Consider the following 40,936-nt stretch of genomic DNA (forward strand, 5'->3'; position numbering starts at 1 on the left):
CAACCGCTCCGCCTCACCCAACCCCGCCCGCGCCGTCAACTCATCCAAATGCCGCGACGTGTAAGCACGAAACCGCCGCCCCGACGGCGAACCCGAAGACGCAGCAGCGTCATACGTCAAAGTCATAAGCACCTCTCGAGCTTCGGACGGGCACTACCCACTGGCGACGTTGGCAGGGGCACCACAAGAACTTCGACCATACGACGCCCACGACCCGGTCTCGCAAGATCCGGGTACACCCTGGCATCTCGGCATCGAGCGCGGCATTGAGCACACGTCGACCGGATGCCGCAGGGCAGGCATAACCAATGGGCGGTCGTGGCTCCATGGTAGACGTCTTGGTCCCCAGCAGTCAGGCACCGGGCCGGCCAAACGTGAACAATTCAACAAAATCCGGGTGTGTATCGTGCTGGCGAGCTCAGATCCAACCGTGCCGACGGGCGACATGAACCGCTTCGTGGCGGTTGGCCGCGCCAAGCTTGGCCGTAGCCGACGATAGATAGTTGCGCACGGTGCCTGGTGTCAGTGCCGCCCGCTCGGCTATCTCTTCGACGGGAGCTCCCTCGGCCGCCAGCTCCAGAACGTCGGACTCACGGGCGGTCAAGGGACTGTCTCCCGCGCCGATCGCCTCGGCCGCCAGCTCCGGGTCGACGTACCGTCCACCGGCGTGCAGCGTGCGGACCACATCGGCCAGCACCCCGGCCGATACGGTCTTGGGCAAGAACCCGCGCACTCCCACCGACAACGCCCGCTTGAGATACCCGGGCCGGCCGTGGCTGGTGACGATCACGGTCCGGCAGCTGGGAAGTTCCTGGTGCAGTGCCTCGGCCACGGCGATGCCATCCATGTCCGGCATCTGAAGGTCGAGCACGGCGACGTCGGGCCGATGGGTTCGGGCCATCGCCAGCGCCTCGGCACCGGACGCGGCCTCCGCCACGACGTCCAAGTCATCTTCTAGCTGCATCAACGCGCGCAACGCGCTGCGCACCAAGTTCTCGTCGTCGGCCAGCAACACCCGGATGGGCTCAGCGCCACCCTCAGCACTGCCACCCGCGGTCCCAGTCTCGGGCCCAGTCTCGGTCCCGGGTTGAGTCATCGTGTCGCCCCGTTCGTTGTCGCCCCCGCGGGGTCTTGGCTGCCAGAGTCGACCGGGACCGACGCCGTCAGCCGGAAACGTCCACCGTCGACCGGTCCGGCCGTCAGGGACCCTCCGAGCCGCTCCAGCCGTTCGGCCAGACCGGTCAGGCCGGAGCCGGGCCGCGCCGGAGTTCCCGGCGGCCGATCGTGGATGTGGTCGTTCTCCATGGTCACCGTCGCCCATCCGTCGGCGCTCACATCGACGGTGATGACACACTCCGTGGCGTCGCTGTGGCGTAACACGTTCGTGGTCCCTTCTCGGACCACCCAGGCCAGCGCTTCCTGCACCGGCCCGGACACCTCGACGTCGGCGCCGATGATCCGGCTCCGCGCGCCGGCGGAGCGTAGCACCGACCGGGCACCGGCCAGCTCCGCCGTCAGATCTGCCTGCCGCGCGCCTCGCACTACCTCTCGGACCTCCCGGAGCGAGTCCTGCGCGATGGTATGGACCTCCAGCATCTCCGCCGCCGCCGGCTCGGCGCGGCCACGCCTGGCCAGCTGCGCGCCCAGCTCGCTCTTGAGGGCGATCACCGACAGGTTGCGGCCGAGCACGTCATGCAGATCGCGGGCGAAGCGCAACCTCTCCTCCGCAACCGCCAGCCGCGTCTCCGTGTCCCGGCCGCGTTCCAGCTCCCACATCACGACGAGCATCCAGATCGACATCCGGTAGGTGAATGTCCCCGCCCCCGCGGCAATCAGCGAGCTGATCGCCAAGGCAAGCGCGGACCGCGCCGGCCAGCCTGAGACGAAGGCGAACCCGCCGAGGATCGCCGCGGTCGCCGCACAGACCGGCATCAGCCGTCGGAGCGTCAGCCACGGGGTCAACGCGACCACGGCGTACACACCGAACACGGCAACACCGAACGCCGCACCCTCCCGGTTCGCGGCGAGGTCACCTTCGGCTGGGAACATGAGCAGCGCCGTCACCACACCGCAGCCCGCTATCGCGAGGTGGAGTGCGAGCAGCCCGGCCGGCCGGGACCCGCCGGCCAGCGCCGTGTCGATGCCCTGGTGGATGACGGCGATGCCGGTGCCGACATGCCCGACGGCTAGCGCGATGAAGAGCACTACCCAGTGCGGTGCCGGTTGGTCGGCGTTCACCGCGATCATCACCGCGAAGAACGCCTCGGCTCCGCACAGTGCGTAGAGCGACCCCCGGCTATAGAGGTCGAAGCGTTGCGCGCCGCTGCCGTTTCGCAGCCGCTCAACCCAGATCGACACGCGTCAAGCCTCTCAGACCGCACCCATTCAGCGACGAGGTTCCCAGCGGAAGCCGCGCCGGGTCAGCCAGGCACCGATGACAATCCACGCCACGAGGATCACCGTCGGCGCGGCCGCCTCCCCGAACGTCGCCGCGAAATCGACCGGTGCGTCCGGGCCGATCGTCCCGGACCAGCCGAGGTTGCACAGCTCCACCACCGGAGTCAACGGCAGGTAACTCGCGACGTCACCGAGCGTGTCGGGCAACGAGTCGAGCGGGATGAAGAGCCCGGAGAAGATCACACACACGGCGAACAGCGGCAAGGTGCTCATCTGAGCCATCTCGACGTTGCGGGTCATGGCCGTCGACGCCGCCGCAAGCAGCACGAACACCGCGATCCCGCCGATGACGGCTACCACGATGAGCAACGGATTCACCGGCACCGACAGGTCCAGGAGCACGAACGCCCCCAGGGTCACCAGGATGATCTGTGCCACGGCCAGGGCCACGGCCGGAACCGCCACCCCAAGCAGGATCTCCGGATCCGACAACTCACCTGCTCGCAGCCGCTTGAGGACGAGTTCCTCACGGCGCGCCACGTAAGTGCTGACCAGGTTGTAGTAAACGACGTACAGCAACGCCAGCCCGATCATCGACACCACGGTGAGCTGCGCGGCATCGAAACCGCTGTCCTCGTGTGCGTCGACGCCACGTAAGAACACCACCGTCAGAAGCGGCAACGCCGCGCCGACGAACAGGGCGGTCCGGTTGCGGAGCAGGAGCCGCAGTTCGGCCCGGCTCAGCGAGGTGACCCGGCGGACCGACCCGAAGATCCGGGCCGGCGTCGGTGTCCGTCCGGGTGCGCCCGAACCTGCGCGGGCCCTGGCTTCACTATCGACGCGGCTCATCTGTTCGTTCCCTTCGTGGTAGCGCCGGTCAAGATCCGCCGGGCCATGCTCGGTCCAGGCGTCAGGTCCATCGACGTGTCGTCGGCGTCGCCTACGTCGCTCGTGTCGTCGGCCACCGCCAGGAAGACCTGCTCGAGTGATGCCGGGCGGGCGGCCAGCCCGTGCAAGGTGACGTCGTTGTCGTCGGCCCACCTGAGTAGCTGGGTCAGCGTGCGCTGGAGGGCTTCGGTCTGTACGGTGATGCGCTGGCCGTCGTCGACGAGAACGGTGCCGGCCAGCTCCGGCAGTTGGTCGCGCCGCCAGCCGTCGCCGATGCCGAAGTCGATAGTCGCCGGCTGGCTGGCCACCACCTCCTCGACGGTGCCCGTGCGGGCGATCCGCCCACGATGCATGATCGCCAGCCGATCGGCCAGCGCCTCCGCCTCATCGAGGTAGTGCGTCGTCAGGAGCACCGTCGTGCCGGCGTCGAGCAGGCCGCGGATCATCTCCCACGTCTGCCGCCGGCTTTCGGGATCGAGCCCGGTGGTCGGTTCGTCGAGGAACAACACCTCCGGTCGGCCGAGCACCGCCAGGGCGATGTCGAGCCGGCGACGTTCACCCCCGGAGAGCTGCTTAACAGCGACGTCGGCCCGCTCGGAGAGGCCCACCATCTCCAGCGCGTCGCCCACCGGGCGAGCCGAGGTCAGCGTGCCCGCCCACATAGCCGCCGTCTCGGCCGCGGTGAGATCACCGGGCAAGCCACCTTCCTGAAGCATGATGCCAACTCTGGGGCGCACGGAGGCGCGGTCCCGGTACGGATCACGTCCCAGAACGCGCACCTGGCCTCCACTGGCCGGGGCCAGACCTTCGATCACCTCGAGCGTCGACGTCTTGCCCGCTCCGTTGGTGCCGAGCAAAGCGAACAGTTCCCCCGTGCGCACGCCGAAGGTGATCTCGCGGACGGCCTCGAATCCGCCGGCATAACGGCGGCGAAGTCGGTCCACTTCGATGACGTCGGCCATATGTTCCCCCTAGTACATGGATCGGTTACATGGATCGGTTACCTGGATCGGCTTCTGGTTGGATCGGCTGGATCCATCGTCTCCGCCGTCCGGCGTCGGCGGCGGTGAGCTGCCCCATCAGTTCTCGTGTGAACCTCCCGGACCGGACATGACAAACGTCATGGTCTTCCGCGGCGGCCGATTGTGCATACGATGGCCGGTATGGCCACAACGCCCGACCGCACCCGTATCCGCTTCCCCGACATCAGCTCCCGCGCCTACGAGCATCCTGCCGATCGCGGTGCGCTCGTGGCTCTCCGGTCTCTGCGCGGCTTCGATACCGTGCTGCGCAAGATGGCCGGCCTGTTCAGCGAGCGCGCCCTCCGTCTGCATTTCCTCTCCGGCGCCGTGCGCGTGGGCGAGACGCAGTTCGCCGCCGTGCATCAGGACGTCGTCGACGCCGCGCACATCCTCGACTTGCGCGCCGTGCCCGACCTCTACATCGTGTTGGACCCCGTGCCGAAGGCTATGGCCATCGGCAAGGACAAACCGTTCATCGTGGTGAGTACCGGTCTGTTCGACCTGCTCGACGCCGAGGAGCGCCGGTTCGTCGTCGGCCACGAGGTGGGTCATATCCTCTCCGGTCATGCCCTCTACCGCACCCTGCTGCTCGCGCTGACCAATCTGGCGCTGCGGGTGGCGTGGCTGCCCGTTGGTTACTTCGGTCTGCGCGCTATCGTGCTGGCGCTGGAAGAGTGGCACCGCAAGTCCGAGCTGTCGGCCGACCGCGCCGGGCTGTTGACCCTCCAGGACCCCGACGCGGCCAAGCGCGCGTTGATGAAGCTCGCTGGTGGCTCCCGCCTCGCCGAGATGGACATCGAGGCGTTCCTGCAGCAGGCCAGAGAGTACGACGCCGCCGAAGACGCCCGCGACGGCCTGATCAAGCTGCTCAGCCTCATGGGCCGGACCCATCCCCACGCCGTCGTCCGGCTCGCCGAGCTTGATCATTGGGCGGGATCGGGTGAATACAGCCGGATTCTGGCCGGTGACTATCCGCTCCGCACCGACGACGCCGACGCCTCGATCAGTCAAGAGGCCCGGAACGCGGCCAAGTCTTACCAAGAGGCGTGGGCTCGCTCGGCGGATCCGCTCATCAAGATCCTGCGCGACGTCGCTGGTGGCGCCCAGGACGCCGGTGGAAAGATCTTCGACAACATCTTCAACCGCAACCGCGGTGACGACACCAACCGCGACTGAGCACACCCTACCTGGCCGGTGGAATTCCACCCTCGACGGCCGATCAGCCGCCGAGGGTGGGTTTCACCGCCACCAGCCGGGCCAACAACCCGTTCACGAACCCCGGCGACTCGTCGGTGGACAACTCCCGCACCAGCGACACCGCCTCGCTGATGGCCACCGGGTCGGGCACGTCGTCGCGGTAGAGAATCTCGTACGCACCGAGCCGCAGGACGTTGCGGTCCACCGCGGGCATCCGCACCAGCGTCCATCCCTCGGCGTAGGCGGTGAGCAACTCGTCGATCCGTTCGCGGTGCACCATCACCCCCTCCACCAGCGCCACGGTGTACTCGTTGACTGGTGGATGACCAGCGGCGATCCACCGCGACAGGGTAGATCCGAGGGCGAGTCCCTGCTGCTCGGACTCGAAGAGGATGTCCAATGCCCGCTTGCGGGCGCGGGTGCGGGCAGGCATGGGGAGGTTTCAGTCCAGTCCGGCGATCAGGACGCGCGGCCGAGGTAGGAGCCGTCGCGGGTGTCGACCTTGACCTTCTCGCCGGTGGTGATGAACAGCGGCACCGCGATCTCGTGGCCGGTCTCCAACCGGGCCGGCTTGTTGCCTCCGGTCGATCGGTCGCCCTGTACCCCCGGCTCGGTGTATTCGATGGTCAGTACCACCGACGCGGGGAGTTCCACGAACAACGGGTTGCCGTCGTGGAGCCCGACGACCGCGTCCTGGTTCTCCAGCAGGTAGTTCTGGGCGTCTCCGACGGTTTCCGCGGGGACGTGAGACTGCTCGTACGACTGAGTGTCCATGAACACGAAGGCGTCGCCGTCGCGGTAAAGGTAGGTCATCTCCCGCTTGTCGACGTTGGCGGTCTCGACCTTGACGCCGGCGTTGAATGTCTTGTCGACAACCTTGCCGGACAGCACGTGTTTGAGTTTGGTGCGCACGAACGCACCACCTTTGCCGGGCTTGACGTGCTGAAACTCCTGCACCGTCCACAGCTGGCCGTCCAGGTTCAGCACCAGGCCGTTCTTGAGGTCGTTGGTGGTCGCCACGTCAGTAGTGCCTCTTCGTCGTCGTTCGGTGTCGACGCTCAGGCGTCGAGCACCAGTAGGTCCTTGGTCAACGGCGTGAGCAGCTCCGGGCCACCGTTCCACACCGCCAGTGTGTCCTCGATCCGGACGCCGCCGCGGCCCGGCAGATAGATACCGGGTTCGACGGTCACCGTCATGCGCTCGGACAGTGTACCCACCGCGCTGTACCCGAGTGTCGGCGCCTCATGGACCTCGAGGCCCACGCCGTGTCCGGTGCCGTGCCCGAACTGCTCGTGGTAGCCGGCCTCCGTAATCACCTGACGAGCGGCGTCGTCGACCCCGATGCACTCCCCGCCCGGTGTCACGGCGGCCCGGCCGGCCCGTTGAGCCGTCGCGACGATGTCATAGATCTCACGCTGCCAGTCCGCCGGCTGGGCTCCCACCACGCAGGTGCGGGTGCAGTCGGCGTGGTAACCCGCGTATTGCGCCCCAAAGTCGATCTTGAGCAGGTCGCCGCGCTCGACCACGGCCCCGGTGGGCCGATGGTGGGGTATCGCGCTGTTGGCGCCCGTGGCCACGATGGTCTCGAAGGCGATCCCCGCGGCGCCGAGTTGATACATGCGCCATTCGAGGTCGCGGGCGATGTCCTGCTCGGAACGGCCACGTAACCCACCGGCCTCGAACAACTCCTCCAAGGCCCGGCAGGAGATCTCACATGCCCGCCGCAGCGCCTCCAGCTCGGCGTCGTCTTTGACCGCCCGCAACTCTTCGACCGCGCGCCCGAGGTGGGTCAACTCGATCGAACCGGCCGCCTCGACCGCTCCGGCGAGTTCCAGCGTCATGTCATGTGCCTCGACCGCTACCCGCCCCGCTCCGGCCGCCGAGGCCCGTTGGGCCAGTTCGACCGCGACCGGCCGTACCACCACGAGCTCGACGTCGGGTGCGGCAGCTCTGGCCGCCGTGGCGTACCGCCCGTCGGTGGCGAGGGTGGCAGCACCGTCCGCGGTGACCAGGACAGCGGCGTTGCTGCTGCTCAGCCCGGTCAGGTAACGCACATTGACCAATCTGGTGATCAGCGCCGCGGGGAGGTCACGGGCAACGAGGTGCGCCGCCAGGCGGGCGCGGCGGTCGGCATGCTGTTCGGGCATGTACCGACCTTATGAGGTCCACCGTCATGGATGCCCGGCGGGCTCTACGTCCCCGCGCCGCGGGCCCACCACTCCGGGCGGCCGGACCACTCCTTTGTCCGACCGCCGCCCGCGGCGCGGGGCAGCCTGACCGCTCTCCAGGCCCAACGGCGACCGCTCGTATCGATATACGGATTTCACCCCCTGGGACGGCCAGTTGTCGGTTACCATTTTGATCATGGTCGAGGTGGGTCTGATCGTCGCCCTCGCTCTCGCCATCGCGGCGAGCATCATGATCCTGCGACGCAACACCGAACGCGGTGGTTCCCCTGGTGAGTACACCAACCTTCCCGACGTCGAACTCGACCTGAAACTACAAGAAGAGGTGCGCAATCTGGCGCACCACGGACACACCGAAGAAGCGATCAAACACCTCCGCAAACAGGCCCGGCTGACGCCGCACGAGGCCACCGTCGTCGTGCAGACCCTGATGGTCGGCAAGACGTTCCCCGACCCCTCCACCCCCCAACAGTCCACGGAGTCCGGGCCCAACGCCGTCGTCGACGACGATCTCCTCAATCGGCTGCACCTGTTGGTCGCTCAGGACCCGCACAAGCGCAACGCCGCCATCCAGCTGCTGCGTGATCGAACCGGGATGAACGCCAAGGACGCCCGTCGCTTCGTGAACGCCTTGTGACGCCTAGTCGATTTTGATAGCACCGCAGCGCTAGCATTTTCTCTCCACCCGAACTACGCTGGTCAACATGCGTCAGCTCTTGGTACGGATACCCGACGATCTCCACGCACGCCTGACCGCGAAAGCGAAACGAGAAGGTATCTCGGTCAACGCCTTGGCCAACCAGGTGCTGGATGCCGCAGCGCCGGCCGAGACGACATCCAACGGCATCGTCACCCGGCGTTATCGGCTCCGCGAGAAAGCCCGCAAGATGGGGGTTCTCGTGGAGACTCCGGCCCCTCCGGTACCGCCCGACCGCTTCGCCGCCGCGTTGAAGGCCAGTGAGGGCATCGCCCCGGTCACCGAAGGATCCGACAACGAGCCGGGCTAAGAACCCGCGACCCGGGGACGGCCAGGTTCATGACGAGAGGGGAATGAGGGTGGTGGATGCGGTACTGACGTATGTCGACTCATCGGTCCTGACCCGTTCATACCTGGCCGCCGAGCCAGACCATGCCGTTGCACGTTCCTTCGTCGAAAACGGCAAACTGCTGGTCACGGCCTCGTTCACCGTCATCGAGGTCACGTCGACGCTCGTGCGCGCCAGCCGTTACAAGAAGCTGCCGGACGCGGACGTCTTGATCGAAAAAGTACACCAAGAGGTGTCCGCCGACGGGCCCATCGAACTCGTCCGGGCCGATCCGGCGCTGGCCGAGAGCGCGGCGCTGACCATCGTGCGGCACTACGCCCTGCATCCGTTGGAGGCGATGCACCTCGCGGTCGCGGATGTGGTGGTCCGCTCGCTGGCCGAACCCGGGGAACAGATCGGCTTCGCCACCTACCGAGGCGCTCAACGGCGGGCCGCCCAAGCCCTCGGGTATGTGATCAGCCCGCTTGTCCCGCCGCCACCACCACCGAAGGAGTAATACCTCAGCCTTCGGTCAGTCCGAGCGCCACCGCGCGTAAGGCCAACAGGTACGATCCGAGCCCGAACCCGGCGATGGTGCCGGTGGCCACCGCGGCCACCACACTCGTGTGCCGGAAGGTCTCCCGGGCTGCCGGATTGGAGATGTGCACCTCCACCAAAGGGGCCGTCAGCTGGGCGCAGGCATCACGCAGCGCGTAGGAGTAATGGGTGAACGCCGCGGGGTTCAGCACCACCGGGAGGCCGCCGTCAGCCGCCTCGTGCAGCCATCCCACCAGTTCGGACTCGTCGTCGGTCTGCCGGACCTCTACCTCGAGCCCCAGTTCGGCACCTGTGCGTTGACACTGCTCCACCAGGCCGGTGTACGACGTGTCGCCGTACACGTCCGGCTCCCGGGAGCCCAGCCGGCCCAGGTTCGGCCCGTTCAGCACCAGCACCCGCGTCGTCATCCATTCAGCCTTTCGACTACTCACATCGGTGGAGGGTTGCCCCGGCGCCACGTTATCCAGATACCTCCGCATAGGCGGCCACCAGCAGCTGTGGATCCGGGCCGTCGAGAATACCCGGCTTCGCCAGCCCATCGAGGACGACGAAACGCAGCCGGTCGCCACGGCTCTTCTTGTCCACCCGCATGGCGTCCAGCAGCCGCGGCCACGCCTGCGCCGGGTAACTCGTCGGCAGGCCCATTCGCTCGAGAAGCGACCGGTGGCGGTCCGCCGTGGCATCGTCGAGCCGGCCCGCCACCCGTCCCAACTCGGCGGCGAACACCATACCCACCGAGATCGCCGCGCCGTGCCGCCAGCGATACCGCTCGACCTTCTCCACCGCGTGGCCCAAGGTGTGCCCGTAGTTGAGAATCTCCCGCAGCCCCGACTCCCGTAGATCAGCACCAACAACGTCGGCCTTGACCCGCACCGATCGCTCGACGAGAGCCCGCACGTGGGGACCGTCGGGGCGCGCGGCCGCCTCGGGGTCGCTCTCGATGATGTCGAGGATCACCGGATCGGCGATGAACCCCGCCTTGATTACCTCGGCGAGCCCGGCCACGTATTCGTTCTTCGGGAGGGTCGTCAACGCGTTCAGGTCACACAGCACCCCCGCGGGCGGGTGGAACGCGCCGACCAGGTTCTTGCCCTCAGCTGTGTTGATGCCGGTCTTACCACCAACCGCGGCGTCGACCATACCGAGCACCGTCGTCGGGATCGGCACCCACCGCACCCCCCGCAGCCACGTCGCGGCCACAAAACCGGCAAGGTCGGTGCTGGCGCCGCCGCCGACACCAACGATGGCGTCGGACCGGGTCATGCCGATACGGCCGAGTACAGCCCAGCAGTAGGCGGCGACGTCGGCGGTTTTGGCGTCCTCGGCGTCGGGAATCTCGATCGCGTGTGCCTCGAACCCCTGCCCGACGAGGTCGTCCCGGACGGCGTCGGCGGTAGCCCGCAACCCGGCCGGGTGGATCACCCCCACCCGCTGTACCCCGGGCCCGAGAAGCTCCGGCAACTCGCCGAGCAGCCCGGAACCCACCACGACGTCGTACGGGGCCTCACCACCCACCCGGATGCGGGTGGGTGCGCTGTCGACCCCCGCGGGTTCCTCAGACACGGGCGATCACATCCTTGGCGACCTCGGTCACGCCGCGGCCGGAGCTGACCACGGTGATGGACGCGACCTCCTCGTACAACGGCCGGCGCTGGTCGAGTAGCCGCTTGAGCTGTGCACGCGGGCTGTCCAGCAGCAGCGGACGATCCTGGTTGAGCCCGACGCGGGACACCGCGTCAGCAAGCCCGACGTCGAGGAAAACGACCGTGTGCCCGCGTAGCTCGGCCCGAGTATCAGGATCGCCGACCGCTCCCCCGCCCAGTGCCAGCACACCGTCGTGTTCGGCCAGCGCCCGGTGGACGGCCGCCCGTTCGAGCCGCCGGAACTCCGGTTCGCCGTCCTCGACGAAGATGTCGGTGATCGGCTTGCCGGCCGTGGCGACGATGTCGTCGTCGGTATCGCGCATGACAAGACCAAGCGCCGCGGCGACCTGGCGCCCGACACTCGACTTGCCCGCCCCGGGCGGGCCCACCAGCACCAGGCGGGGGCTCATCGGACCGACAACCTCTCCGGGATGGCGTCCAGGTAAGCGCGGAGGTTGCGGGCCGTCTCCGCCACGGAGTCCCCGCCGAGCTTCTCCAGCGCCGCCTGCGCCAGGACCAGCGCCACCATCGCCTCGGCCACCACACCCGCCGCCGGTACCGCACACACGTCGGAGCGCTGGTTGTGTGCTTTGGCTTCCGCACCGGTGCTCGTGTCGATGGTGCGCAGCGCTCGCGGAACCGTCGAGATCGGCTTCATCGCCGCGCGGACCCGCATGACCTCGCCGGTGGACATGCCACCCTCGATGCCGCCGGACCGCCCGGAGGTGCGACGTACCCCGCCGCCGTCAACCGGCTCGATCTCGTCCTGCGCCCGCGAGCCCCGGGTGCGGGCCAGCTCGAAGCCGTCGCCCACCTCGACACCTTTGATCGCCTGGATACCCATGAGCGCACCAGCCAACCGGGCGTCGAGGCGGCGGTCTCCGTGTACGTAGCTGCCGATGCCGGGAGGCATGCCGTGCACCACCACTTCGACGACACCGCCGAGGGTGTCACCGGCTTTGCGGGCCGCGTCGACCTCGGCCACCATGGCGGCGCTGGTGTCGGCGTGGAAACACCTCAGGGGGTCGGCGTCGAGCTTCTCGACATCGTCGGCACCGGGCACCGGACCGCCCGCCGGCACCGCGACCGTGCCGAGCTCCACCGTGTGGCTGACCAGACGGACCCCACCGGCCTGCGCGAGGAACGCGGCGGCCACAGCCCCTAAGGCGACCCGTGCTGCCGTCTCGCGGGCGCTGGCCCGCTCCAACACCGGGCGGGCCTCGTCGAACCCGTACTTCTGCATACCGGCGAGGTCAGCATGCCCGGGACGCGGGCGGGTCAGCGGCGCATTACGGGCGAGTCCGTCGAGCTCCTCCTGATCGACCGGGTCCGCGGCCATCACCCGTTCCCACTTGGGCCACTCGGTGTTACCCACCCGCACCGCGATGGGGCTGCCAAGGGTGCGGCCGTGGCGGACGCCACCGAGGAATTCGACCTCGTCGGCCTCGAACGACATCCGCGCGCCACGCCCGTAGCCGAGCCGGCGCCGGGCAAGCGCGGCGGCGACGTCGCCACTCGTGACGTGAACGTCGGCCGGCAGACCCTCGAGGATCGCGACGAGTGCGGGGCCATGCGACTCTCCCGCGGTGAGCCATCGGAGCATGGCGCCATCTTCCCACGCGGCTCCGGACGCCCTCCCTCCGCATTCCCTGGCCCGCGGCCACCCAGCTCCCCCACCCACCGGTGATCGTCAGCAGATTTCTGCCCTCCACCGCCGTGATCGTTGTCGACTTGGCGCCGCTATAGCGACCGGATCATGCCGTCGATCACCTCGGGTGAGGGCAGAAATCTGCTGACGATCACCGGTGGCTGGGGGGGGGGTGGTGACGTGGCCGAGCGGAGCGAACACTTGACCGACAGGTGAGATACGCTCGCGTGCGTGGCCCACGATCTCGACCCGGCCTTCATGGCCCTTCCCATGCGCCAGCTCGCCGACGCCGCCTTGCACCACGCTCGCGGGTTAGGCGCCGAACACGCCGACTTCCGCCTCGAACGCATCCGCTCACAAGGCCTCACGCTGCGCGACGGCAACCTCGACACCAGTCGCGACGGCGAGGACGTCGGGTTCAGCGTCCGGGTCCTGCACGAGGGTACGTGGGGTTTCGCCGCCTCCGTCGATCTCACCGCCGACGAGGCCGTCAACGTGGCCCAGCGCGCGGTCGAGATGGCCAAGGTCGCCCGTGATCTCAGCCCGGACCGGGTAGAGATCGCCGCCGAGCCGGTCCATGCGGACGTGACGTGGATCTCCGCCTACGCGGTGGATCCTTTCACCATCCCAGACGCCGACAAGATCCAACTACTGGCCGAGCGGTCTCGACGGGTGCTGGCTATGGCCGGCGTCGACCACGTCACCGCCCAGCTCGACCAAGTGCTGGAGAACAAGTTCTACGCCGACACCGCCGGTACCGTCACCACCCAGCAACGGGTGCGGGTCCAGCAGTTCTTCGAGGCCCTGGCGGTCGACGCCACCAGTGGCCGGTTCGACACCATGAGCACCCTCGGCGCTCCGGCCGGGCGCGGCTGGGAGTACGTCACCGGGGCCGACGGCGTCGTCGATTGGGATACCGACCTCGACGAGCTGGGTCCCCTGCTCGCCGAGAAGCTGGCCGCCCCGTCCGTCGAACCGGGCCGCTACGACCTCGTCATCCATCCATCCAACCTGTGGCTCACCATCCACGAGTCCATCGGGCACGCCACCGAACTGGACCGCGCGCTGGGCTACGAAGCCAACTACGCCGGCACCTCCTTCGCGACGCTCGACAAGCTGGGCACCCTGCGCTACGGCTCGCCGGCCATGCAGGTGACCGGCGACCGCACCACACCGCACGGGCTGGCCACCATCGGCTACGACGACGAAGGAGTGCAGGCGCAACGCTGGGACATCGTCCGCGACGGCGTACTCGTGGGTTACCAGCTCGACCGCGCCATGGCCCGCGCCAACTCCGCCGAACTCGGCACCAGCCGGTCCAACGGATGTGCCTTCGCCGACTCTCCCGGACACGTCCCGGTGCAACGGATGGCCAACGTCTCGCTGCAACCGGCCGAGGCGGGGCCCTCCATCGACGAGTTGATCTCCCGGGTGGACGACGGCATCTACGTCGTTGGCAACAAGTCATGGTCCATCGACATGCAGCGGTACAACTTCCAGTTCACCGGCCAGCGGTTCTACCGCATCAAAGACGGCGAACTCGACGGTCAGCTGCGCGACGTCGCCTACCAGGCCACCACCACCGACTTCTGGGGTTCACTCGAGGCCGTCGGCGGCCCGCAGACATACGTCGTTGGTGGAGCTTTCAACTGCGGCAAGGCGCAGCCGGGTCAGATCGCGCCGGTCTCCCACGGGTGTCCGGCCGCGCTGTTCCGCGACATCAACATTCTGAACACGGGGCAGGAGGGTGGCCAGTGACCCGGCCGATGACACCGCAGGAGATCGTCGAACGCTGCCTAGAGCTGTCGCGGTCCGACGGCATGATCGTTTTGGTTGACGAGACGTCGTCGGCCAATCTGCGATGGGCGAACAACACCCTAACCACCAACGGCGTCATGCAAGCCCGCAAGGTCACGGTCATCGCCATAGCCGGGGCGGGCACCGGAGCCTCCTCCGGAATCGTGGGCCGCAGCGCCGTCGCCGCCGACGACCTCGAACCGCTGGTCCGCCTCGCTGAACGGGCCGCCCGCGACAACGGCCCCGCCGAGGACGCCCAGCCGCTGCTCGACGGCGATGCCGCCACCAACTGGTCCGACGAACCCGGCCAGACGTCGGCCGGCACGTTCAAGGGGATCGCGCCGGCCCTCGGTGAAACGTTCACCCGGGGCCGCGTCGACGGTCGCGTGCTGTACGGATACCTGGAACACCAGGTCGAGACCACCTACGCCGGGAGTTCCACCGGGTGGCGATTCCGGCACGAACAGCCGGCCGGTTCCATCGGCATCACCGCCAAATCGGCCGACCGCACCCGGTCGGCGTGGGTAGGTCAGGCCGCACCCGACGTGGCGGAGTTCGACGTGTCGGCGCTCGACGCTGAACTGGTGCGCAGGCTCGCCTGGGCCGAACGGACCGTCGACCTTCCGGCCGGCCGTTACGACACCGTCCTCCCACCGTCGGCGGTGGCCGACCTCATGATCTACGCGTATTGGACCATGGGCGCCCGCGACGCCAACGACGGACGCACCGTCTACGCCAAAGCGGGCGACGGCACCAGAGTGGGCGAGAAGCTGTCGTCGCGGCCAGTGACCCTCTGGTCCGACCCGGCCGCACCCGGCCTGGAATGTGCACCAGTCGCGCTGGCCCACGCCTCGTCCGGAGAACAAAGCGTGTTCGACAACGGCTACCCGTTGCAGCGCACCGACTGGATCAAGGACGGCACCCTCGCCGCGCTGATCCAGACCCGGCACACCGCCCGCCGCACCGGACTCACACCCACCCTCGGGGTCATGAACCTGGGGATGGACATCGCCGATAGCCGCGGCGGGCTCGACGATGTCGTCGCCGGTGTGGAGCGCGGGCTACTGCTCACCTGCCTGTGGTACATCCGCGAGGTCGACCCGCAGACGCTGCTGCTGACCGGGTTGACCCGCGACGGCGTCTACCTCGTGGAGAATGGCGAGGTCACCGGGGCGGTGAACAACTTCCGGTTCAACGAGAGCCCGGTGTCGCTGCTGGACCGGATCTCCCAGGCGAGTGTGTCGGCACCAACGCTGGGCCGGGAGTTCGGCGACTACTTCCCGCGCACCTCGATGCCCGCGGTGCGGATACCGGACTTCAACATGTCCTCCGTCAGCCAAGCCTCCTAATCCCCTGCTTCCGCACCTGATCTCCGTTTTGACACCTGATCGTTTCTACCGGGGTGATCAGATGCATGCCCGACGTGTTGATCGCGGTGAACGGCGCACGTTGGGCATCCGGTTGCGTCTCACGAGGTGGACGGAGAACGATCAGATGCATCAACCGGCGAATACCGTCCACCAGCGCATCTGATCGTGCCCGACAATGCCGGCTGGGCCTGGGCCAGCCCCATGGCGCACGGGCGGCACGGTGTGACGGGGGACGGCACGCCGGCGGCACGGTGTGACGGGGCATGGTGCGCTCAGCGCTCGTTCCTATGGGTGACATGTCTGAAATGTGGAGGCCGTCAACGTGTCACCCCGGCGATGCCCCGGAAACACATCGGCGCATCCCGGCCCCAGCCTCGAACCGCCCCGGAACATCTTGGAGGAACTCGCCGCACGGACGTGCCGTGATACCAACGCCGCATCCGATAAGCACGGTGCTGCGTCGAAAAGATCAGATGCGCTGGCGGACGGTATTCGACGGTTGATGCATCTGATCGTTCTCCGTCCACCTCGTGAGACGCAACCGGATGCCCAACGGGCGCCGTTCACCGCGATCAACACGTCGGGCATGCATCTGATCACCCCGGTAGAAACGATCAGGTGACAAAACGGAGATCAGGTGTCAACACTGGGGCGGGGAGATCCGCTGACCTCTAACTCCGCGTCGCCGTCGCCGTCGGTGTCGCCGCCATCCGCGTCGCCTGCCGCGCTGCCGGGGGCGTTCCTATCCGCGGGCGACTGATTGGCACCTGCCCCGCCGTTCCGGCGCCGGCGACGGTTGATCAAGAACCGGCTGACTTCGACGAGAATGGTGATGCCGATGGCGATGGAGAAGCCGACAGCCAACCCCTTGAGGGGCTCCTCGCCGAAGGTGATACCACCGAAGTAGCCGATCAGCCCCGCATACACACCCCACGACGACGCGGCGAAGATCTCGAAGAAGGAGAACTTCCGCAGCGGGTAGTGGACGGTGCCGGCGGTCAGCGTGACGGCGGTCCGTCCGCCGGGGATCTGCCGGCAGACGACGAGGATCAGACCGCCGCGTTCCTGGAGTTGTTGTTCAGCCCAACCGAAGCCGTTGCGTAGCTTGGAGCCGGGTTTGGCCCGGTTGTAGAGACGTCGCCCCGCGAAGTGACCGATGGTGTACGCCATGTGGTCGCCGATGTAGGCACCGATCGACGCGACCAGAATGACCAGACCCAGCGACGGGGGTCCGCTGGCGGCGAACACTCCCGCGGTGATGACCAACGTCTCGGCCGGCACCGCCGGGATGACGGAGTCGATAGCCGCGAACAACAGGATGACGACGTAGATCCATGGTGAGGACATCGCTTCCTGGGCGACCTCTAGGATCGCATCGGCGAATTCGCCCAAGGCCTCCAGCATCGTCCTCTTCCCGCCGTGCCAACGTGAAACGGGGTACCGCCCGCCCCGCGCTGTGGCGGGCCGGATGGTTCCATCCTTTCACGACGGTACGACGTCCTGTGGCCAGGGACGTCCGCCCCTGGGTGGAACCTCTGCTCATCCACCCGGAGGGGAAGCCCTGATACTTCCCGGCGCGGGGCCGGGGACGTCAGCCCTCGAATGCTTCCGGCGCCGGGCAGGAGCACACCAGGTTGCGGTCGCCGTAGGCACCGTCGATGCGTCGGACCGGGGGCCAGTACTTGGCGTCGCGGGCCACTCCAGGCGGGTAGACGGCATCTTCCCGCGAGTATGGGTGCGGCCACTCCCCCACCAGCGCTGCCGCGGTGTGTGGTGCGTTGCGCAGCGGGTTGTCGTCCGCCGGCCACTCACCGGACTGGACACGATCGGCTTCGGCACGGATAGCGATCATCGCGTCGCAGAAGCGGTCCAGTTCACCCAGGTCCTCGGATTCCGTCGGCTCGATCATCAGGGTCCCGGGCACCGGGAATGACATGGTCGGTGCGTGGAATCCGTAGTCGATCAGCCGTTTGGCGACGTCGTCGACGGTGACGCCGGTGGCTTTCGTCATCGGCCGGACGTCGACGATGCACTCATGGGCGACGAGGCCACCTCGCCCCGTGTACAGCACCGGGTAGTGTTCGCGCAGCCGCACGGCGACGTAGTTGGCGGCCAGCACAGCGGTTTGGGTGGCCAGTTTGAGCCCGTCGGGGCCCATCATGCGGATGTACGCCCACGAGATGGGCAGGATCGACGCGGACCCGAAAGGTGCGGCGGACACCGGGCCCACACCGGTGGCGGGACCGGCCTCGGGCAGCAGCGGATGGTTGGGCAGGAACGGTGCCAGATGTTCCCGAACGCCGATAGGCCCGACGCCCGGCCCACCGCCACCGTGCGGGATGCAGAAGGTCTTGTGCAGGTTGAGGTGGCTGACGTCGGCGCCGAACTCACCCGGCTTGGCCAGCCCGACCAGCGCGTTGAGGTTGGCGCCGTCGACGTACACCTGGCCGCCGGCGTCGTGCACGAGCCTGGCGATGTCGCCGATGCCTTCTTCGTACACCCCGTGGGTGGACGGATACGTCACCATGATCGCGGCCAGGCGGGCACCGTGCTCGCCGATCTTGGCCTGGAGGTCGTCGAGGTCGACGGTGCCGTCGTCACCCGCCCCCACCACCACGACCCGCATGCCGGCCATCACCGCCGACGCCGCGTTGGTGCCATGGGCGCTGGACGGGATGAGGCACACGTCGCGCTCATCGTCCCCCCGCGACCGGTGGTAGGCCCGGATGGCCAGCAGCCCGGCGAGTTCCCCTTGGGAGCCGGCGTTCGGCTGCACCGACACGGCCGCGTAGCCGGTGATGGTCGCCAGCCACCGCTCCAGCTGCCGGATCAGCTCGACGTACCCCTCAGCCTGTTCAACCGGGACGAAGGGGTGGATACCAGCGAAGCCGGGCCAGGTGATCGGCTCCATCTCGGTGGCGGCGTTGAGCTTCATGGTGCAGGAGCCGAGGGGAATCATGCCGCGGTCGAGTGCGTAGTCTTTGTCCGCCAGCCGACGCAGGTAGCGCAGCATCGCCGTTTCGGAACGGTGGGCGTTGAACACCGGATGGGTGAGGAACGGCGTGGTCCGGCGCAGCTCGTCCGGGATGGCCCGCCCGTGGCCGTGGCTCGGTTCGAGTCCCGTGCCGAACGCCTTGAGCACGACGGCCACGTCCGCGTCGGTGGTGACCTCGTCGCAGGCGATGCGGACCCGGTCCCGCCCGTCGAGGCCGAGGTTGATGCCGAGCTCGGCGGCTTCGGCCACGACGGCCTCGGCGCGCCCTGGCACCCGCGCCAGGACGGTGTCGAAGAAGGTGTCGTGAACCACCTCGACCCCACCGGCGCGCAGCTGCACGGCCAACGTGGACGCGTGGGCGTGTACCCGCTCGGCGATCTCGCGGAGTCCGTCAGGGCCATGCCAGACGGCATACATCGAGGCCACGACGGCCAGCAATACCTGAGCGGTGCAGATGTTGGAGGTAGCCCGTTCCCGGCGGATGTGTTGTTCGCGGGTCTGTAGCGCCAGCCGGTACGCCGGTGCACCGTCGGCGTCGACCGACACCCCGACGAGCCGGCCGGGAAGACCGCGCTCCAGGCCGGGGCGGACCGCCATGTATCCGGCGTGCGGCCCGCCATAGCCCAGCGGCACCCCGAAACGTTGAGAGCTACCAACGACGACGTCGGCGCCCAGCTCTCCCGGCGCCGCGAGGAGTGTCAACGCGAGCAGATCGGCGGCGACGGTGACCTGGGCGCCCCGCTCGTGGGCCGCGGCGATCAGCGGGCGGAGATCGCGTACCCGCCCGGAGGCACCCGGATATTGCAGCACCACGCCGAAGAGTTCGCCGTCGGGTAGCCCGGCGTCGAGGTCGGCCACCTCTACCGTGATTCCCAGCGGCTCGGCCCTGGTCTGCACGACGGCGATGGTCTGCGGCAGGCAGTCGGCGTCGACGACGAGTCGATCGGTTCCGCCGCGCACCGACCGGCGCATCAGGGTCATCGCCTCGGCCACCGCGGTGGCTTCGTCGAGGAGGCTGGAGTTGGCGGTGGGCAGGCCGGTCAGGTCGGCCACCATGGTCTGGAAGTTGAGCAACGCCTCCAACCGGCCCTGCGAGATCTCCGGCTGGTAGGGGGTGTAGGCGGTGTACCAGCCGGGGTTCTCCAGCACCCGGCGGACCACCACCGGCGGGGTCACGGTGTCGTGATACCCCTGGCCGATCATCTGGGTCTGTCGCCGGTTGCGCCGGGCTAGCTGGCGCAGCTCTTCCAGGGCCTCCAGCTCGGTGGCGGGTGCCGGCAGGTCGAGTGCGCCGACGGTGCGGATGGTCTCCGGCACCGCCGCGTCGGTGAGTGCGTCGAGTGAGTCGTAGCCGACCGCGGCCAGCATCGTGGAGATCTCGTCGTCGCGTGGGCCGACGTGCCGGGCGACGAACGGTGCCGCACTGGTGACAGCGGACAGCGGCTGTGCATGGGACGAAGTCGACATGTTCGGAGCTCCTCGGTCTACGTGTACATCGAGCGCTCCCCCTCTGTCGCGCCGGCCATGACCAACGCTTCAGAGCTGCCTGTCCCGGCCGGTCCCTGATGCCTGAGAGGTTGACGGGGATGTTGCCCCTTCGGCGCCCCGCCGCGGCACACGCGCTCGCCACGGGGACTCTCCCGGCCGGAGTTGACGGCTATGCGGCCCAGCATAGCGCGACCGGCCGACCAGCCACGGCCAGCCACGGCCAGGCATCGTGAGCGGAAGGGGTGGTCGCGGTGTAGCGTCAGGTGAGTGCCAAGTGTCGCTTGGGAGTTCTGGGGCGCAGTCTGCTCCGACGGTTGGGCAATGCCGTGCGCCGCGGGTTAGGCCGTATCGCGCGGTGGCGCCCGCACTTCACCCACCCCGCACAGTTGGTCGTCGCTGGTTTCGCCACGGCGATCGCGGTCGGAACGGTTCTTCTCTCTCTCCCGGTGGCTCGCGAGGGCCCTGGCTCGGCGTCCTTCCTCGAGGCGCTGTTCACGGCCACTTCGGGTGTGTGCGTCACCGGGCTGATCGTCGTCGATACACCCGTCTACTGGTCGACCTTCGGTGAGGTCGTCATCCTCGGGTTGATCCAGGTCGGTGGCTTCGGCCTGATGACCATGGCGTCGCTGCTGGTCATCCTGGTCTCCCGCCGCCTCGGCCTACGCTCGCGGCTGAGCACGGCCGCGGAGACGAAGAGCCTCGGACTGGGCGACGTGCGACGAGTGGTGTTCGGCGTGGCGAAGGTCAGTATCGTCTTCGAGGCAGCCACGGCCATACTGCTGACCGCCCGGCTGATGATCGGCTACGACGAACCGTTCGGCCGCGCGACCTACCTCGGCGTGTTCCACGCGATCTCCGCGTTCAACAACGCCGGATTCTCGCTGTATGTCGACTCACTCGTCGGCTTCGTCGACGACCCTTGGATCCTGCTGCCCATCGCGATCGCGGTGATCTGTGGTGGCATCGGCTTCCCCGTCATGCTGGAGCTGCGCCGTGAGCTGCGCCGGCCGGGCCGTTGGAGCCTCCACACCAAGATGACGGTCTGGGCGACGGCCCTGCTGCTGGTGGGTGGCACCGGCTTCATGCTGCTCAGCGAGTGGGGCAACGAGCGCACCCTCGGATCCCTCTCCCTGCCGTCCAAGGTGACGAATGGCTTCTTTCATGCGGTGATGCCCCGTACGGCCGGCTTCAACAGCCTCCATGTGGACGAGATGACCGAGGGCACGTGGCTCGGGACCGACGTGCTGATGTTCATCGGCGGCGGCAGTGCCGGTACCGCGGGCGGCATCAAGGTCACGACGTTCTTCCTGCTGTTCTTCGTCCTCCTCGCGGAGGTCCGCGGCCGGCGGGCGGTCAACGTCTTCGACCGCCAAGTGGACTCCCGGGCTCAACGCCAGGCGTTGACCGTCGCGCTGCTCAGCGTGGCGGCCGTCGTCATTCCGACGATCATCATCGTGGAGACCACCGACGTCCCCACCGACCAGGTACTGTTCGAGGTCGTCTCAGCGTTCTCGACGGTGGGATTGTCCACCGGGATCACCGCCGACCTGCCGTCCGGCGCCCAAGCGCTGATCGTCATGCTCATGTTCATCGGCCGCCTCGGACCCATCACGTTCGCCAGTGCCCTTGCCCTCCGGCAGCAGGAGCCTCTCTACCAACTTCCGGAGGCGAGGCCGATCATCGGCTGACCCTTACCTCAACCGCTGACGACACGGCGCCCTGATCGGTTGCGGTTGCGTGAACGCGGTGTAATGTCGCGCGAGTGCACGGGGACAAGGGGGCACGCGACGCCGGCTGGCTGGCATGGTTGATGAGGCACCGGCCGCGATTTACGCATCCCACACAGTTCGTCGTCGCGGGTTTCGCCTTCATGGTCACCGTCGGCACGGCGATCCTGATGCTGCCCATCGCGACCGAGGGCCCTGGGTCGGCGAGCTTCATCGAAGCGCTGTTCACGGCGACGTCGGCGGTCTGCATCGTCGGGCTGATCGTCGTGAGTACGCCGGACTATTGGTCGACGTTCGGCGAAGTCGTCATCATGGGCCTGTTCCAGGTCGGTGGCTTCGGCATCATGACGATGAGCTCGCTCCTCGTCGTGTTGGTCTCTCGGAGGATGAACCTGCGTTCCCGGTTGACGACGGCCGCCGAGACCAAGAGCCTCGGACTCGGCGATGTCCGGCGGGTGGTGACCGGGGTCGCCAAGCTCAGCATCACGTTCGAGGCCACCGTGATGATCATCTTGACCACGCGGCTCATGATCAGCCACGACGAGCCCTTCGGGCGTGCCCTCTATCTGGGTACCTTCCACGCCGTCTCCGCGTTCAACAACGCCGGCTTCTCGCTCTACAACGACAGCCTCGAAGGATTCGTCACCGACCCATTCGTGCTCCTGCCGATCGCCATCGCTGCCATCGGCGGCGGCATCGGCTTTCCCGTCCTGCTCGAACTACGCCGCCAGTTCCTGAAACCACGTGGCTGGAGCCTCCATACGAAGCTGACGGTCTCGATGACCGTGCTGCTACTCATCCTCGGGTCCGCGTTCATCATGGCCAGTGAGTGGCGCAACGACGAGACTCTCGGTCCGCTGAGTCTGGCCGGCAAGTTCCTGAACGGGTTCTTCCACGGCGCTATGCCACGGTCTACCGGCTTCAACAGCCTGGACATGGAGCAGATGAACGAGGCAACCTGGCTGGGCACGGACGTGTTGATGTTCATCGGCGCCGGCAGCGCTGGCACCGGCGGCGGGATCAAGGTCACCACGTTCGCGCTGCTGTTCTTCGTGATCTACTCCGAGCTTCGCGGTGAACCACATGTCAACATCTTCGACCGCCAGATCAGCTCCCGGGTTCAGCGCCAAGCACTGACCATCGCCCTTCTCACAGTGGCCCTGGTGGTCATCCCGACGGTGTTCACCCTCTTCGTCACCGACCTGTTCAGTCTCGACCGCGTGTTGTTCGAGGTCATATCTGCTGCCTGTACAGTGGGATTGTCGACCGGAATCACCGCCGACCTCCCTGCCGGTATTCAAGGACTTCTTGTCGTGTTGATGTTCGTCGGCCGACTCGGCCCCATCACCCTCGGCACTGCCCTAGCCTTGCGGCAGCGCACACGCCTGTACGAATATCCCGAAGGGAGGCCGATCATTGGCTAAGAAGCAGCGCGACAGCAACGTCGTGGTCGTCTGCGGCCTCGGCCGGTTCGGCAAATCACTGGCGTTGGAGCTGATGAAGGAGGAGACCGAGGTTCTCGGCATCGACGCCGACGCCGACAAGGTCCAGAACGTCTCCGGTCGGCTCACCCACGCCGTCGTCGCCGACACCACCAAGGTGGAGGTGCTGCGGCAACTGTCGGTGCACGAGTTCACCCGTGCCGTGGTCGGCATCGGCTCGGACATCGAGTCGAGCATTCTGACGGCGTCGTCGCTGGTGGAGATCGGCATCCCCAACATCTGGGCGAAGGCGATCAGCAACTCCCACGCGCGTATCCTGACCCAGATCGGTGTCCATCACGTCACCCGACCCGAACACGACATGGGTATCCGGGTAGCACACCTGGTGCGCGGCCGGATGATGGACTACATCGAGTTCGAGGACGGCTTCGCCATGGTGAAGACCACTCCCCCGGCACACATCGTGGGTAAGCGGCTCAGTGACTCCAAGGTTCGCCAGGAGTACGGCGTGACGATCGTCGCGATCAAACGGCCTGGTGAAGGATTCACCTACGCCACGGCGGACACCATCATCCGCCCGGGAGACACCGTGATCGCCTCGGGGCTCACCCGCGACTCAGAGCGGTTCAGCGAAGCGTCCTGACCCCCAGGAGCCCAGCCCAGGTGCCAGGGCGAAGGCCCTCAGGCCGGTTTGGCCTCTCGGGCCCGGCGCCGGGCGGCGAGCTGATCACCCGGGTGTTCCTGGCCGTCCTCGCCCGGCCGCTCGGCTGGCAGCTCCACGAGGGTGGCCTCAACCTCCCGCCACACCCGGCCAACCGCGATGCCGAACACACCTTGGCCGCCCTGCACGAGGTCGACTACCTCGTCGGCAGAGGTGCATTCGTAGACGCTGGCGCCGTCGCTCATGAGGGTGATACCGGCGAGGTCTTCCACGCCGCGTTCGCGGAGATGGTTCACCGCCTGGCGGATCTGTTGAAGGGACACTCCGGTGTCGAGGAGCCGTTTGACGATCTTGAGCACGAGGACATCGCGGAACGAGTACAGCCGCTGACTCCCTGAACCCTTCGCCGAACGCACCGTGGGCTCCACCAAACCCGTGCGTGCCCAGTAGTCGAGCTGCCGGTAGGTGATACCGGCGGCGTTACACGCCGTAGGGCCGCGATATCCGACGTCGTCGGGCACCGGGGAGACGGCGGTGTCGAAGAGCTGTCCCTGACCGTGGACGGCGCCGGCGGCGGAATCGTAACGCCCCGGCGAACCGATACCGGAAGTCTTGTCTGCGCTCACGCCGTCCCCTTCGTTATGGATGTGACAGGAGTGACGCTAGGCCCCAGGCGATTCCGGGTCAATGCAACACGCGGGCAAGCCTCAAGCTCGAGTTCAGCTTGAGCTCGACGCACCGGCTGATCCTGGGCAGACATGGTGCTCAACGCTCCGGCGGTTGGCCGTGGAAATCTTCGGGCGACACCTGGTCGAGGAACTCGCGGAACTTCGCGACCTCGTCCTCGGCGACCTCTTCGGCCTGCCCCTCGCCGTCAGCCATCAGAACGCCGGCTTCGTCCAGCAACACGTCGGCCGCGTAAATCGGCGAACCGGTCCGCAACGCCAGCGCGATGGAGTCCGACGGGCGCGAACTGACCTCCACGCCACCAGTAAAAACCAGCTCCGCGAAGTAGGTGCCATCACGGACCTCGGTAATACGGACCTGCTCGAGCGATGCTCCCATCGCCTCGAGCACGTCCTTGAAAAGATCATGGGTCAGCGGTCGGGGCGGCACCACACCCTGCTGAGCAAAGGCGATGGCGGTGGCCTCTACCGCACCGATCCAGATCGGCAGGTAGCGGTTACCACCGACCTCGCGCAGCAGCACGATCGGCTGGTTGGACGGCATCTCCACCCGGACGCCGACGACGTCGAGTTCGCGCACAGAACCAGACTACCTTGGCATGGCCGATGCTCCCAGGGCCCACAAGCACAATCGGCCGGCGGAGGCGGACTCGCCCGTCGGGCCGGTATGGATCACCTGGGCCGCAAGCGCCTGACACCCGCATCGACGAACGCCGCATGCAGCCGGGTGGTCAGCCGGGCGATCTCGGCTGCCGTCTCTTCCGCCCGGCCCGCGGCGTCGGCACTGCGCTGCCGCAACATGGGCGCCAGGACCTGCTCGACGAGGTCGACCTCACGCTCGGCGGCACTGCGGACCGAACGCAGATGCCGGGGCCGCAGCCCGTACTGCGCTAGTTCACCGGCCGTACGGGCGACGAAGAGCGCGTGGGCGTCGTAGACGCCGGAGCGGCCCGGCTGCACCAGCGAGAACGACTCCAGCTCGGTCAGCAGGGTGTCGTTGATACCGGCCGCCTCCAGGAGCGAGGAGCGGGTCAACGCGACCTCATCCTGAGTGGGCTTCGTATTGGCCGCCGTATAGGGCGTGACGGTGTGTTCTCCGTCCGAGACCAGCTCTATACCGCGGTCGAGCTGCTCGAGCTGATCTTTGATCACTCGTAGCGGAAGGTAGTGGTCTCGTTGAACGGTGAGGACGTACCGCAACCGGGCGACGTCGTCGCCGGTGAAACGGCGGTAACCGGATGCGGAGCGCTGCGGCTCGACCAGACCTTCGGTCTCCAAGAAACGGATCTTGGAAATGCTGATATCGGGAAAATCGGGCCGCAGCTGGGCCAGAACCTCCCCGATACTCATGGTCTGGCGAGCTGGCAGCGCCGAGCTCACCTCGGTCCGCCTCCGAAACCGTGCTGACTGGAGTAGTAGACCAGGCGGTATTTACCGACCTGGACTTCGTCGCCGTTCGTGAGCGAGACCTCGTCCACGCGGTCACGGTTGACGTAGGTGCCGTTGAGGCTGCCGACGTCCGACACCACGAAACCGCCTTCGACGCGGCGGAACTCCGCATGCCGCCGGGACACGGTGACGTCATCGAGGAAGATGTCGGAGTCAGGGTGTCGGCCCACGCTCACCGCGTCGGAGTCCAGCAAAAACCGGCTACCGGCGTTGGGACCCCGCAACACCACGAGCAACGCGCTGCCCTCGGGCAGTGCGTCGACCGCGGCCTGATCGCTGGCACCGAGGTCGCGTCCCTCGTCTCGGTCCGCGTCCTCGCGCGGGATCATCATCGTGCTCGTGGCGTCGCCAGCCTCTGGCTGCGACACCGACGTCACGATCCTCGATCCACACTGCGAGCAGAACCGGGCATCACTCGGATTCTCGTGCCCGCACTGAGTACAGAACGGCATCGGCTCGGCCTCCCGCCGCTGCGTCCGCGGCTCGACATCTTCGGCGCGTCGTGAGTCTATGCCAGACTCACGATCTTCGCCTCTAGGGTTGCGAAAGATAGTGGAAACTTATGGCTGGACCAGGCACAGGGTCAACTTCGCGGCTTGTCGCCTAGACCCCGACCGGCCACGGTTAACCCTCGACCTGCGCGCGGTAGTCCTCAGCGCTCATCAGCCCATCGAACACCGAGGGGTCGTCGGGCACCAACTCGAACATCCAGCCCGCACCGTAGGGGTCGGTGTTGATCCGCTCCGGCGCGGAGTCGAGTTCGTCGTTGCGGGCCACGACCCGGCCTGACATCGGTGCGAAGAGTTCACTGACACTCTTCGTCGATTCGAGTTCGCCGCATGTCTTTCCGCCGGTGACGGCGTCGCCAACGGCCGGAAGCTGGACGTAGACGATGTCGCCCAACTGTTCCTGAGCGAAGTGGGTGATGCCCACCCGGACGCTGCCATCGGCCTCGCCCGGCTTGCGCACCCACTCATGCTCGGAGGTGTATTTCAGGTCCTCGGGGTACATGGGTGGATTCTGCCTCCTTCAACGGCGGGACGCCTTCCAGCGTGCACGCCACATCATCACACGCCCAGGACTCGTCGTCGCGGGCGCCCTCCGGTCAATCTTCCTCCGGCGCCGGCCGGGCATGCTGGGGTTCCTGGACCTCGTGCAGGGTATCGACGGTAAGCTCGCTGAACTGAGTGATGGTGACCTCGGCGTCCTTCTGCTCCAGTTTGCTCACCACACCTTGCGGAAAGTACATCGCCTCTTCGAGGTTGACGGGGTTGCCGATGGCGGTGACGACGTACGTGGGCTCCAGAGTGCGCCCAGACACCCGCACCCCACCGTCGGCGTCCAAGAAGTGGGTGTCGGCGACCACCCGGACCGAGGTGTCGCTACCGACCCCTTCGATCTGGATGGCCTCGGCGCCCGCTGAGCGAAGTTCCTGCACCGCACCGAACAGTTCGACAGACCTGACGTTCGTGTCCGGATCGCTGACCGTCATCTGGATACCGGGCCCGGTGGCCGGGGCGGTGCCTGCCATGATCTGAGTCTGCCGCAGCCGCTCCTCTGCTTGGGTCATCGCCACGCTCTCCGCGTCAGCGCTGGAGATGAGTTCGTCGCGGCCGCGCCGGAGTTCGGTGATCTCTTCCTCCAGCCGGTCACCCTGACGGCGCAGACCGTCGTAGATCTGCATCAACTCATCCCGGCGGGCGTGGGCGAGCACGTCTTCCTCATCGCCGCGCACCTGAACCACCGCGGCGAAACCTAGAATCCCGACGAGCAGCCCGACACCAACATGCCCGGCGTGCGGCCGCTTGGTGAGGGCCCGCCAGAACCGTTTGGCTCCGGACGGCGCCACCGGGGTGAACCGCGGTGGCGCCGGCTTCTTCGCGGCAGGGCCGGGCTCCGGCGAAGTGTCGGGGGTCTTCTCGGCCGCGCCGTCCGGGACCTGATCGGCAGCGTCGTCCGGTGGCTGCTGGTTCTTATCCTGATCGGTCATGGCCACTCACGCCCTGAACACCAGCCGTCTGATGCTCGCGACATTGGTGAAGATGCGGATACCCAACACGACGATGACCGCCGTGGACAGCTGTGCCCCCACGCCTAATTGATCACCAAGGAAGACGATCAGCGCCGCGATGAGCACGTTGGCCACGAACGAGACGACGAACACCTTGTTGTCGAAGATGCCCTCCATCACCGCCCGGATCCCACCGAACACGGCATCGAGCGCGGCGACGATGGCGATCGGCATATAGGGCTGAAGTTCCAGCGGCACCGAGACGTCGAGGAACAGTCCGGCGATGACGCCGACCAACAGGCCGAGAGCGGGGATCACGAGGCCTCCTCCGCATGACGTGCGTAGATGAGCTGTGAACGGGCGGCCGGTAACTCCAGCCACTCCTCGACCCGCACCGCCGAGCGCACGCCTTGTTGCTGTGCCACCCGCAAGGTGTCACCTCCTGGCCCTTCGCTGAACCGGCTCGGCAAGGTGCGGGAGTCACCAATGGCCCAAACGGCATACGGCGGTTTAAGGGGTTGCTGGTTGATATGGATGATGTTGTTGGCCATCCGGATGGCGCTCATCGTCGTCAGCCGCTCGCCATTGATGCTGATCGCCTCAGCGCCGGCCGCCCAGAGTCCATTGGCCACCATCTGCAAGTCGACGTCGAGGACCCGCGCCAGGTCGGGCCGCTCGGCTGCCTCGATGTCTTCGGCGTCGTCGAGCACCACCGCGATACCTGGTCCGGCCACGGCAGATGTGCCGGCCGCCCCCTGCAGCAGCTGAAGCCGCTCGCGCAGCGACTGGCCGGTGGAGGTCTGCCTCAGCTGGGTGTCTTCCAGCTCCGAGATCTCCGAACGTAGTGACGCCAGCGAGTCTTGCAGCCGTTCGGTTTTGGCCTCCTCGCCACGGATCCGCTCGATGAGGCCTTCCCGTTCCGCCGATACCACACCGACGCTGCCCTGGGCCTGCACGATGGCCATCGCCAGCAACAGCCCGAGGGCGAGCATGCCGATCACCAACGCAACCGAAACCCGGGACCGCACCGTGCGGTCCCCGCCATCCTGCTCGCCGGTACTGCGGCGACGGGCCGCGGCCTGGGCATATCCGGGTTCGAGTGACTGGGAGAACAGGTTGTTCAGCAGTGACATGGAGGCGTCGCGGGGCCGCGTTTCCGGTCTGTTCCTGCCCGCCACCGTCATATCCGCTGCACGCCTACCCAGACTCATTGATCATGCTCGTCTTCCGGCTCTGCCGCCACACCAGTCCGGAGCAACCGGCGAGCCTGCTCCACATAGAGGACGCCGGCCCACCAATACAGGGCGACCCCCCAAACAGCGAAGGCCCACCCGAACACCTGTGCCAAGGTATGCAGAGTACCGTCACCTATGCCGAGCAGCAAGAGCGGAAAGGCGTAAAGCAGGCAGAATGTGGCGGCTTTGCCGAGAAAATGCACCGGCAAACTGATCAAACCACGCCGACGCAAGATCGGAACGAGGCACAAGAGAAGAACGTCGCGGGAGACGAGCAAGATCGCAAACCAGAGCGGAATGATGTCCCGAAGCACGAATGCGACGATGGTGCTAAAGATATAGAGCCGATCGGCCAGTGGGTCGAGAAGCTCCCCGACCCGGCTGATCTGGTTCCAGCGGCGCGCCAACTTTCCATCGAGGTAGTCGGTGATGCCGGACAGGGCCAGCACCGCCAACGCCCAGAGGTCGGCCTCCTGAACGAGGATGAGCCACAGGAACAAAGGCACGCCGAGCAACCTGAGCAGGGACAGCAGATTCGGGATGGTGAAGACCCGATCTGTCTGCACCTCCGTCTCCTGCACTTCCACGCGGGCCGCCCTTTCTACCGCGTCAACCGTCGGACCCACGGTACACGCACGGTCGACGCAACTCAGCGCCTGTTCCTGAACAGTTCAGTTCTGGGCGTATCCGCCCCTTCCGGGGCTGGGAAGGTATGCAGCGACGAGTCGAGCGCCATGACCGCCGCATGCAGCGATGTGCGCACCTCCGCGGAGTCGAGGCACACGCCGAGAATCCGGCCGATGGCCTCGAGCCGCTGATACATCCCTTGCCGGGACAAATGTAACGCTAAGGCCGCCTCGGATTTATTGCCACCGTGCCCGACGTAGACGCGCAGGGTCTCCAGCAGCTCCGTCCCGTGCTGGCTGTCGTGTTCGAGCAACGGCCCGAGCGACCGTTCGACGAACGCTTGCAGCCTTGGATCCTCGCTGAGGATGTAGAGCAGTCCCCGCAGTTGGATGTCGGGCAACTCGTAGTACAACTTCCCGACTCCGGATCGCCGAGCGACGTCGGCGACCTGCCCGGCCTCCGCGAACGAACGTCGTACCTCGTCGAGTTCGCGGACCGTCGATCCCACCGCTACCACCGCCGGCAGCCGATCCCGGCCGAACCGTTTGTGGATCTCCCGGGCCAGCCGCTCGATCACCGACCGACGGCTGGTGCCGGCAGCCAGCGGCACCAGCGCCCCGAGCCGTGGTCCCGGCAGCACCCCGACGAGCGCCCGGACGTCGGCTGCCCGGGCAGCGGCGGCGACGAGTTCGGCCGGGTCCCCGGCCTCCCGCCCCGCGCTGGTCGCGTTGGTGTCGTGGCCGGCGTCGACGACGACGGCCACCAGGGCCCGGCGCCCGATCGGCACCCCGAGCGCCTTGCTGCGGACCTCGACCTCCTGCGCCGACGAATACCGCGCATCGACGATGTCGGACAGGATGGAACGATGCGCGTGGCGCTCCAACGTCTCACGGTTCCGTTCCAGCAGGCGGTTCAGCGTCAACGCGGTGGCGCCCCGCTCCAGAACCAGCACCTGGGTAGGTGACGGGTCGTCGGCCGGCAGCAACACCAGCCGCCCCCATGCCTCCCCACGTGCCTCTACCGATGTCACCACCCATCCCTCCGGCCCGCACACGCCGGTGCGCGCGTCGGCACGTACCACTCGTGAGCGAGCCTCCCAGTTGCGCAGCAGGTCCTCCACCGGCATTCCCCCGGTGTCGTATCCGATCACCTGGTGCATGAGGTTCTCGAACACCACCGGGCACCCGGCCATGCGGGCGACCTCGCTAATGATCTGGTCGGGTGAGCCGCCCTCCACACACAAGGCGGTGAACACCTCGTGCGCCTGCTCCGATGCTCGCAGTGCGGCGAACTGGTGCTCGACGATCATCGAGTGGACCGACTCGGTGATCTTGACGAACTGCACTTCCCGGTGGAGCGCCACCAGGGGTAGTCCGGTGCGTTCGCAGGCGCGGACCAGTGCGGGCGGGAGGGTGGTGAACCGGCGTCCGAGTTCGACGATCAGACCCGACGCGCCGGCGCCGGCCAGCTCCGCCGCGTACCGGCGCAACTCCACGTCGTCGACCGGTAGGAAGACACCCGTGGTGAGGATCAGCTCACCACCCTGCAGCAGACCGGCGATGTCCGGCAGCTCGCTGACGTGCACCCAACGGACCGGGTTGTCCACGTGCGCCCGGGCGGCGAGGACCTCGGGCCGGCCGACGAGTACTGCCGGCAGGCGGAGCACCTCGGCGACGGTGAGTACCGTCCGCGGGCTGCCGACCTCACCCGACACTGCCCGCGGCCTTTCGATATCCGCACACGGCGGGCCTCATCTCCGGTTCTCTGCGGATGACTGGGATCTCGTCGGGACGACGAAGCTGGTCGATCAGATCCACCCTAGCGCCACGACGGGTTGACATGATGTCCGAGATCGTCGCCCGCTGCGGACATGATGTCTATCGCGAGCCGCGCGCCCCCGGTGACAGAGTCTCCTCACCGTCATTGGCCGGTGCCGCCGGCCAGTCTGGAGGAGCTATCCATGCCCGATCACTCATCCACCGCCGGTGACGGGCAGCCGCCGCATCTACGCCGACGGCTGCCCACCATCGGCACCATCCTGATCACCCTCTCGGCCATCACACCGGCGTCGTCGGTGTTCATCATCGCGCCCGGTGTCATCGGGCAGGCCGGCACCGGCGCCTTCTACAGCTTCGTCGGGGCCGGCGTCGTCGGCATCTTCATGGCCTTCGTCTACGCCGAACTGTCGTCGGCGTACCCGTTGACCGGTGGCGAGTACGCGATCGTCGGCCGGACCCTCGGCCGCCTGCCCGGGTTCATGATCCTGGGTCTGCTGCTGGTCATCCAGGTCTTCATCATCGCGGTGATCGCCCTCGGCGTGGGGGTATACCTCGGGGTGCTCTTCGACGGGCTCAACGTCGCCATCGTCGGCGCCATCACCGCGCTCGCGTGTGCTGGTATCGGAATGTTGGGTATCCGGTTCAACGCGGCCGTCACCGGCGCGTTCCTGGTGATCGAGATGATCGCCCTGGTGGTCCTCGCCGCACTGGGCATCGTCCGGATCGAACGTCCGATCACCGAGTTGCTCACCAACCCCGTGGTGCTCGACGCCGGCGGCATGCTGGTGCCGGCCTCAGCCGGGCTCATCACCGGGGCAACCGCCGTGGCGATCTTCGCGTACAACGGCTACGGGTCCGCCGTATACATGGGTGAGGAAACCCGAGACGCCTCTCGCGGGATCGCCCGCGCGATCCTGTGGGCTCTAGGGATCACGGTGACGTTCGAGCTGATCCCGGTCACGGCCGTCATGCTCGGTGCGCCGAGCCTGGAGGACCTGCTTGGTGCCGGCAACATGATGGAGTACTTCCTGCTGGAACGCGGCGGCGAGACCCTCAACACCATCATGAGCCTGGCGGTGGCCCTGGCGATCATCAACGCCGTGCTCGCCATCATGCTGTTCGCCGCCCGCCTTCTGTACAGCACCGGGCGGGATCACGCCTGGCCACGTCCGGTCAGCGACGCACTCGCCCGGATCCACCCGAAGTACCGCTCCCCCTGGGTCGCCACCCTCGTCGTGGGCGTGGTCGCCGCCGCCGTGTGTTTCATGGACGAGACCCTCCTCCTCGTAGCCACCGGAACCGGCCTCGTGGTCATCTACGGCTCCCTGTGCCTGGCAGCTCTGGTCGGCCGGCGCAACGGGAGCACCGCACATGGCGCCTACAAGATGCCGTGGTTCCCGCTGCCGCCACTGATCGGCATCGGCGCCCTGCTCTATGTCATCTACGAGAGCGCACGCGACCCCGAGATCGGCCGGCCCAGTCTGTTCGTCTCGCTCGGCGTCCTTACCGTCTCCGCGCTCTATTACCTGCTGGTGATCCGGCGACGCCGGCAGTGGGTCCTGCGCGGCGCCGCCGACGAAGACGACGTCGTAGCGGTACCGTCAGCCACGGACGCAACCAGCACCACCGATGTCCCCGAACCTCCCCGGGAGCCAGTGTGACCCCACCCGCCAGCGGTACTACCAGCAGCACCCGCCCCCGGGCCCGTGAACTCGGCATCCCGTTCCCCGGACGGCCCGGCGCCCACAACGCCCTCACCGATGTCGGCGGGGTCGAGGTCGGCACGGTGACGCTCGTCGACGGTTCCGGCCCGCTCCGGGTCGGACACGGGCCGGTGCGCACCGGCGTGACGGCCGTCCTCCCCCGGGGCCGCGGGGGCGTGGGTGCCTCGTGCGCGGCCGGCTGGTTCTCACTCAACGGCAACGGTGAGATGACGGGCACGGCCTGGCTCGAGGAGACTGGCGCGCTGAGCTTGCCAGTTCTCGTCACCAACACCCACGCCGTGGGGCCGTGCCACCGTGGCGTCATCGACTGGGTGTCCAGCAACCTGCCCGAGCCGCCGTCGGAGTGGTTGCTGCCGGTCGTGGCCGAGACGTGGGACGGCTACCTCAACGACATCTTCGGCTCACATATCCGCCCGGAGCACGCGGTGCGGGCCATCGACGCCGCCACCGACGGACCCGTCGCCGAAGGCGCCGTCGGCGGCGGGACGGGGATGAACTGTTATTCCTTCAAAGGCGGCAACGGCACGTCGTCCCGGCTGGTCCGCTACGGCGACCACACGTACACGGTGGCCGCGTTCGTTCAGGCCAACTTCGGCGCCCGGGCCGAGCTCACCGTCGCCGGGGTGCCGGTGGGAACGGATCTCGCCGACGACAACCCGATCGAGGACAACGACGGGATCGCTCCTCCCGGCTCCGGCTCGGTGATCGCCATCGTCGCCACCGACGCACCACTGCTCCCGGGTCAGTGCAAAGCCCTGGCGCGGCGGGTACCGATGGGCCTAGCCCGCACGGGCACCACCGGGTCCCATTTCTCCGGCGATCTGTTCCTCGCCTTCTCCACGGCGAACGCCGGGGCGCTGAACAGCAGTTTCCCTCGAAGCGACGGCCCGGCCCCACTCCAGTCGATGGAGTTCGTACCGTGGGGCGAGATGGACGCCTTCTATCAGGCGACGGCCTGGGCGGTGGAGGAGGCGGTGATCAACGTCCTGGTGGCGGCGGAGGAGATGACCGGACGCGACGGCCACCGCTCCCCTGCCCTGCCGGTGCCACGTCTCATGGAGCTCCTGGCCGCCCGCGGAGTTTGTTAGTTGTCAGGCCACGGGATCACGCATCGCCGCGTAGTGGCAGGCCGAGGGGTGCCCGTGGGCGAACCGGTCGATCAGCTCCGGATCCTCCTCGGCGCATCGGCTATCCGCCTTCCAGCACCGGGTGCGGAAATGACAGCCGGACGGCGGATCGATCGGACTGGGCACGTCGCCCTCCAGCACGATCCGGTTCGCCTTGGCCACCGCCGACTCGTCGGGGTCGGGAATCGGGACCGCGGACAGCAGCGCCTGGGTGTAGGGGTGTGTCGCCTCTTCGTAGATCTGCTGCTCGTTACCCAGCTCGACGATGCGGCCGAGGTACATGACGCCGACCCGGTCGGAGATATGCCGCACCACGGACAGGTCGTGCGCGATGAAGATGTAGGACAACCCGAAGTCGTCCTGGATCTCCTCCAAGAGGTTGACCACCTGCGCCTGGACGGAGACGTCGAGCGCGGACACCGGCTCGTCGCAGATGATGATCTTCGGCCGGAGCGTCAGCGCCCGCGCGATACCGATCCGCTGGCGCTGGCCGCCGGAGAACTGGTGCGGATATCGGTTGATCATCCCCGGGTCGAGCCCGACCCGTTCCAGGAGCTCTTGCGCCTGCGTCTTCCGCTGCCGCCGCGGGACGGTGTCTTTGTGGATCTCCCAGGCTTCGGTGATGATGTCACCGACGGTCATCCGTGGGTTCAGCGAACCGTAGGGGTCCTGGAAGATGATCTGGACCTCGCGGCGCAACTTTCGCAGCCGCCGGGCCGACATCGCGAAGATGTCTTCGCCCTCGAAGGTGGCGGTGCCGGAGGTAGGTTCTTCGAGCCGGACCAGGGTTTTGGCCACGGTCGACTTCCCACAGCCTGACTCACCGACGATGCCGAGGGTCTCCCCCCGGGCCAGCTCGAACGAGACCCCGTCCACCGCCTTGACGGTGGCGAGACCACCGGGGCCGATCACCTTACGGCCGATCGGAAAGTGCTTGATCAGGCCGTCGACCTTCAGCAGGGGCTCACCCGTCACGACAGCACCTCCTCGGCGAAGTGACAGGCGGTGAGCCTGCCAGGCAGGACGGACCGCAACAGTGGCCGTTCCTCCACACAGGTGTCGGGTCGCTTGTACGGACAACGCGGATGGAACGGGCAGCCGGACGGGATCCGCGACAGACTCGGTGGTGCACCCGTGATCGGCACCAGCCGATGGCCTTTGTCGGTGACCCGCGGGATCGACTTCATCAATCCCTCGGTGTAAGGATGCGCCGGGTTCTTGAACACGCTGTTCACGTCGCCCTGTTCGACGATACGACCCGCGTACATCACCGCCACCCGATGCGCCACCTCGGTCACGACGCCGAGGTCATGGGTGATCAGGATCAGCGCCATCCCCAACTCGCGCCGCAGGTCGTCGAGCAGTTCCATCACCTGAGCCTGCACCGTCACGTCGAGTGCGGTGGTGGGCTCGTCGGCGATGAGGATCTCCGGGTCGAGGGCCAGCGCCATCGCGATCATGGCCCGCTGCCGCATCCCGCCGGAGAACTGGTGTGGGAAGTCGTCCACCCGCGCGGCCGCGTTCGGGATCTTCACCAGTTCCATCAGCTCGATGACCCTGGCCCGGGTAGCCTTACGCGACATCTTCCGATGGACTCGCAGTTGCTCGCCGATCTGCCAGCCCACCGTGTACACGGGGTTCAGGGCCGAGAGTGCGTCCTGAAAGATCATCGTGATGGCGCGGCCGCGGATCTGGCGCTGTAGGTGCCTGTTGGCCAGCAGGTCCTCACCGTGGAAGAGGATCTGGCCGTCGGTGATGAAACCTGGCGGGGTGTCGATCAGGCCCATCAACGCCTGCGCGCTGACGCTCTTGCCGGAGCCCGACTCACCCAGGATCGCCAGCGTCTCGCCGCGGTCGAGGGAGAAGCTGACCCCGTTGACGGCGTTGACGACGCCATGGGTGGTCCGGAACTCCACCGTGAGGTCGCGGACCTCGAGCAGCCGGTCGCCCGGCGCTAACACCACGTGGGGTTCCTGCGAGGGTGCGGTCATCAGGGTCGGTCCTTACCGTAGCTTGGGGTCGAGTGCGTCCCGGAGGGCATCGCCCATGAGGACGAACGCGAACACCGTCAGCGCGACGAACATTCCAGGGAAGAACAGCAGGTGCGGGTCGGTGAGGATCCGGCCTCGCGCACCCGACAGTTGCAGGCCCCACGAGATGGACGGCAGTTGCAGCCCCACGCCCAGGAACGTCAGCGACGCTTCGGCGGCGATCACCAGACCGACGAACACGGTGGCATACACCATGAGTGGCGCCAGCGCGTTCGGCAGGATGTGTTTACGCATGATCCGCACGTCGCTGGCCCCCAGCACCCTGGCCGCTGCCACGTAGTCGGCGTTCTTAGCCGAAATCACCGAGGAGCGCATGATCCTCGTCATCACCGGCCAGCTGAACACGATCAGCACCCCGGCCACCTGGGGAATCGCACGTCGTTCGATGACCGACAGGAAGACGATGGCCCCGAGCAAGAACGGCAGCGCGAAGACGAAGTCGGCGAACCGAGAGATCAATGCGTCTCGCAGCCTCCCGTAATACCCGGCCATCAACCCCAGCACAAGAGCGATCGCCGCGGTGAGGAAAGTGACCGCCAGCCCGATGACGATCGATGCTCGCGCACCGTAGATGACCCTGGCGTAGTAGTCACATCCCTGCAGGTCGAAGCCGAACCAGTGCTGCCCGCTGGGCCGCTCCAGCGATCGGGAGAGGTCGCAGGAGCGCGGATCCGTGCCGGTGAACAGCTGCGGCGCGATGGCCATCACGATGAACAGCACGACGAGCAACGCCGAGATGACGAAGAACGGGTTACGACGCAACTCCCGCCAGGCGTCACCCCACAGGCTCGTCGAGTCCACCGACCCACCAGCCGCGGCCGTTTCCTGCGCGACCGCCTGATCCCGGTTTACTTGTGCATCAGTCATAACGAATCCGCGGGTCGAGGTAGGCGTAGAGGATATCGACGATCAAACTCAAGCTCACGAAGACGAGCACGAACAAGGTGACGATACCGACGATGACCGTGCCCTCCTGGGCACCGATCGCGCGGAACACCTCACCGCCGAGCCCCGGCAAGTTGAAGATGCCCTCGATGATGACCGTGCCTCCCAACATGGAACCGAGGTCGGCGCCGAGGAACGTGACCACCGGTATGAGGGAGTTGCGTAATGCGTGCCGGACCACCACCCGGCGTCGGCTCAAACCTTTGGCCGTGGCCGTCCGCACGTAATCCGCGCGCAAGTTCTCCAACAGCGACGTGCGCAACAGACGCGCGATCAGCGCCATCGACGTCGATGCCAGCATCGCACCCGGCAAGATATAGCTGTACCAGCCTTCGCCGGCACCAGCGATCGGGAACCAACCCAGGTGTAGGCCGAACACCACCTGTCCGATCATCGCCAACACCAGCGTCGGGATCGCGACCAGAACGGTCGTGGAGACCTGGACCAGCGAATCGACGAACCCCTGCCGGCGCAGCGCGGAGAGAATTCCGGCGATACCACCGATCACGGCCTGGATCACGAACGCCGTCAAGACCAGCCGAACCGACACCGGTGCACGCTGGGCGATGATGTCGCTCACCGGCCGGCCGGTGAAGGTCGTCCCGAAGTCACCCTGGACCAGCGCCAGCATGTACTTGCCGTACTGGATCAGCAACGGGTCGTCCAGGTTGTACTGGTTCCGCAGGGTCTCCCTTACGGCGTCACTCATCGGGCGGTCGCCGGCGAGAGCCCGGATGGGGTCACCCGGAATCGCGAAGACCAGCGCGAAGATGATGAACGTCGCTCCAATCACCACGGGGATGAACTGGAGCAGCCGTCGTAAGACGTAGCCTTTCATCGCATCCAGCCTGCAGTCTCAGCAAGGGCCGCCCCCAACGGGGCGGCCCTCACTGTCAGCGGTCGCTGAATCACTCGTTGACCTGGACCTGCTCAACCCGGGTGAAGGTCCGCGGGTCGACGTCAACGTTGCTCACCCGATCGGTGAACACCGAGGTCCTGGTCTCGTACCACATCGGGATGACCGGCAGGTCCTCCAGCAAGATGTCCTCAGCCTGCTGGTACAGCGCGTCCGCCTCTTCCGGGGTTTCGGCGCCGTTGCCTTCGGCGATCAGGCTGTCGAACTCCTCGTTGGAGTACCCGGTGTAGTTCGAGCTCTGCCCGGTCGTGTAGATGGGCTCCATCGAGTACTGCGGGCTCGGGTACGACAACACCCAGCCGAGCCGGAACGGGCCGCTGATCTCGTTGTCGTCGTGTAGGTCGAGGTACTGGGCGAACTCCAGGCTCTCGAAGGTGACGTCGGTGACACCGAGGTTCTGCTGCCACTGGTTGGCGACGGCCTCGGTCCAGTCTTCGTGCCCAGCACCGGAGTTGAAGTAGATGGTCAGCTCCGTCGGGCCGCCAGCGGCCTCATACATGTCCGCCGCGGTCTCGGGGTCGAACTCGCAGTAGTTGCACGCGTCCGCGCGGTGCTGCGGGAGCACCGGCGGAATCACGGCCGTGGCAGGAACCCGTGCGCCGCTGAAGATCGCATCGATGATCGGCTGCCGGTCGATGGCCATCGACATCGCGTGCCGGATGTCCGGGTCCTGGAACTCCTCCTGGTACAGCGGGAAGCCCATGTAGGTGAACGACGAGCTCTCCGCCCGGAGCAGGTTGTCTCCGAAGTCCGTCTCGACGGTAGCTTCGCGCTCCGGCGGGATACCGGTCAAGATGTCCAGGTTGCCCGCCTGCACGTCGAGGTAGGCGGTGTTGATGTCGTCGTAGATCCGCCAGACGATGCGGTCGGCGACACCTGGGTTGTCCGCCGGCCAGTCCTCGTACCGGGTCATGGCGATCTCGACGTCATGCTCCCACACGCCGTCCATCTCGTACCGGCCGTTGCCGATCGGCGCCTCTTGGAAGGCCTGGATGTCGTCGAACGCCTCGTCCGGTATCGGGTAGAACCCGGTGTAGCTCAGCATGACCGGCAACGGGGAGAACGGCACCGTCATCTCGATCTCGAGCGTGGTGTCGTCGATCGCCCGGACACCTTCCATGGTGTCGGCGTCACCGTTGATGACGTCTTCGTAGCCGACGAACTTGTCGTAGAAGCTCGCGTTCTGCTGAGCGTTGTCCGGGTCGGCCGCCCAGTTCCACGTGTCGACGAACGACTGCGCGGTGACCGGGTCACCGTTGTGGAAGGTGAAGTCATCACGGAGGTTGAACGTCCAGGTGATGTTGTCGTCGGTCTCCCAGTCGGTGGCGATCAGACCGTACGCCTCACCCGTGTCGTAGTCGACCGCCGTCAGGCCGCTAAACAGCTGCTCGAGGACCGCGCTACCACAGACTTCGGTGGAGTTTCCGGGCACCAGGAACTGCGGCTCACACAGGTAGATGCTGAATTCGCCGCCGGCCTCGACTTCCGCAGGTGCGTCATCCGGAGCGTCGGCGGGGGTGTCGTCGCCGTCGTCGTCGCTGCCACACGCTGCCGCCAGCAGGGCGACGGCGGCGACAAGTGCGCCCGCCCTGGCTCCTCGTTTCTTGAATGTCACGACTAATTACTCCCTTAGTGGAGCAGAGGGTTTGCTAGAGGTACTGAACATACCCACCGACCGGCCACTTGACCAACGCGACGGCGCAAGGAACGTCGCGGTGTTACGCACCTGATATAGATCCGCCACTTCGACGGCTAACGAACCGGTCACGGCCAGCGCGTCACGGCGGCACCGTCCCAGCATCAAAGCTGGCTGCGCACGACATCCAGACGCAAACACGAGTACCGCGGCACCTGACCGCCACCGTGACCTCCGTGATGACCCAACCGCGGCGTGGCCGCTCGCCGCGACGCCGGCGACGACACCCAACGCCGCCCCCCTTTGAACCAGCACGATGGGACGGCGCAAGGACTTCCACCGCGCCTCCGACGATCACCATCACCCTGCGCTGGGAGCTTGAAATCGAACATGTGTTTGATTAAAGTTCGGGGTATGGATTCGCGTACTGCTTCTTTGTCGCCGGTAGCCCTGGACCGTGATGGTCCGGTAGGTATGGCTGGTGAAGCAGATGCGGTGTGGGTAGGGCTGGTGGAAGCTGCCCTAGCTGGAATCGATCTGGCCGATTCCGACTTGGCCGGGAGGGGCGACCCAGTCTGGGGGGACGGCGAGTTTCAGGGGTATGACCCGGAGTACGTGCACGCAACCATCACGGCGTCGTTAGCTGCTGACCCGGGTGTGGGCGTAGGTGGTCTGGCGGGTGGGTTCGAGGCGTTGGGTGACGTACC

At 67.0% G+C, this 40,936-nt stretch carries 40 protein-coding genes and 1 riboswitch; of the genes, 12 read left to right on the plus strand and 28 right to left on the minus strand.

Features of this window, described 5'->3' with window-relative positions:
- Positions 1-418: 418 nt before the first annotated feature.
- Genes G8760_RS28860 through G8760_RS28875 form a run of 4 tightly spaced genes read right to left on the minus strand, consistent with a single transcriptional unit; the run spans position 419 to position 4,247 of the window.
- A complete protein-coding gene (locus tag G8760_RS28860; protein WP_166356273.1) occupies positions 419-1,096 on the minus strand; it encodes a response regulator transcription factor in 678 nt (225 codons plus the stop codon).
- Positions 1,093-2,358, minus strand: a complete 1,266-nt coding sequence (locus G8760_RS28865) for a sensor histidine kinase (protein ID WP_166356274.1) — start codon at positions 2,356-2,358, stop codon at positions 1,093-1,095. Before G8760_RS28865 ends, G8760_RS28860 begins: the two co-directional genes overlap by 4 nt.
- Before the next feature lie 27 nt (positions 2,359-2,385).
- Entirely contained in the window at positions 2,386-3,246 is an 861-nt protein-coding gene (locus tag G8760_RS28870; RefSeq protein ID WP_166356275.1) for an ABC transporter permease, read from the minus strand.
- The gene (locus G8760_RS28875) at positions 3,243-4,247 is read right to left on the minus strand and encodes an ABC transporter ATP-binding protein (RefSeq protein WP_166356276.1); all 1,005 of its coding nucleotides are present in this window, start codon (positions 4,245-4,247) and stop codon (positions 3,243-3,245) included. Before G8760_RS28875 ends, G8760_RS28870 begins: the two co-directional genes overlap by 4 nt.
- A 201-nt stretch (positions 4,248-4,448) precedes the next feature.
- On the opposite strand from G8760_RS28875, the gene G8760_RS28880 reads away from it, so the two are divergent.
- On the plus strand, positions 4,449-5,483 hold the full coding sequence (locus tag G8760_RS28880) for a M48 family metallopeptidase (RefSeq protein WP_166356277.1): 1,035 nt from the start codon (positions 4,449-4,451) through the stop codon (positions 5,481-5,483).
- 43 nt (positions 5,484-5,526) lie between these two features.
- Here the strand turns inward: G8760_RS28880 and nusB are convergent, their stop codons facing one another.
- From nusB to G8760_RS28895, 3 genes are read right to left on the minus strand one after another with little or no spacing between them, the layout of a single operon-like run.
- Positions 5,527-5,937: a transcription antitermination factor NusB gene (nusB, locus tag G8760_RS28885; protein WP_166356278.1), complete on the minus strand. Its 411-nt coding sequence runs from the start codon at positions 5,935-5,937 to the stop codon at positions 5,527-5,529.
- Positions 5,938-5,963: 26 nt separating this feature from the next.
- Positions 5,964-6,524, minus strand: a complete 561-nt coding sequence (gene efp, locus G8760_RS28890; protein ID WP_166356279.1) for an elongation factor P — start codon at positions 6,522-6,524, stop codon at positions 5,964-5,966.
- 38 nt (positions 6,525-6,562) lie between these two features.
- Positions 6,563-7,651, minus strand: a complete 1,089-nt coding sequence (locus G8760_RS28895) for a M24 family metallopeptidase (RefSeq protein WP_166356280.1) — start codon at positions 7,649-7,651, stop codon at positions 6,563-6,565.
- A 217-nt stretch (positions 7,652-7,868) separates the two neighbouring features.
- Here G8760_RS28895 and G8760_RS28900 point away from each other — a divergent pair, with 217 nt between their 5' ends.
- The 3 genes from G8760_RS28900 to G8760_RS28910 all read left to right on the plus strand — a co-directional run bounded on the left by G8760_RS28900 (position 7,869) and on the right by G8760_RS28910 (position 9,232).
- On the plus strand, positions 7,869-8,327 hold the full coding sequence (locus G8760_RS28900; protein ID WP_166356281.1) for a hypothetical protein: 459 nt from the start codon (positions 7,869-7,871) through the stop codon (positions 8,325-8,327).
- Between the two features lie 67 nt (positions 8,328-8,394).
- Complete coding sequence (locus G8760_RS28905; RefSeq protein ID WP_166356282.1) at positions 8,395-8,697, plus strand: toxin-antitoxin system HicB family antitoxin; 303 nt, start codon at positions 8,395-8,397, stop codon at positions 8,695-8,697.
- 43 nt (positions 8,698-8,740) lie between these two features.
- On the plus strand, positions 8,741-9,232 hold the full coding sequence (locus G8760_RS28910; protein WP_166356283.1) for a PIN domain-containing protein: 492 nt from the start codon (positions 8,741-8,743) through the stop codon (positions 9,230-9,232).
- Positions 9,233-9,236: 4 nt separating this feature from the next.
- On the opposite strand, the gene aroQ is transcribed toward G8760_RS28910, so the two are convergent.
- From aroQ to aroC, 4 genes are read right to left on the minus strand one after another with little or no spacing between them, the layout of a single operon-like run.
- The gene (gene aroQ, locus G8760_RS28915; RefSeq protein WP_166356284.1) at positions 9,237-9,680 is read right to left on the minus strand and encodes a type II 3-dehydroquinate dehydratase; all 444 of its coding nucleotides are present in this window, start codon (positions 9,678-9,680) and stop codon (positions 9,237-9,239) included.
- Positions 9,681-9,732: 52 nt separating this feature from the next.
- Positions 9,733-10,836: a 3-dehydroquinate synthase gene (gene aroB / locus G8760_RS28920; RefSeq protein ID WP_166356285.1), complete on the minus strand. Its 1,104-nt coding sequence runs from the start codon at positions 10,834-10,836 to the stop codon at positions 9,733-9,735.
- A complete protein-coding gene (locus G8760_RS28925; protein WP_166356286.1) occupies positions 10,829-11,326 on the minus strand; it encodes a shikimate kinase in 498 nt (165 codons plus the stop codon). The genes aroB and G8760_RS28925 overlap by 8 nt, the downstream gene beginning before the upstream one ends.
- On the minus strand, positions 11,323-12,519 hold the full coding sequence (gene aroC, locus G8760_RS28930; protein ID WP_166356287.1) for a chorismate synthase: 1,197 nt from the start codon (positions 12,517-12,519) through the stop codon (positions 11,323-11,325). Before aroC ends, G8760_RS28925 begins: the two co-directional genes overlap by 4 nt.
- A gap of 276 nt (positions 12,520-12,795) precedes the next feature.
- Here aroC and G8760_RS28935 point away from each other — a divergent pair, with 276 nt between their 5' ends.
- Together G8760_RS28935 and G8760_RS28940 are read left to right on the plus strand one after the other, a co-directional pair.
- Positions 12,796-14,322 carry a TldD/PmbA family protein gene (locus tag G8760_RS28935; RefSeq protein ID WP_166356288.1) on the plus strand — a complete coding sequence of 509 codons (1,527 nt, stop codon included), beginning with the start codon at positions 12,796-12,798 and terminating at the stop codon, positions 14,320-14,322.
- A gap of 8 nt (positions 14,323-14,330) precedes the next feature.
- Complete coding sequence (locus tag G8760_RS28940) at positions 14,331-15,710, plus strand: metallopeptidase TldD-related protein (protein ID WP_166356306.1); 1,380 nt, start codon at positions 14,331-14,333, stop codon at positions 15,708-15,710.
- Positions 15,711-16,364: 654 nt separating this feature from the next.
- On the opposite strand, the gene G8760_RS28945 is transcribed toward G8760_RS28940, so the two are convergent.
- Entirely contained in the window at positions 16,365-17,135 is a 771-nt protein-coding gene (locus tag G8760_RS28945; RefSeq protein ID WP_166356289.1) for a DedA family protein, read from the minus strand.
- 187 nt (positions 17,136-17,322) lie between these two features.
- Positions 17,323-20,193: an aminomethyl-transferring glycine dehydrogenase gene (gene gcvP / locus G8760_RS28950; RefSeq protein WP_166356290.1), complete on the minus strand. Its 2,871-nt coding sequence runs from the start codon at positions 20,191-20,193 to the stop codon at positions 17,323-17,325.
- A 79-nt stretch (positions 20,194-20,272) separates the two neighbouring features.
- Positions 20,273-20,379: riboswitch (glycine riboswitch) on the minus strand.
- 149 nt (positions 20,380-20,528) lie between these two features.
- On the opposite strand from gcvP, the gene G8760_RS28955 reads away from it, so the two are divergent.
- The 3 genes from G8760_RS28955 (at position 20,529) to G8760_RS28965 (ending at position 24,026) form a co-directional block, all read left to right on the plus strand.
- Positions 20,529-21,902: a TrkH family potassium uptake protein gene (locus tag G8760_RS28955; RefSeq protein ID WP_207782845.1), complete on the plus strand. Its 1,374-nt coding sequence runs from the start codon at positions 20,529-20,531 to the stop codon at positions 21,900-21,902.
- Between the two features lie 74 nt (positions 21,903-21,976).
- Positions 21,977-23,365, plus strand: coding sequence for a TrkH family potassium uptake protein (locus G8760_RS28960; protein ID WP_207782846.1), 1,389 nt, complete (start codon positions 21,977-21,979; stop codon positions 23,363-23,365).
- 22 nt (positions 23,366-23,387) lie between these two features.
- Entirely contained in the window at positions 23,388-24,026 is a 639-nt protein-coding gene (locus tag G8760_RS28965) for a potassium channel family protein (RefSeq protein ID WP_166356308.1), read from the plus strand.
- 38 nt (positions 24,027-24,064) lie between these two features.
- On the opposite strand, the gene G8760_RS28970 is transcribed toward G8760_RS28965, so the two are convergent.
- The 10 genes from G8760_RS28970 to G8760_RS29015 all read right to left on the minus strand — a co-directional run bounded on the left by G8760_RS28970 (position 24,065) and on the right by G8760_RS29015 (position 31,766).
- Positions 24,065-24,646, minus strand: a complete 582-nt coding sequence (locus G8760_RS28970; RefSeq protein ID WP_166356310.1) for a MerR family transcriptional regulator — start codon at positions 24,644-24,646, stop codon at positions 24,065-24,067.
- 163 nt (positions 24,647-24,809) lie between these two features.
- A complete protein-coding gene (locus G8760_RS28975; RefSeq protein ID WP_166356291.1) occupies positions 24,810-25,310 on the minus strand; it encodes a bifunctional nuclease family protein in 501 nt (166 codons plus the stop codon).
- 92 nt (positions 25,311-25,402) lie between these two features.
- Positions 25,403-26,110, minus strand: coding sequence for a transcriptional regulator FtsR (gene ftsR, locus G8760_RS28980; RefSeq protein ID WP_246222726.1), 708 nt, complete (start codon positions 26,108-26,110; stop codon positions 25,403-25,405).
- The gene (locus G8760_RS28985; protein ID WP_166356292.1) at positions 26,107-26,631 is read right to left on the minus strand and encodes an FHA domain-containing protein; all 525 of its coding nucleotides are present in this window, start codon (positions 26,629-26,631) and stop codon (positions 26,107-26,109) included. Before G8760_RS28985 ends, ftsR begins: the two co-directional genes overlap by 4 nt.
- Positions 26,632-26,803: 172 nt before the next feature.
- Positions 26,804-27,190, minus strand: coding sequence for a glycine cleavage system protein GcvH (gene gcvH / locus G8760_RS28990; RefSeq protein ID WP_166356293.1), 387 nt, complete (start codon positions 27,188-27,190; stop codon positions 26,804-26,806).
- Between the two features lie 94 nt (positions 27,191-27,284).
- A complete protein-coding gene (locus tag G8760_RS28995; protein WP_166356294.1) occupies positions 27,285-28,169 on the minus strand; it encodes a DUF881 domain-containing protein in 885 nt (294 codons plus the stop codon).
- 6 nt (positions 28,170-28,175) lie between these two features.
- Positions 28,176-28,508: a small basic family protein gene (locus G8760_RS29000; protein WP_166356295.1), complete on the minus strand. Its 333-nt coding sequence runs from the start codon at positions 28,506-28,508 to the stop codon at positions 28,176-28,178.
- The gene (locus G8760_RS29005; RefSeq protein ID WP_166356296.1) at positions 28,505-29,368 is read right to left on the minus strand and encodes a DUF881 domain-containing protein; all 864 of its coding nucleotides are present in this window, start codon (positions 29,366-29,368) and stop codon (positions 28,505-28,507) included. Before G8760_RS29005 ends, G8760_RS29000 begins: the two co-directional genes overlap by 4 nt.
- A 29-nt stretch (positions 29,369-29,397) precedes the next feature.
- Positions 29,398-30,012, minus strand: a complete 615-nt coding sequence (gene clsA, locus G8760_RS29010; RefSeq protein WP_166356297.1) for a cardiolipin synthase ClsA — start codon at positions 30,010-30,012, stop codon at positions 29,398-29,400.
- A gap of 62 nt (positions 30,013-30,074) precedes the next feature.
- Positions 30,075-31,766: a PucR family transcriptional regulator gene (locus G8760_RS29015; RefSeq protein WP_166356298.1), complete on the minus strand. Its 1,692-nt coding sequence runs from the start codon at positions 31,764-31,766 to the stop codon at positions 30,075-30,077.
- A gap of 246 nt (positions 31,767-32,012) precedes the next feature.
- Between G8760_RS29015 and G8760_RS29020 the strand changes: the two genes are divergently transcribed.
- Together G8760_RS29020 and G8760_RS29025 are read left to right on the plus strand one after the other, a co-directional pair.
- A complete protein-coding gene (locus G8760_RS29020) occupies positions 32,013-33,491 on the plus strand; it encodes an APC family permease (protein ID WP_166356299.1) in 1,479 nt (492 codons plus the stop codon).
- Positions 33,488-34,642, plus strand: a complete 1,155-nt coding sequence (locus G8760_RS29025) for a DmpA family aminopeptidase (RefSeq protein ID WP_166356300.1) — start codon at positions 33,488-33,490, stop codon at positions 34,640-34,642. Before G8760_RS29020 ends, G8760_RS29025 begins: the two co-directional genes overlap by 4 nt.
- 3 nt (positions 34,643-34,645) lie before the next feature.
- Here G8760_RS29025 and G8760_RS29030 read toward each other — a convergent pair whose 3' ends face one another.
- From G8760_RS29030 to G8760_RS29050, 5 genes are all read right to left on the minus strand, one after another.
- A complete protein-coding gene (locus tag G8760_RS29030; RefSeq protein WP_166356312.1) occupies positions 34,646-35,683 on the minus strand; it encodes an ABC transporter ATP-binding protein in 1,038 nt (345 codons plus the stop codon).
- Positions 35,653-36,672 carry an ABC transporter ATP-binding protein gene (locus tag G8760_RS29035; RefSeq protein WP_166356301.1) on the minus strand — a complete coding sequence of 340 codons (1,020 nt, stop codon included), beginning with the start codon at positions 36,670-36,672 and terminating at the stop codon, positions 35,653-35,655. The genes G8760_RS29030 and G8760_RS29035 overlap by 31 nt, the downstream gene beginning before the upstream one ends.
- Before the next feature lie 12 nt (positions 36,673-36,684).
- Entirely contained in the window at positions 36,685-37,599 is a 915-nt protein-coding gene (locus G8760_RS29040) for an ABC transporter permease (protein ID WP_166356302.1), read from the minus strand.
- Positions 37,592-38,515: an ABC transporter permease gene (locus G8760_RS29045; RefSeq protein WP_166356303.1), complete on the minus strand. Its 924-nt coding sequence runs from the start codon at positions 38,513-38,515 to the stop codon at positions 37,592-37,594. The genes G8760_RS29040 and G8760_RS29045 overlap by 8 nt, the downstream gene beginning before the upstream one ends.
- 70 nt (positions 38,516-38,585) lie before the next feature.
- On the minus strand, positions 38,586-40,208 hold the full coding sequence (locus tag G8760_RS29050) for a peptide ABC transporter substrate-binding protein (protein ID WP_166356304.1): 1,623 nt from the start codon (positions 40,206-40,208) through the stop codon (positions 38,586-38,588).
- A gap of 435 nt (positions 40,209-40,643) precedes the next feature.
- Here G8760_RS29050 and G8760_RS29055 point away from each other — a divergent pair.
- Positions 40,644-40,936: hypothetical protein (locus tag G8760_RS29055; RefSeq protein ID WP_166356305.1), on the plus strand; the 293-nt coding region annotated here is incomplete at its 3' end.

This window comes from Phytoactinopolyspora limicola, assembly GCF_011320225.1.
GTDB classification, from domain to species: domain Bacteria; phylum Actinomycetota; class Actinomycetes; order Jiangellales; family Jiangellaceae; genus Phytoactinopolyspora; species Phytoactinopolyspora limicola.

Excerpts from the sequence above, each read along its gene's own strand:
- G8760_RS28945 (WP_166356289.1), bottom strand. The coding sequence starts at position 17,135 with ATGCTGGAGGCCTTGGGCGAATTCGCCGATGCGATCCTAGAGGTCGCC.
- G8760_RS28905 (WP_166356282.1), top strand. The coding sequence starts at position 8,395 with ATGCGTCAGCTCTTGGTACGGATACCCGACGATCTCCACGCACGCCTG.
- G8760_RS28925 (WP_166356286.1), bottom strand. The coding sequence starts at position 11,326 with ATGAGCCCCCGCCTGGTGCTGGTGGGCCCGCCCGGGGCGGGCAAGTCG.
- G8760_RS28880 (WP_166356277.1), top strand. The coding sequence starts at position 4,449 with ATGGCCACAACGCCCGACCGCACCCGTATCCGCTTCCCCGACATCAGC.
- aroQ (WP_166356284.1), bottom strand. The coding sequence starts at position 9,680 with ATGACGACGCGGGTGCTGGTGCTGAACGGGCCGAACCTGGGCCGGCTG.
- G8760_RS28895 (WP_166356280.1), bottom strand. The coding sequence starts at position 7,651 with ATGCCCGAACAGCATGCCGACCGCCGCGCCCGCCTGGCGGCGCACCTC.
- G8760_RS28940 (WP_166356306.1), top strand. The coding sequence starts at position 14,331 with ATGACACCGCAGGAGATCGTCGAACGCTGCCTAGAGCTGTCGCGGTCC.
- G8760_RS28985 (WP_166356292.1), bottom strand. The coding sequence starts at position 26,631 with ATGCCGTTCTGTACTCAGTGCGGGCACGAGAATCCGAGTGATGCCCGG.
- gcvH (WP_166356293.1), bottom strand. The coding sequence starts at position 27,190 with ATGTACCCCGAGGACCTGAAATACACCTCCGAGCATGAGTGGGTGCGC.
- G8760_RS29045 (WP_166356303.1), bottom strand. The coding sequence starts at position 38,515 with ATGAAAGGCTACGTCTTACGACGGCTGCTCCAGTTCATCCCCGTGGTG.
- G8760_RS28900 (WP_166356281.1), top strand. The coding sequence starts at position 7,869 with ATGGTCGAGGTGGGTCTGATCGTCGCCCTCGCTCTCGCCATCGCGGCG.
- G8760_RS28860 (WP_166356273.1), bottom strand. The coding sequence starts at position 1,096 with ATGACTCAACCCGGGACCGAGACTGGGCCCGAGACTGGGACCGCGGGT.
- gcvP (WP_166356290.1), bottom strand. The coding sequence starts at position 20,193 with ATGTCGACTTCGTCCCATGCACAGCCGCTGTCCGCTGTCACCAGTGCG.
- G8760_RS28870 (WP_166356275.1), bottom strand. The coding sequence starts at position 3,246 with ATGAGCCGCGTCGATAGTGAAGCCAGGGCCCGCGCAGGTTCGGGCGCA.
- G8760_RS29040 (WP_166356302.1), bottom strand. The coding sequence starts at position 37,599 with ATGACTGATGCACAAGTAAACCGGGATCAGGCGGTCGCGCAGGAAACG.
- aroC (WP_166356287.1), bottom strand. The coding sequence starts at position 12,519 with ATGCTCCGATGGCTCACCGCGGGAGAGTCGCATGGCCCCGCACTCGTC.
- G8760_RS28910 (WP_166356283.1), top strand. The coding sequence starts at position 8,741 with ATGAGGGTGGTGGATGCGGTACTGACGTATGTCGACTCATCGGTCCTG.
- G8760_RS28875 (WP_166356276.1), bottom strand. The coding sequence starts at position 4,247 with ATGGCCGACGTCATCGAAGTGGACCGACTTCGCCGCCGTTATGCCGGC.
- G8760_RS29035 (WP_166356301.1), bottom strand. The coding sequence starts at position 36,672 with ATGACCGCACCCTCGCAGGAACCCCACGTGGTGTTAGCGCCGGGCGAC.
- nusB (WP_166356278.1), bottom strand. The coding sequence starts at position 5,937 with ATGCCTGCCCGCACCCGCGCCCGCAAGCGGGCATTGGACATCCTCTTC.
- G8760_RS28995 (WP_166356294.1), bottom strand. The coding sequence starts at position 28,169 with ATGACCGATCAGGATAAGAACCAGCAGCCACCGGACGACGCTGCCGAT.
- G8760_RS29020 (WP_166356299.1), top strand. The coding sequence starts at position 32,013 with ATGCCCGATCACTCATCCACCGCCGGTGACGGGCAGCCGCCGCATCTA.